Here is a 56,698-nt window from a genome sequence, read left to right on the forward strand (position 1 = left end):
TGATCAACCCGACGCGGAGTGCCTTGGCAACGGCCTGTGTGCGGTTGACGGTGTCGAGCTTCTTGGTAGCGCGGTTGAGGTAATGGTTGACCGTGTGTTCGGACAGCGCAAGGATTTCGGCTATTTCCGCGCTGGTCTTTCCGGCCGCAGTCCAATTCAGGCAATCGATCTCGCGGTCAGTTAGGGCATCGACGACGCGAACATCGAGATTGCGGATTTCCGCCAGCCGATCGAAGACGTGAATTGCGATGTAGGAAAGATCCTTGATCTCCTCGGACGAAAAGGGGTCGCGATCCCCGGCCAAAGAGACTGCGCCGCGAAGGCCCGAGGCATCATGGGTCGGCAGATAGAGGAAGCGCGTCATGCGAAAGCGCTCGAACAAGGTGACGACGAGCTGCGATTTGCCTGCCTCGCGATTGGGGCTCGCCACCACCTCATAGATGAAAGGAAGCGTGGAACTGCGCAAGCGCAGCAATGCGGGGCTGGTCGGCAGCAGTCCCTCCTGATCATAAATCGACAGCAGTTCGGCCGGCCAATTGTTGATCACCGAATTGCTCTGCAGTTCGAAAGAGGTAATCGGCGGCAGATTAAGCACCATGAAAGCGCGACAACGATAGGCCTCGGTCAGCCCTTTCATGAAACGGAACACATCAAACTGAGTCTTCAGCCTGCCGATTTCCTCGATATAGTCCTCGCCGCGAGGAGGCGTTCCCGCCTGTACCAGTGCCGCCATCATCAGTCTTCTTTAGTAAAAGAGGAAAAAAATACGAAATTCCGTATCTTGTCCCATGAGATTAATGCACCAGCGCCGCTATCAGGCACCTACCGAAATATAAGTTTTCGAAATTTGTGGCAGCTTCAACGATCGTTACTATGTCGCCTGGTCATAACCTCGCCAATTCCTCTATGATTCCAGCAATCATTTGCGGATAATGGCAGCTCTTCCGCATATCTCAACTGTAAAATTCCAGATAAACGGGCAATTTGGCTAAGGTCCAGCATTGGCAGCATTAAAATTGACAAGCTCTGGGCAGCCGCGACGAGAATTTGCGGAACTAGCGTTTGGGACCCATGCGATTGCGCATATCCATCATGATCGAATCAGCCGCGGCCACCACCAGGGGCGCCCATGCCTGCAAGCTCTGCGGCGTGACACGATAGGCCGGTCCTGTGACCGAGACGCCGGCCAGCATGTGACCGTCATCCGAACGGATCGGAGCCGCAACACAGCATATGCCGCTCTCATGCTCCTCGATATCGAACGCATAGCCGCGCTGCCTGATCTCCGAAATATCCGAGAGCAGCTCTCCGGCGTTGCGAAGCGTCTGTTGCGTGTAAGGGCGGAATTCGAGAGCGGCGATCCGGATCGCAAGCTCGGCATCGTCGAGTGCGGAAAGCGCCGCCTTGCCGACGCCGGTGCAATAGGCCGGCGAGGCGTTGCCAATCTGCGAATACATGCGAACGGACTGCCGTCCCTCCACCTTGTCGAGATAGATGACCTCCGCATCATGCAGAACGCCGAGATGCACGGTTTCGCAGGTGACGTCGTGCAGACGTTGCAAATGCGGCTCGGCAACGGCGCGGAATTCGTTGCGCGCCCAGCTGCGCGAGGCGAGCGTCAAAAGCCTCAGGCCGATGAGATAGCGACCGTCGCGATCGACCTCCAGAAGTCCTTCCTCGACGAGATGTGACAATTGGCGATGCAGTGTGCCGCGCGGCTGATCGGACAGCGAAAGAATGTCCGTAAAGCGCATGGGGCCATCCGCAAGCGCAACGCGATCGAGCAGCGCGACGAGCTTCCCAAGCGTTCCGGTTTCCCGGTCGCCGCGGCCATTCGCTTTCACGCCCTCCGGATTCAGATCCATGCCCTTTCATTTATCGCTGGCACTGCAGCGTTATCCTTGACACGATGGAAGGGTAATCCGATAATTCCACATAGTCAAATGTCGTTCCAGATAATGGAACTTCACGACCTATTCCGGAGGAGAGATCTTGGCTGAGACGCACGCGCAATTTCCCGACCTGAAAGATCGAACCGTGCTCATCACCGGCGGCGGCTCCGGCATCGGTGCAGCCCTTGTAGGGGGTTTCGCCAGGCAGGGTGCGAAGGTCGCCTTCATCGACGTCGCCGAGGAGCCGAGCAAGGCGCTGGCCGCCAGGCTTTCGGCAGGATCCGTCCATCCCGTCGTTTTCTATCACGCCGACCTGCGCGATGTCGGCGCCATCAAAAGCACGGTCGCAGCAGTGGAATCCGATCTCGGCGCAATCCGGGTGCTCGTCAACAACGCAGCCTGGGACGACCGGCACGATATCGACACGACGACCGAGGAATATTGGGACAACAACCAGGCGATCAACCTCAAACAGGTCTTCTTCGTCTCGCAGGCGGCGGTCCCCGGCATGCGGGGCGCCGGCGGCGGCGCGATCATCAATTTTTCCTCGATCGTCTTCAAGACCAACCCGCCGCTGCTGTCCTCCTATGCGGCGGCAAAGTCCGGCATCCTCGGGCTGACCAAGAGCTTTGCCGGGCGCCTCGGCCCTGAGAACGTTCGCGTCAACGCCGTCCTGCCCGGCATGATCATCACCCAGCGGCAGCTCGACCTATGGCTGACCGAAGAGGGCATGGCCAAGACCATCGATCGGCAATGCCTCAAGCGCGTGCTGAGCGCCGAGGATCTGGTCGGACCGGTGCTTTTCCTGGCGTCGGACTGCTCGGGCGCCATGACCGGACAAGCCATCACCGTCGATGGCGGCATCTTCTAACGAAAGACTTTGGAGTATTTCTCATGACCAAGCCCGCATATGTCGCGGTGGACTGGGGCACCAGCAGTTTCCGGCTGTGGCTGATCGGCGAGGACGGCGGCATTCTGGCAGAGCGCCGGAGCGGCGAAGGCATGACCGCGGCAGCCCAGACCGGCTTTGCCAAGGTCCTGCAGGCCCATCTGGATGCCGTCTCGGCACCCGGCGATATCCCCGTCATCGTCTGCGGTATGGCCGGAGCGCGCCAGGGCTGGGTGGAGGCCGGATATATCGACACGCCGGCATCGCTTGCCGCGATCCTCACCGGCGCGGTCGCCGTGCCCGGACAATCCCGTGACATCCGCATCCTGCCGGGCCTTGCGCAGCGCAACCGGCAGGTGCCTGACGTCATGCGCGGCGAGGAAACGCAGCTGTTCGGTGCGATCGTCGCCGATGCCAAGGGCGAACAGCTCGTCTGCATGCCGGGAACGCATTCGAAATGGGTGCGCGTGCTCGACGGCCAGGTGACGGGCTTTTCCACCTTCATGACCGGTGAGCTCTTCGACATCATCACCAAGCACAGCATCCTGTCGCATGCCGTTGCCGGCGCCGCAGACATGCCAGCCGATACCAAGGCATTCGAAATGGCTCTCGGGGCAGCGTTCGACAAACCTGCCCTGGCGACCAACCTGTTGTTCACCGCGCGCTCCGGCCAACTTTTGAATGGATTGACGTCCGCCGGCGCGCAGGCGGTAATCTCGGGCACGCTGATCGGTGCCGAACTTGCCGGTGCGCTTGCGTCAGCCGGGCAGAATGCGGCCATTACGCTTGTCGCTTCCGGCCGCCTCCAGGCTCTCTATGAGGATGCGTTCCGCGCCCTATCTCTTCCCTATACGACCATCGACGCCGATGCCGCCGTCCGTCGCGGGCTTTCCGCCGCGGCCGAAGCGATCTGGTTCAAGAAAGAAAGCAAACACTGATGACGACCCGCATCCCCTTCCCGCCCATGAAGCGCCCGCTCATCGCCATTCTTCGCGGCATCAAGCCGGAGGAAACGGCCGATATCGTCGGTGCGCTGATCGAGACCGGCTTCAGCGCGATTGAAATTCCGCTGAATTCGCCAGAGCCTTTCCGTTCCATCGAGATTGCCGCCAAGATGGCGCCCGCCGATTGCCTGATCGGCGCAGGCACCGTGCTGACGGTTGAAGATGTCGATAGGCTTGACGGCGCGGGCGGCAAGCTGCTTGTCACACCGAATGTCGAGCCTGCGGTCATCAGCCGCGCCCGCGACAAGGGCATGGTGACGATGCCCGGCGTATTCACCGCAACGGAGGCTCTATCAGCCGCTCGCGCCGGCGCCACTGGCCTGAAATTCTTCCCCGCCGGCGTGCTCGGCGCCTCCGGCATCACGGCTATCCGCGCTGTTCTGCCGCCGGAACTCGTCATCGCCGCGGTCGGTGGCGTTTCGGACAAGAATTTTGCCGACTACACCAAGGCGGGCATCCTGGCTTTCGGTCTCGGCACCAGCCTTTACAAGCCTGGAATGACCACGGCAGAGGTTGCCGAACGTGCCAAGGCCACCATCTATGCCTATGATGCAGCCATAGGAGCCTGACTATGACCGATATTCATGATTTTCAGGGCAATATTCTTTGCAACACGTCATCCGTCCTGGGTGAAGGCCCGACCTACGACCCCGACACGGACACCGTCTGGTGGTTCAATATCCTCGGCAAGGAACTGCACGAATTGCACCTGCCGACCGGCAAGAAACAGGTTCACGAGCTGCCGATGATGGCAAGCGTGCTTGCCCGCGTCGATGCGGAACGGCAGATGATCGCCACGGAACAGGGGCTCTTCCTTCGTGATATCGCCACCGGCGAGCTGAGCTTTTATGCGGCGATTGAGGCGGACAAGCCGGAGAACCGTTCCAATGACGGGCGCACGCATATTTCCGGATCGCTCTGGATCGGCACCATGGGCAAGCGCGCCGAGATGCAGGCAGGCGCCATCTATCATGTCGCCGGCGGCAAGGTCACCAAGATCTTCGACCAGATCAGCATTCCGAACTCCATCTGCTTCTCGCCCGACGGCATGATCGGCTATTTCACCGATACGCGCGTCAGCCAGCTCATGCGCGTGCTTGTCGACCCGGAGACGGGACTGCCGACGGGCGAGCCGATCGTCATGGTCGACAGCATGGAAGACCCGGGCGGCCTCGACGGCTCGGTCTGCGATGCCGATGGCTATATCTGGAATGCGCGCTGGGGCTCCGGTTTTGTCGACAAGTACAGCCCGGACGGCCTGCGCATCGAGCGTTTTCGCGTGCCTGCCATGCAGCCTTCCTGCCCGGCCTTCATCGGCAAGAATGCGGACCGGCTGGCCGTGACGACCGCCTGGGAAGGGCTTGATGACGAAGCCCGTTCCATGCAACCCCAGGCCGGCGCGCTCCTGGAACTCGGACTGACCGTGAAGGGCGTCTTTGACCCGCAGTACAAGCTTTGATTGAAAACCCTCCTCAGGCGCTCGGTGCCTGGAGAGGGATTTGCTTTGACGATCAATGCCGTATCAGCATCCGCCGGATTGCGAAAAACCTGAAATCCGTATCGATCCATTTTTCAGTTCAGCCACTCCACAGGTTGTTTTTTGAAACGTCAACCTATTGTTTTCATGCTGTATTTCTACAATTTTCAACTTGCAGCCATCGACTTCTGCAACTTTTGACGGAACTAAAACCCTAGTGAACCATTTGCCTTTATAACCGACACGAGGAATGTCGGTAAATGGAGGTTCCACTCGCGCTGGTAAGCATGCGCACTCGATAAGCATGCCCATCAGAATGAAAGGTAGGTTCACGATGACTGGGAAACTCTTCACTTCTGTCGCTGCAGGCGCAATCTTCGCCACGGCCTCGGTGCTTTCGCCGATGGCGTTCGCTCAGGCGCAGCAACCGTCGAACGGGGGCGCTGGCAATACCGGCAACGCGCCGGTGACGCAATCCGCCCCGGCGACGCCGGACGCTACAAAGCCGGATAGCTCGATGCCGCAGACCAAGGCTCAGGCACCCGCTTCGCCAAGTGGCACCGAACAGGCCGGCTACTTAACCACGCAGTCGGCTGATCAGATCAGTGCCAAGACCTATATGGGCCAGTCGGTCTATAATGGTCAGAACGAAAGCATCGGTAGCATCAACGACCTGATCCTGCAGAAGCAGGGCGGTGTTGTCGCCGCAGTCGTCGGCGTCGGCGGCTTCCTTGGCATCGGCCAGAAGAGCGTCGCCGTACCGTTCGACAAGATCAATGCCACGCAGAATCCGCAGGACGGCACGGTTAAGCTCACGACGACCGAAACGGCCGACTCGCTGAAGGCCGCGCCGGAATTCAAGACGCTGGCAATGCAGGCTTCCGAGAAGGCGGCAAGCTCGGCGGGTACGTCGACAATGCCGGCGACGGACAACACCACGACTTCGTCGACCACCAATAAGTAAAATAATGGTCAATTAAAATAATGGTCAGGCGAATATAGAAGCGGCGGCCCTTCCCGGCTGCCGCTTTCTTTGTTTTTGTGAGAACGAAAAGCCGCTATGCGTTTTTCCTGGACTTCCTGGAGTTCGCCTAGGCGATCTCGCGTTCGTTGCTGAGCTCCAAATAATGGCTTTGCAGATAACGAAGCGTTGCGGCGCTGTCTGCCGGCTTGCCGAAATAATAGCCCTGCCCCATGGCGCAGCCCAGTGACTTCAGTTTCGCCGCTTCGGCATGTTCCTCGATGCCTTCCGCTACTACCCGCAGTTCGAGCCCCTCGCACATGGCCAGCACCGCCTTGATGATATGTTCGGACACCCGATCCGAATTCATACGGGAGACGAAGGCGCGGTCTATCTTAACCTTGTCGAAGATGAATTCGCGCAAGCGCCCGAGACTGGATTGACCGGTGCCGAAGTCATCAAGCGAGACGCGCGCACCCGCGGCGCGGAGATCGGCTATGATGCGATGCGCCGTGTCGGCCGAACTCACGACCGCGGTTTCGGTGATTTCGAGCTCGAGGCGATGCGGATCGAGGCCGGCACGCGCAAGGATGGCAAGGATGCTGCTGCTGGTGCCGGGATCCATCAATTGCGCCGAAGACAAATTGAAGGACAGGAAAAGCTCGCGCGGCCAGGAAAGCGCCGCCTCCGCCGCCTTTCGCAAAAGGGTTTCGGACAGGGCATCGATAAAGCCGCGCTCCTCGGCGAGCGGCACGAAGACAGCCGGGGAAACGAAGCCGAGATCCTGATCGTTCCAACGGGCAAGCGCCTCGAAGCCGACAACCATATTGTTGGCGAGCGAAACGATCGGCTGGAAATGCACATCGATGGCATCCGAAATGATGGCATTGCGCAGCGCCTGCTCGAGCTGCGTTGCGCGCTTCATTTCCTGAGCGATCTCCCTGGAATAGACGGTGATCTGCCCACGGCCGCGACGCTTGGAGCGATAGAGCGCAGTTTCCGCATTTTTCAGGAGGTCGTCGAATTCCTCCCCGGCGAAGGGATGGATGGCGAAGCCGAAAGAGGCGGAAAGCCTGACATTGCGATCGCCGAGATCATAGGGCGCCGAAAGCACCTCGCGGATCATCTGCCCGAACTTCTCGGCCCCGACGCGCTCGAAGACCAAGGGAAGAACAAAGGCGAATTCGTCCCCGTCATGGCGCGTCACCATCGCTCCGTCGGGGATGCAGGCCTTGAGGCGATGCGCGACCTGGCAGAGAATCTCGTCACCGGCTTCGACGCCAAACAGGTCGTTGATCGGCTTGAAGGCATCCAGATTGACGATGCCGATGGTGAAGGGTGCCGGATCGCTGGCCCGTTCGAGCGAAATCGAACGCGTGCGCTCGCGCATGCGATGTCGATTGCCTAATCCGGTGAGCGGATCGGTATAAGCGATTGCCTGTGGCTCTTGACTGACTGGCCCTGGCAGCATTTCAGCCGATTTCATATGCGGTCCCGACGTTTTCTCCACCCTGCAAAAGCATGACGGCGAAGTCTTAACAAAGGATAGCGGGAGGACGGTGATTCAATGCCGGCGATAAGTTGCCGTCACCGGCGATCTCCTTGTAACATTTATCTATTTTGCGCCTTGTGGGGGCTGCGCATATACTTCTGAAACACCGTCTCGATGATGTCGGGACTGACCGGTTTCAGGATGACATCATCCATGCCGGCATCCCCACACTCCTTGCGATCACGCTCGAAGGCCTGCGTCAACACGCCGACGATCGGCGTATGGAAACCGCTGCCTTTTTCCGCGCCGCGGATCAGCCTGGCGGCTTCGAAGCCGTTCAGGCCCGGCAGCGAAATATCCATCAGGATCAGCTCCGGGCGATGCTCCTGCCACAACCGCACCGCCTCATCGCCGCTTGCGGCGATCACGTAGCTGTATCCCAACCCTTCCAGGATCTGCGAAAAGACGATCTGATTGATGTCATTATCTTCGGCAACGAGGATCTGCGCGCGGCGATCATCGCCGGCCGTGCGCCGCCATTCCGGCAGGAGCCCCGATTCCGCGGCATTCCCAGGTTCGCCGCGGATATTGCGGTTGAAATGGCGGGCAATCAGGAAGGCAAGTTCCGTGGCAAGCTGCGAGCCATCCAGCGACAGGGCGGCAAGGTTCTGCCGTTCGGCCAGCTCGATGCCGCGCTTGCCCAGCTGGTTGTCGACAATGACAAGATCGATCTTGACACCGTGCGCGCTCGCCACATCCAGAAACGCCGCCTCTTCATTCTCATTGTGAACGACGCAGGCCTCGAAGCCGTATTTCTCGAGCGTTTTCAGCGCGGCCGTTTCCGCGGCGAAGTCAGCCGTGACGACGAGAACCTTGCGGCCGCTGAAATTTTCCGGGACGAAGGTTTCCATGGCGGCAGGGCGGCGCGTAATGGTCTGCAATGCGGCCATGGGAACATAGGCACGCCGATAGGAGCGGTCGCTGTTTTCCCGGATGTGCGAGGCAAGCGCGAATTCATCGAAATCGCCGCCGTCCTTGGGCAGGTCCTGCATGGTGCAGACCAGGAAATAGCGGCCGGATTTGCCGATACGCTGCTTGCGCGTGACGATATCGCGCTCGATGCCGTCGCGGGCAATCTGGCGCTGCCGCGAGATCGACATCTCGCCGGTCTCGATCACATGTCGGTCGCTCTCGTGGAAGCGATTGGCAAGATCCGTGGAAAACAGATCGAGGCTCTTGCGGCCGCGCACCTCATCGGCCGCGGTCTGGTATTTGTCGCAGAACGCCCTGTTGACCGCGACATAGATGAGATTCTGGTCCTTGACGAACACCGGGAACGGCAGGTTGTCGAGAACATCCTCGGTGAGCTGCACGCGCTCCATATCGACGCGCCACTGCTCCTCGCGCTTCTTTGCCTCGGAGACGTCGGAGATGATGCAGAAGCCGATGCCGGAGGATAGCCGCCGCTTGCTGATACGCACCCAACGGTCGTCGGTGAAATGCTCCGTCGTCTCGAAACGCTCGCGCCAATGCGAGGCGATGCGCTGCGATATCCAGCTGTCGCGGTTGGCGGCCGTCTTGGCCTGATTTGCCTGAGGCCGCATGCCCGTGTCGAAGACGGCACCGAGGAAGTCGCGCAATCGCGTCGACGGCTGCAGGTATTCCGGTTGGATCGGGAAGAAATTCAGAACCTGGCGGCTGGCGAACAGCAACAGATCGTTCTTGTCATAGGCGAAGAAGGCGCTGGAAAGACCGTCACAGAAAGCGTCGAAGAACATCGCCTGCAGATTGCCGCCGAAGGGCGCATCCGCGGTCGCCATTGCCAGAGCTGCCTTGTCAATCTCGGCAGTCATTCGTCCGATTCCCACACTCTACCAGTTTCACAGCACGGCGAACCGACGGTGCGGCGTTCGCTCTAAAAGACATGTTTGAAAAGTTGCATGCTGGCCTGTGCACTTGAAGCAGATGGCACCTGGCTCATGGAAGTTGACGGCCACCAACCTGCCATCAAGAGCCGTCAGCATGCACGAAGCGCGCCACCTGCAGTCATTTCAAGCTTCTCGTCCCACAACCTGTCATCATTCCCTTAAACATTGATTAAATTTCTTAACAAAGCCCCTGGGACGATAACGCCGAAAAGTGTCAGCGGTTTTCGGAGGACATCATGCTCTCTACCTATTTGATTCCAACGGATTCTGCTTTCAGACCGATCCGACCTAAAATCGTTCGGCGCCGGAACGGAAACGGGTGGATGAAGACAAGCCGATCGCCTTTCCTCTTTTCACGCTGCCGCGAATCCACGACAATGACACCATGGCCATCAAGCAACTCTCCGAAACACTGATCAACCAGATCGCTGCCGGCGAAGTCATCGAACGCCCGGCAAGTGCTGCCAAGGAGCTGATCGAAAACGCGCTGGATGCCGGCGCGACGCGGATCGAGATCGCGACCGCCGGCGGCGGCAAGGCCTTGCTGCGGGTGACCGATAACGGCTCCGGCATGGGAGAGGCCGACCTTGAGCTCGCAGTCCGGCGCCACTGCACCTCGAAGATCTCCGAAACGTTGGAGGATATCCGCACCCTCGGCTTCCGCGGCGAAGCCCTGCCTTCCATAGGCTCGGTGGCAAAGCTTTCAATTGCCAGCCGCAGGGCGGGTGCGAACGGCGGCGCCGAGATTGCCGTTGCCGGCGGCAAGGTTCTGCATCTACGCCCGGCGGCCGCCAATACCGGCACGATCGTCGAGGTGCGCGACCTGTTCTTCGCCACCCCGGCGCGCCTCAAATTCCTGAAGACCGAGAAGGCGGAGGCGGCCGCGATCACCGAGGTCGTCAAGCGCATGGCGATCGCCTTTCCACGCGTGCGCTTCGTGCTGTCAGGCAGCGACCGCTCGACGCTAGAACTCCCAGCGACCGGTGACGATCATCTTGCCCGCATGGCGCAGATACTTGGCGCCGAATTCAAGGACAATGCCATTGCGCTCGACGCCGAGCGCGAGGATGTGAGCCTCACCGGCTTTGCTGGCGTGCCGACCTTCAATCGTGGCAACTCGGCGCATCAATATGCCTTCGTCAATGGCCGGCCGGTACAGGACAAGCTGATCCTGTCGGCGATCCGCGGTGCCTATGCCGAAACCATTCCCGCCGGGCGCTATCCCATTGCCGTGCTTTCATTGACGCTCGATCCGGCGCTGGTCGACGTCAACGTGCACCCGGCCAAATCCGATGTGCGCTTCCGCGATCCGGGGCTGGTGCGCGGCCTGATCGTCGGTGCCGTTCGCGAAGCGCTGGCGCGCGAGGGCGACCGCGCCGCGACGACCGGCGCCGACGGCATGTTGCGCGCCTTCACCACCGGGCGCTCCGGCTTTCAGCCGGGTTGGCGACCCTCGCCGCCCCCGACGCCTTGGACGGCCGAAACGTCGCCGTCCCGTCCCTATGGAAGCCCCGCAGCTACGGCGGGCTACAGATTTGCCGAAAGACCGCAGGCGACCTTCGAGGGACTTGTCATGCCCACCGCGCGTGCCGAGGTGGCGTCCCCGGTGGAACCGGTGCGGGCCGAGGAGCCGGCGCGCTTTCCGCTGGGGGCTGCCCGCGCGCAGCTGCACGAGAACTATATCGTCGCCCAGACGGAGAACGGGCTTGTCATCGTCGACCAGCATGCAGCGCACGAGCGGCTGGTGTTCGAGGCCATGCGCAAAGCCCTGCATTCGAAACGCCTGTCCTCGCAGGTCCTGCTCATTCCCGAAATCGTCGACCTGCCCGAAGAGGATTGCGACCGGCTGATGGCGTTTGCCGAGGAACTCGGGGAGCTTGGGCTTGCCATCGAGCGCTTCGGCCCCGGCGCAGTTGCCGTGCGGGAGACGCCGGCCATGCTCGGCGAGGTCGACGCGCAGGGCCTGGTGCGGCAGCTAGCCGACGAGATCGCCGAATGGGATACCGCCGCCGGCCTTGCCGCCAAGCTGGAATATGTCGCCGCAACCATGGCCTGCCACGGTTCGGTGCGATCGGGCAGGCGTTTGCGCCCGGAAGAAATGAATGCGCTTTTGCGGCAAATGGAGGCCACGCCCGGCTCCGGACAGTGCAATCATGGCCGGCCAACCTATATAGAGCTGAAGCTCTCGGACATCGAGCGGCTCTTCGGGCGCAGCTGACAGCAGCCGTTTCCAAACGGAACTTTTCCGGGAAATGGTCTGGAAAAGTTGCGCTTGCTGCATAATTTCATCCTTAAGTCGAAATTGGTTTAGGGATAAAATTATGCAGCAGATTTAAAGTGCTACAGCGACCTTTGCGCGTCATATTTGACGCGCGGCGCTGTAGTGCGGTATGGCAAACAGATGACAGAGATCAAGGACGGCGTCAGATGAATCTTTTCGAAGGACATGGAAACCGCGAGGCGAAGGTTCGCTATCTCGACGGCGATTTCCAGATCCTGATGCCTGGCTCCTACGTCATCTGCGCCATGACCGGCAAGCACATCGCTCTCGATGAGCTGCGCTACTGGAGCGTTGCCCGGCAGGAGCCCTATGCCGATGTCATCACCTCGCTCGAGGCCGAGAAGCGCGCCGGCGCGCTGCCTAATCAGAAGCGCTGATTTTCCGCGCTGGATAACTGAACCTGGCTTTAAGCTGCTTTGCTGTTGCGCTTTTCCCGCAAGCGCCGTTCGCGCGCGGCCGCGATCGCCCTGTCGATGATCAGTGCCGGCGCCCCCGGATCATCAAAGACCATGTCGATCTCGATCACCTTGCAGCGCTGCAGCAATTCGCCGGCGCGACCATGATGTCCGATCAGGCGCACGTAGTCCTTGGACGTGGTGACGATCTCCAGCCCTTCGCGCGAGGCTATGTCGAGCATGTCGGTGACGTCGTCTTCGCCGAGATGTTCATGATCGCCGAAGCTGCGCCGGACGGCGATATCGGCCCCCAGCGTCTCGACCGTGCGGAAAAACTTGGCCGGATCGGCAATACCAGCAAAGGCGAGCACCTTGCGGCTGCGCAAATCCTCCTGCCCGCGCACTCTAACGCTCGCGGCAAAGAAGGGCTTTCCGGCCCTTGCCGCAAGCCGAACGACGCGATCGGCGGCATTGCCCTCGCCGACCTTCAAAAGGGCGGATGCGAAGAGAAGCTGGGTGCGCAGCGGCGCACGCACAGGACCGCCAGGAACGAGATGGCCGTTGCCGACGCCTCTGCCGGCATCGATCACCAGAAGAGCGTAGTCGATGGCAAGATGAGCGCTCTGGAAACCGTCGTCCATGATGATGAGGTCGGCGCCCTCGCGCACGAGCCTTTCCGCGCCATCGGCCCGACGACGAGCAATCACCGTCAGCGCCTCGCGGGCAAGCAGCAGCGGCTCGTCGCCGACGGCCGTGGCGTGGTGATGCGTGGGATCGACGATCGTCGTGACATCGAGCGATCCGCCGTAGCCTCGGCTCAGGAAGCCCGGCTTCAGCCCCTTGGCCTTTGCAGCCTGGGCGAGCGCAAGTGCCGTCGGCGTCTTGCCGGCACCGCCGACGGTGAAATTGCCGACGCAGATGACCGGCACCGGCACGGAAGCGCGTTTGCTATGCACCATGCGGTGCCCGGCGATGCGGCCATACAGGAAGGAAAAGGGCGAGAGCCCCCAGGCACGCCAATCCGGTTTTCGCCACCAGAAAGGTGGGGCTTCCGATACCATGCGTCTAATCCAGCCCTATTCTTGTGCCGCCAGGGCGTTTCCGTTTTTCTTCAAATCGCGAAAACGCTCTAGCCTTTGTTTCTAAGCAATTCCGGACGGAAAACCGCTACGCCCTTTTCCCGGAATTGCTCCAGCAAGGCGGCAAGAAAAGCCGGATTGCGTGAAAAAGCAAGCCATTGCCAGGATCAGGCCGATTGGGCGACCGGCATGAGCAGGCTTTCCAGCTCGGTAATGTCGTTGAGGCAATAGTCCGATGCTGCCGTCAGCGTTTCGCGCGAGCCGGTGCCCGTCAGCACGCCGACGGTCAGACCGACGCCGGCGTTGCGCCCCATATGGAGGTCGTGATTGTTGTCGCCGACGACTGCGACCTGCGCCGGCGAAAGGCCCGTCGCCGCATAGAAGCCGAGTACCATGCCCGGCTCCGGCTTGGTGCCGAAACCGCTGTCATAGCCGGCAATGTAATCGAGATAGTCGATGAAACCGAAGCGGCGGGCCGTCTGGCGAATGGAGCGTTCGTTGTCGCTGGAGGCAACGCCGAGCTTGTAACCCCGCTCATGCAGTCGGCGAAAGAAACCGGCGAGATCGGTGACCGGCGAAGAGAAGTCGGCTGTGTGCGCGAAGAGCGCATCGAGCTTCTCCACCAGCTCGGCGACATCCATTTTCGAGCCGGCGGCCACCAGCCCCTCGGAAATCTGCCTGGTGTTGCCGGCGGCCAGCAGGCTGTCGGGCACGATATGGCCGGAGATCGGGTCCATGCCACATGCGGAGAGCAAATGATCGGCGAGAAGCGGATCGTCCCCGGCGGCGATCCTGGCGAGCTCGCGGTTGACCGGCAGCCAGCTCTGGTCATAGTCGAGCAGCGTGCCGTCCTTGTCGAAAAGAATGCCCGCAATCGCTCCCAGCTTGACCGCCGCCATGCCCTTCCCTTCTCAACCGTTCGCCATCGTCTTCGGCATCAGCCGCGCTTTCACCGAAAGCGGATTGATATAGGGCTCCAGCCCCTTCACCGTTGCCGCCAGCGCACCACGCATTTCATGCACGGCTGCGAAGCCGGCATCGATCATGCTGCGTCGTGCCGTGTCGTTGGTCAGCAAATAATGCACGCCGCGCGCCAGCATCTCGGTGTCGCGCACCATGCGGGCGCTGCCGCGACGGGCAAGCAACTGATAGGAGTCGCGGAAATTCTGGACATGGCCGCCGGTCAGGATCGCGCAGCCGAGCATGGCCGGCTCAAGCGGATTCTGGCCGCCTTCGTTGAACAGCGATTTGCCCATGAAGGCGACTTCGGTCATCCGCAGATAAAGCCCCATCTCGCCAATCGTATCGCCGAGGAAGACGTCGACTTCAGGCGAGAGAATATCGTTGCGGGTGCGGCGCGCCACCTTCAGACCCTGTTCCGCGAGCATCGCCTCGATCGCGTCGCAGCGCTCGGGATGACGCGGCACGATGATGGTGAGCTGGCCGTTGTGCTCCTTCAGCATCTTGTGGACGGACGCCGCGGCATTTTCCTCACCGTCGAAAGTGGAGACCGCGGCCCAGGTCTTTCGGTCGCCGACCTGCTTCATGTAGCCGGCAAGCGTCGGCGCATCGTGGGACGGCGCGTCCGTATCCACCTTAAGATTGCCCGATCTGATCACCTGCACGGCACCGAGATCACGGAAGCGTTCGGCGTCGAGGTCCGATTGAGCCACGACCAGGGCCAGATTTTCAAACAGCGCCTCGGCAAGCGTGGGATGGCGGCTCCAGCGGGCAAAGGAGCGATCCGACATGCGGGCATTGACGAGGATTTGCGGAATGCGCCTGCGGCCGAGCTCCGTGATGGTCGTCGGCCAGATCTCGGATTCGGCGAAAATGGCGCAATCGGGCTGCCAATATTCGAGGAAACGCTTAATGGCCGGCTTAAGATCGAGAGGAACATACTGATGGATGACCTCCTCGCCGAGGCGCTGATGCGCGACCTTGGCCGAGGTGATCGTGCCCGTCGTCAGAATGACGTGAATGTCGCGGCGGCGGATTTCGCGGATCAACGGGATGACGGCCGATGTCTCGCCGACGCTTGCCGCATGGAACCAGATCAACGGCCCTTGCGGACGATTGGCGCTCGCATAGCCGGAGCGTTCCAGTTTGCGGGAGCTCTCCTCCTTGCCCTTCGCCGCCCGAACAGCGAGATAAGGCCCGATGAACGGATAGACGGCGATCCCGCCAAAACGATAGGCGCTCAAGGCAAGACGCGCCCTGAGGCTACTCATTTCGATCGCCTCCTATCCCAGCTGATCATCATCTATGCCAAATCCCGATTGTCAGACGGCCGAGTAAGCAGCCGGATTTTCGTTCTTATTGTGTCAAGGATACTGCTTCATGGCCGGATTTAAAGCGAGAACGCCTCACCGGATGGAGATATCAAATGCAAATTCGGTGATGCGGCCTCAGGATGCCGCTTTTTCCTGCGGATCGAGCAAGCGATGCAGATGGACGATGAAATAACGCATGTGAGCGTTGTCGACAGTCTGCTGCGCCTTGGACTTCCAAGCCGTCAGCGCGCTCGCGTAGTCGGGATACATGCCGACAATATCGAGCTCGTTGAGATTCCGGAATTGAACTTCTTCGAGGTTTTCCAATTCACCGCCGAAGACGAGGTGCAGGAGCTGCTTTTTGCCGCTGGTATCAGTCATTTTCGTCTCTTTCTACTATCGTCCCCCTCCGCTCTTCATCTGAGGGATTTTGACCGAAAGGTCAACCGTCTCGTCGGTGAGAAAGCTGACGGAGAAACTCCGGTAATTGCGATGCCGATGCCCCGCAAAGTTCGTCATGCGATACCTCGGCGCGATTGTAGCGCAAGGCATTGCCCGCGAGATCCACGAGGGCACCGCCGGCCCGCTCCAGAATAAGATCGGCGGCCGCCAGATCCCAGTCATGCGAGTTGCGCTTGACGATGGTTCCTTCGAGCCGCCCATCCGCCACCATGGCGAGACGATAGGCAAGCGAGGGAACATGCTTCACCCGCTCGACCGTCTTGCGGAAGTCAGGATCGAAGCTCTTCAGCATATCCTCGCCGGTCGCCAGCCGATGGATGGCATCGCCGACCCTATGGGAAACGCTGATCGGCTTGCCGTTCTTCAGAGCCTGCCCATCGGTCGTCGCCACGAACAACTCGTCCAGCGCCGGCGCGTAGAGAACTCCCGCCACGGGCCGCCCATCGGTGACGACGGCAACGCTGACGCACCAGAGATCCAAGCCTGAGAGAAATCCTCTGGTGCCATCGATCGGATCGACGACGAAGACGGTCTCGTGCTTCAGCCGCGCGGCATCGTCATCGGTTTCCTCGGAAAGCCAGCCATAATCCGGCCGCGCCGAGCGCAGGGTGGCGGCAAGACTTTCATTGGCGGCGAAATCGGCAGCGCTGACCGGGGACTGGCCGTTATTCTTCCACCAGACCTCCGGCGACTGCCGGAAGAAACCGAGAGCGATCTTGCCCGCCTCGAGCGCGGCACCCACGATCAGGTCCACATCGCTCAACCGGCCGGCCTTCTGGCTATCGATCATTCACAAATTCCAATCTCCGCTCGTTTTTTCAGCGGCCAGCCAACGTCATGCCTTCTATCGCAAGCGTCGGAGCGGCGACACCGAAATCGCGATCGATGTCGTTCGCCGGCGTCACGCGCATGAACATGTCCTTCAGGTTGGAGGCGATCGTCACCTCCGAAACCGGGAAGGTCAATTCGCCGTTCTCGATCCAGAAGCCGGTCGCGCCCCGGCTGTATTCGCCGGTGATCATGTTGACGCCTTGGCCGATCAGCTCGGTGACGTAGAAGCCCGTTCCGACGCTGCGGATCAGCTCTTCCGGCGAAATATCGCCCGGCTCAAGCGCGAGATTGGTGGACGCGGGCGATACAGCGGTGCCACCGCGCACGCCGCGGCCATTGGTCTTCAGGCCGCCGCCGATTTCCCGCGCCGTCGCCGTGGATAGGAACCAGGACTGCAGCACGCCGTCCTCGATCATGACGAGCCGCTTGCCGGACACGCCCTCGCCATCGAAGGGCCGCGAGGACGGGCCGCGCACGATTAGCGGATCGTCCGTGATCGAAAGGCCTGATTTCAGCACCTGCTGGCCCATCTTGTCGCGCAGGAAGCTGGTCTTGCGGGCGACGGAAGCGCCGTTGATCGCGCCGGCGATGTGGCCGACGAAGCCGCGCGCGACGCGCGGATCGAAAACGACGGTGACGTTCTTGCCCGTCGGCACCTGGCGCGGATTGAGGCGCTTGACCACACGTTCGCCGGCGCGACGGCCGATTTCCTCGGCCGCATCCAGCTCGGCAAAATAGAGACGGCTGTCGAAATCATAGTCGCGCTCCATCCCGGTGCCTTCACCGGCGATGACGCTGACCGAGCGCCCGAAGCGGGAACCCATATAATGGCCGGCAAAACCATGCGACGTGACGAGCACCAGGCCGCCCATGCCGGCGGAAGCGCCGGCGCCGGAGGAGTTGGTGACGCCGGAAACGGCGAGTGCGGCCGCTTCGGTCGCAAGCGCTGCTTCCCGCAGCTGCTCCGAGGAGACCTCGGTCGGATCGAACAGTTCGAGATCAGGATAGCTCTTGGCAAGATCCGCCTCATCGGCAAGGCAGGCAAAAGGATCTTCGGGCGAAACCCTGGCCATGGCGACCGCACGCTCGGCAAGAGCGTTGAGATCGAAGCCGGGATTGGCCGAAACGCTCGCCACGCGATTGCCGACGAAGACCCGCAGCGAAAAGTCGTCGCTTTCCGACGACTCCGTGCCCTCGACCTTGCCGAGGCGGACGCTGACGGAATGGGCTCTCGATCGCACCACGACGGCATCGGCCGCATCCGCGCCGGCTTTCCGGGCGAGATCGATCAATTGGCTGGCGCGGGAAAGCAGAGCGGCGGAATCGATTTCAGAGGTCATGACTTGGCCTTTCCTTCGCGTTCCATTTATTGTGCACTACATGAAGCATCAAGGGCGGCAAAGCCGATTCTTGTTCTAATCCCTTCACGCATGGTTGTTTATCATGATCATGCGTCGCAATACCGCCTGCCCATGGAAAGAAATAGACGATGTCCGCCACCAATAGTCTCTTCACCGAAACCCTGATGCTGCTCGGAGGCGCCGTCGTTACGGCGCCGATCTTCAAGAAACTCGGATTGGGGACAGTGCTTGGCTATCTTGCGGCCGGTGTAGTGATCGGCCCGATATTGCACGGCATCGGCGACAGCGAAGCCGTTCTTGCCGTGGCGGAGCTGGGCGTCGTCTTCCTGTTGTTCATCATCGGCCTGGAATTGAAGCCCTCGCGCCTCTGGCAGATGCGGCGGGATATTTTCGGCCTCGGCTCGGCGCAGGTGATTTTAAGCGGTCTCGCCCTGATGTTTGCCGCCTATCTCGGCGGAATTGCCGGATGGAAGGGCAGCATCATCATCGGCTTCGGCCTGGCGCTCTCCTCGACCGCCTTTGCCATGCAGATTCTGGAACAGCAGGGCGACGTCAATACGAAATACGGGCAGCGTTCCTTCTCAATGCTGCTGCTGCAGGATCTTGCCATCGTGCCCCTGCTGGCGCTCATCACCGTTCTCGACGGACCGAAGGAAACCACCAATCCGCTCCCCGATCTTGCGATCGCGATCGGCGCCGTGGCGGCAATGGTTATCGCCGGCCGCTATCTGCTGACGCCGCTGTTCCAGGTGATCGCGCGCACCGGCGCGCGGGAAGCGATGATCGCAGCCGCCCTCTTCGTCGTCATGGGTTCTGCGACGCTGATGCAGCTCGCCGGACTTTCCATGGCGATGGGCGCCTTTCTCTCCGGCGTGATGCTTGCCGAATCCTCTTATCGTCACGAACTGGAAGCCGATATCGAGCCCTTCCGCGGCGTGTTGCTCGCTATCTTCTTCATTGCCGTCGGCCTGTCGCTGAAACTCGAGGTGATTCTCGACAATTGGGTGCTGATCCTGCTCGCCGTCCCGGTCATGATGATCATCAAGGCGATCGTGATCTATGCCCTCTGCCGCGCGACGGGCTCGCCGCGGAATGATGCCGTCCGCATCGCCGGCCTGCTGCCGCAAGGCGGCGAATTCGGCTTCGTGCTCTTCAGCGCCGCCAGCGCCAGCGGCGGCCTCTTCTCGGCCAACACCGCGTCGATGCTGATCGCCATCGTCACGCTGTCGATGGCGCTGACACCGCTAAGTTCCGCGCTTGCGAAGCGGCTGATGAAGGGCGACACGCAGGAGGAGCTGGACGAGGACTTCGAAGGTGCCGGCTCCGACGTACTGATGATCGGGTTTTCGCGTTTCGGCCAGATTGCCGCGCAAATCCTGCTTGCGAGCGGCCGTGACGTGACCGTCATCGATTTCTCCGCCGACCGCATCCGCCAGGCATCGAGCTTCGGCTTCCGCATCTATTTCGGCGACGGAACCCGCAAGGACGTGCTGCGCTCCGCCGGTATCGACCGCGCCAAGATCGTCGTCGTCAGCACGCATTCGCGGGAGGTGACCGACAAGATCGTCGAGCTCGTGCAGACCGATTATCCGCATGCGCGCATCTTCGTGCGCTCCTATGACCGCGTTCATTCGATCGAGCTGCGCCACAAGGGCGTCGATTACGAGCTGCGCGAGACGCTGGAATCCGGTCTGCTCTTCGGCCGCCGCACCCTGGAAGCGCTTGGCGTCAGCGAGGCCGAAGCCTATGAGATCGGCGAGGATATCCGCAAGCGCGATGAGCAAAGGCTGGTGCTGCAGGTCAGCGAAGGGCTGCAGGCGGGCACCGACATGCTCTATTCCCGCCCGGTCAAGCCGGAGCCGCTGGTCAAGCCGAAACGGGCCGCCGATACCTACAGCGACGTCGACGATCTGGTGGCGTTGCCGCAAGAGGAGCCGGAGCGGGTTTAGGCTGCCGTTTGTGCAGCCAGGGAAAGTGGCGTCACTCAATTCCCGTGAGCCGCTCTAATTCTTCGCCGTCATCACGCGGTCGAGGGCAAATTTCAGTTCGTCCTTGACGCCAGCCGACATGGCGAGGATATCGCGCGCCTTCAGGAAATCGAGGACGCCTGTGCGGCCGACGGCCGGGCGCAGGAAAATCTGCGGTGCCTGCAGGCGCAGCTTCAGCGCAATGTTTGACTGCATGGTTAGCTGGCCTGCCCCGAACAGGCTTTCAATGCGGTTCGGAATATGCCGGCCGCCGCCTTCGGGACCGCCGACAACATCGATGCCGATGATGATATCGGCAAGTCCGGCGAGATGCTCGTAAGGAACCGGGTTCATGATGCCGCCGTCGATCATCACGCGATCCCCGAGTCTGACCGGCATGAAGACGGCGGGAATGGCGGCGGAAGCCGCAAGCACCGGAAAGAGCTCGCCCTTTTCGATCACGACTTCAGCCTGATCGTAGTAATCCGTTGTCACCACCTTCAGCGGTATGTGCAATTCCGAAAAATTCTCCGGAAATGTGGTCGGCAGGAACGTGCGAAGGATGCGTTCGAGATTGAACTGGCCGAACCGGATGCTGCGCATGTTGACCGGCCGCAAGCTCCAGATCTTGTTGAGCACGGCGGGACGATTGCCGACCGTTGCAAGCGTATGGTCGCGGATTTCCGCGCCGGTCATGCCGACCGCCATGGCCGCGCCCATGATCGAGCCGATGGAAGAGCCTGCTATCGCGACCGGGCGGATGCCGAGTTCGTCCAGCGCCTCGATGATGTGAATATGGGCGAGCCCGCGCGCGCCGCCGCAGCCGAAGGCGACCGCGACGCTCGGCATGCCGGAGGCGGCAACCGGGTAATCGCTGCCGACGAAATCAGCATAATCGCCCATATCCTTCTCCTTCCCCCGTTACGCCGTCCTCGGCTGATAACGGAAGAAATGCATCTTGCTGTCACCGAAGGTCCGTTCCTCCAGAAACAGGAAATCCGGCGGCGCGGCAACGGTTACGTCGGAACGCTCCTCGATGATCGCAAGCGCTCCCGGCACGAGCCAGCCGCCGGCGGCCGCTGCAGCAAAGGCTTTCTCACCCAATCCCTTGCCATAGGGCGGATCGGCGAAGAGAAAATCGAAAGGTTCGAGATTGCCGACGCTGCCGAGATCCGTTGCGTCGCGACGGAGCATGCGTGTGCGGCCGTGAAGGCCAAGCGCATCGATATTTTCCCAGAGAAGACCCCTGCCCTCGACGCTGCTTTCGACGAAGAGCACATGACGGCAGCCGCGCGAGGCCGCTTCCAGCCCGACGGCGCCAGTGCCGGCAAAGACGTCCATCATCCGCGTGCTGTCGATGGCGTCAGGGTAGGCGTGGCTCAGGATGTTGAAGAGGCTTTCGCGCGTGCGATCCGCCGTCGGACGAATATCGTTCGACTTCGGCGTTGCAAGAGAGCGACCGCGAAATTCACCGCCGACGATCCTCACCGCGCGTCAGCCCCTGCCGCCCTTGGGGCCGCCCCTGCCGGGGCCACCGCGACCGGAGCCGCCACGTGGACCGCCGGACGGGCGACCTGCGCCACCCGGCTTGCCGCCAAAGCCGCGCGGGCCACCAGGCTTTCCGCCGGGCTTGCCGCCAAATGATTTGCCGCCGCCCGGCTTCTTGCCGAAGGGCTTGCCGGGTGGCCGATCACCGAAGGACCGTTCGCCTTGCGGGCGATCACCGAAGGGCCGATCACCACGCGGAGCTCGATCCGCAAACGGGCGCTCGCGCGGCGGATGATCACCCTGGGGGCGATCGCCGCGTGGACGTTCCGACCGCTGCTCGCCGCCGAAAGACCGGCCGCGCGGACGCTCGTCTCCCTCGGCGCGCGGACGCCGGTCGCCACGGGGCTTGTCGCCAAACGGACGGTCACCGCGCGGCTTGTCGCCATATGGGCGTTCACTGCGCGCCGGACGATCCCCGAAGGAACGCTCCGAGCGGGCTTCACCCTGGAAAGACTTCGCGCGGGGCCGATCACCACCCTCCGGTCGCGAGCCACGTTCGCCGCGCGGACGATCGCTGAATGGCCTGTCACCGCGAGGCTTGTCACCATAGGGACGATCACCACGGGGCTTGTCGCCAAAGGGCCGGTCGCCGCGCGGAGGACGATCGCCGAACGGGCGGTCGCCACGGGGACGTTCGGAGCGCTTGCGGTCGAAGTCATCATTATCGCCGCGCGCCTTACGCGGAGCTTCTTCGCTCGAACGGATCCATTCGCCATCCGCCTCGTCGACGCGGTTGACGCGAACGCGCGGGCCTTCGTCCGGACGGTCGTAACCGCTGCGCTGCGGACGTTCCGCCTCACCGCGCTTCGCGGCGGTCCTCACGTTCTTGGCGGCTTTTGCGGCTGCCTTCTCACCCAGCGGGCGGGCACCGGGCGCCATCCAGACATTGGCGCTGCGACGCGGGCCGAGCGGCTGGCGCTTTGCCCGGTCGTCGTCCTTGTGGCCGCCTTCGCGGCGATCGTCGTGCTTGGCGTCGCGCTTCGTGTCCAGACGGCTCAGGGCGCGCTCGCGCTTATCTTCGGGACGTTCACGACGCGGGCGCTCCTCCTTGGCCGCACGAACCGGGGCAGTGCGAGCCGGCTTGGCATCCGCCTCTTCGGCATCGGCAACAGCAGGAGCATTGTAGAGCGGGGCATCGAAATTCGCCTTGGCCTCATCGACCAGGCGCGGACCCAGCTGATCGCGCAGCGTGCGGCCGCGCACCTCAAGCACGTGGCCTTCCGGCAACTCACCGAGCTGGAACGGGCCGTAGGAGATGCGGATCAGGCGGTTGACCTCCAGACCGAGCGCGCCGAGCACGTTCTTGATTTCGCGGTTCTTGCCCTCACGCAGGCCCATGGTGATCCAGACGTTGGAGCCTTGCGTGCGGTCGAGCGTCGCATCGATCGAGCCGTAGAGCACACCGTCAACGGCAATGCCTTCCTTCAGCTTGTCGAGCGCTTCCTGATCGATCTCGCCATGGGCGCGGACACGGTAGCGGCGCAGCCAGCCGGTCGTCGGCAGCTCCAGAACGCGGGCCAGGCCGCCGTCATTGGTCAGCAGCAACAGGCCTTCGGTGTTGATGTCGAGGCGGCCGATCGACAGGACGCGCGGTAGCTCTTCCGGCAGGTTGTCGAAAACGGTCGGACGCCCTTCCGGATCGGCATTGGTGGTCACCAGGCCAGCCGGCTTGTGATAGAGCCACAGGCGCGTGCGCTCGATACCGCGAATCGGCACGCCGTCGACCTCGATCTTGTCGGCCAGGGTCACGTTGACCACGGGCGTATCCAGCAGCACGCCGTTCAGACTGACACGGCCATCCAGGATCATGCGCTCGATATCGCGGCGCGACGCCACGCCGGCGCGCGCCATCACCTTGGAAATGCGCTCGGCCTTTCCATCCCCTGTCACGGTTTCATCCGCCGCCTTGACGGCCGCGGCCTTTGCCGGCTTCGCGCCATCCGATTTCGTCTGCTTGTCGCGAGCAAAGGGCTTCGACCCAGGCCGCTTGGGCTTGTCATTCATTGTCATTTGTTGTTTGCCTGAATTTTTAACGCGTGTTCCTATCAGGTCACGCCCTTGCGGTTAAGTGGAAAAACTTGAATGGCGGCTACAAATCAATTCATGGAGCTTGCTTTGACCGAAGCGCGCCGCGCCGGAGAGCGTGGCGAAGTGCCGATCGGCGCCGTTGTCGTTCTCGGCAGCAAGGTCATCGCCACGGCCGGCAACCGCACCCGCGAGCTCAACGACGTCACCGCCCATGCGGAAATCGTCGCCATCCGCCTGGCCTGCGAGGAGCTTGGCCAGGAGCGTCTCACGGGCGCCGATCTCTACGTCACGCTGGAGCCCTGCACCATGTGCACCGCGGCCATTTCGTTCGCGCGCATCCGTCGTCTTTACTATGGCGCCGAGGATCCGAAAGGCGGAGGCGTCGACAATGGCGTGCGCTTCTATCATCAGCCGACCTGCCATCATGCGCCGGAGGTCTATTCCGGCCTCGGCGAGACCGCATCCGCCGATATCCTCAGAGGCTTCTTTCAAGCGAAACGCTCCGAAGACTGAAAGCGGCAGATTAGGGCTGCCGCTTCGAGAGCTTCTTACTGGAAGGGCTTCCACCAGCTGCTGTTGTTGGACTGCTGCGCAGCCTCCGCATCCTTCTTGCGCTTCTTTTCCTTCTTGGATTCGGGCGTGCCGAGATCGCTGAGGGCAGCCTGATCGGAAACCTGGCGATATTGCTGCGGCGGGTCGATCAGATAGCGGCGCTGGTCGATATAGGTGCCGGCCTGATCCTGGCGCGTGGCGCGATAGGCGGCCGTCTGCTGGGCCTCCGTCATACGGTTTCTGCTGCTGTCGGCCTGGGCCAGCGGCGACCGATAATTGACGTCGTTCTTCTTCTGGTCGGCCTCTTCGGCAAGGCGCTTGCGGGCGTCTTCCGGCGATTCGAGCCAAGCCGGATTGTCCTTGCTTGCCAGCGACTCCTGCGGCGCGGTCAGAGTATCCTTGGCACCACCGACAACCAGACCGGGGCGGTTCGGATATTTCACGCCCTTCGCTTTCGGCGTTGCGGCCGAAACAGAGGCAATATCGCCGAGGTCGTCCAGGAGCTGCACGCCGGCCGTCTTGTCGGTGCCATAGGTCGGGCTGCTCAGGCAACCGGACATTGCGCCACAGCCAACCACAAGTGCCGCCAAGCTGACGCCGATACGAACCTTATGCATCGCTCTCATGAAAACCCTTCCCAGCCATGCCGGAATAAACGTAACAGGACCCCAATAGACGGCAACTGCCGTAAAAATCGGGCCATTTTCAGGCAGCTTTTACCGGATGAACGCCGCAAAGGCAATTCATCCGGCAACTTTCTTCAGTTGACAGCCATCAGCTCTCGCAATGCCGCGGCATCGCGAGCCGAGACATCCGGATATTCCGGATCGGAACCGACATCGGCGGTGATGCGCCAGGAACGGGCGCATTTGCGGCCTTCGGCAAGCTTCGGAACCACGCTGATCCTAGCGGTGTCATCAAGGCGGAATGCCTCCGCCGGACCTTCACTGCCAAGGATGGTGATGCCCGAGGTGATGCAGATTTCGGAGAAATCCTGCCCTTCAAGTACCTTCATCAGCTCCGGATCGGCGACATAGACAACCGGGGCAGCTTCCAGCGATGAGCCGATGCGCTTGTCCTTGCGTTCGATTTCCAGTGCGCCGGTGACGACGCTGCGCACGGCGCGGATCTTCTTCCACTTCTCGGCCAGCGCCTCGTTCTTCCATTCAGCGGGAATGGCGACGAATTGCTCGAGATGAACCGAGACCGCCGAGGGATTGCGCGACAGCCATGCCTCCTCCGTGGTGAAGGGCAGCATCGGCGCCAGCCACGTCACCATGCAATCGAAGATCGTGCGGATGACGGCGAGCGAAGCGCGGCGGCGCAGGCTCGACGGCGCATCGCAGTAGAGCGCATCCTTGCGGACATCGAAATAGAAGGCCGAAAGCTCGACATTGGCAAAATCGATCAAGGCGCGGGCAATGCGCTTGAAGTCGAAGGCGTCGTAGCTTTCACGCACCAGCTCGTCGAGTTCGGCGAGGCGATGCAGCATAAGCCGCTCCAGCTCCGGCATGTCGGCATAGGCGATCACTTCACCCTTGTCGTGCGCCAGCGTGCCGAGCATCCAGCGGATAGTGTTGCGCAGCTTGCGATAGGCATCGACATTGGTCTGGATGATGGCCTTGCCGAGGCGCTGGTCTTCCCAATAGTCCGTGGTCATGACCCAGAGGCGCAGGATATCGGCGCCGGCATCCTTCATCACGTCCTGCGGAGCGACGACATTGCCGAGCGACTTCGACTGCTTGCGGCCCTGCTCGTCCATGGTGAAGCCGTGCGTGACGACCGTGTCGTAGGGCGCGCGGCCCCGGGTCGCGGCGCTTTCGAGCAGCGACGAATGGAACCAGCCGCGATGCTGATCGGAGCCTTCGAGATAGACGTCAGCCGGCCACTTCAGGTCCGGACGGTCTTCCAGCGTGAAGGTGTGGGTCGAACCGGAATCGAACCAGACATCGAGGATGTCCATGACCTGCGTCCAGGGCTCGTTGGCCTTCTCGCCGAGGAAACGCTCGCGCGCGCCTTCGGCGAACCAGGCATCGGCGCCTTCCTGTTCGAAAGCCTCGAGGATGCGGGCGTTGACGCCGTCATCCTGCAGGATGTTGCCCTGCTCGTCGACGAAGATCGCGATCGGCACGCCCCAGGCACGCTGGCGCGAGAGTACCCAATCCGGGCGCTGCTCTATCATGGCGCGCAGACGGTTCTGGCCGGCTGATGGCACGAAACGGGTATCGTCGATCGCCTTGAGCGCACGGGTACGCAGCGTCGAACCGTCCGCGAAGTCCTTGTCCATGTAGACGAACCACTGCGGCGTGTTGCGGAAGATGACCGGCTTCTTCGAGCGCCAGGAATGCGGATAGGAGTGCTTGATCCTGCCGCGCGCAAACAGCGTATTCGTCTCGATCAGCGCCTTGATGACGAGATCGTTGGCATTGCCCTTCTTGCCGTTGTCGTCCATGACACGGCCACCCTCGAAGCCGGGGGCATCGGCGGTATAGAAGCCGGCGTCATCGACCGGGAACGGAATGGTGGAGGAGATACCGCGCTTTTCGAGGTCGCGGGCGTGCGACGTCCAGGCATCAAAGTCCTCGCGGCCGTGGCTGGGAGACGTGTGCACGAAGCCGGTGCCGGCATCGTCGGTCACGTGGTCGCCATCAAGCAACGGTACCTTGAAGCCATAGCCGAGTGTAGCGAGCGGATGGGCGCAGGTGAGTGCGGCCAGATCGTCGGCGGTCACATCGCCCAGGCGCTTGTACTGCAGCTTTGCCTTGGCGAAGGATTCCTCTGCCAGCTTGTCGGCGAAGATCAACTTTTCGCCGGGGCGCGGGCCGAAGTCATTGACCGCTTCCGTGACTTCATAGAGTCCGTAGGACACGCGCGAGGAATAGGCGATCGCGCGGTTGCCGGGGATCGTCCACGGCGTGGTCGTCCAGATGACGACGAAGGCGCCGGCGAGACCAGCCGAGCCTTCAGCCACCGGGAATTTCACCCAGATCGCATCGCTCTCGACGTCGGCATATTCGACTTCGGCTTCGGCAAGGGCCGTGCGCTCGACGACGGACCACATGACCGGCTTGGAACCGCGGTAAAGCTGACCGGTGCGGGCGATCTTCAAAAGCTCGCCGGCGATGCGGGATTCCGCATGGAAATTCATGGTCAGATAGGGATTGTCGAAATCACCCGTGATGCCGAGGCGCTTGAACTCCTCGGACTGGATCTTGATCCAGCCGGCAGCAAAATCGCGGCATTCCTGGCGAAACTCGTTCACCGGAACCTCGTCCTTGTTCTTGCCCTTCTCGCGGTATTTTTCCTCGATCTTCCATTCGATCGGCAGGCCGTGGCAATCCCAGCCGGGGACATAGTTGCTGTCATAGCCGCGCATCTGGAACGAGCGGGTGATGACGTCCTTCAGGATCTTGTTCAGCGCATGGCCGATATGGATGTGGCCGTTGGCATAGGGTGGGCCGTCGTGCAGCACGAACTTCTCGCGGCCGGCAGCGGAGGCGCGGAGCTTCTTATAGAGGTTCATCTCCTCCCAGCGCTTCACCAGCTCCGGCTCCTTCTGCGGCAGCCCGGCGCGCATCGGAAAATCGGTTTCCGGCAGGTAAAGGGTCTTGGAGTAATCCATCTTTTCAGCGGTATCGGTCATAGTCGTGACAATTGCCTCGGTGTCTCGGGCGTCTTGCGCCTGAACTGGCGCAGCCATATGGGGATTTTTCGGCGGCGGAAAGCGCCTCGTGAACGAGACGCCGAAAACCCGGACCTTCCGGCAGCTTACAGCGCGCGGAAGGCCGGGCCAATAATTCGTATCGAGTGGCTCAGCCGAAATTGGGTCATGGTCGCCGGTTCATAGGCGTTTTTTCCACGGAAAGGAAGAGGAAACAACGCCGGCAACGCACGGAAAAGCCGCGGACGTTGCCGCCCGCGGCCGATGAGGAGCTCCGGCCCGTCAGGCGCGTGCTGTCGCGCGCGCCGGCATGACGGCGTTAAGGATCACGGACACAGCGATATTGGCGGCCAGCGCCAACAGCCCCGTATAGACGGTGAAGCTTGCGTCTCCGAGCGCAACCATGTGCAGTGGTTTCCAGCCGGCATCCCACACGAGGTAGGTCCCGCCGAAGAAGCCGACGAACCAGCCGGCAAGCAGGGCGGGCGCACGGAACCACTTGGTATAGAGGCCGAAGACCAGCGCCGGCAGCGTCTGCAGGATCCATATGCCGCCCAGAAGCTGGAGATCGAGCGCGAACTGCGTCGGCAGGAAAATGATGACGAGAAGCGCGCCGATCTTGACGACGAGCGAGGTCATCTTGGCGACCTTCGCCTCGCCAGCATCAGAAACCTGAGGATCGACGTAAGCCTTCCAGAAGTTGCGGGTAAAGAGGTTGGCTGCGCCGATGCTCATCACGGCCGCGGGAACGAGCGCGCCGATGGCGATGGCCGCGAAGGCGAAGCCCGCAAACCAGCTCGAGAACAGGGTCTGGAACAGCGCCGGCACCACGTCATTGGCGCTGTCCAGCTTCAGATTTGCCGCATGGCCCATATAACCGAGCAGCGCCAGGAGACCCAGCAGCAGCGTATAGGCCGGCAGCAGCACCGCATTCTTGCGGATGGTATTGCCGCTGTTGGAGGCGAAGATGCCGGTGAGCGTGTGCGGGTACATGAAGGCGGCCAGCGCCGAACCGAGCGCCAGCGTCGCATAGGCGACATACTGGTTACCGCCGAGAAGCAGGCTGCCCGCCCCCTTGGCCTGGAAATCCGCATCGGCTGCCGCAAAGACATTGGCATAGCCGCCAAGCTTGGCGGGGATCAGGGCAATGGCCGCGATCACCACGATATAGATCATGATGTCCTTGACGAAGGCGATCAGCGCCGGGGCGCGAAGGCCGGCCGAATAGGTATAGAGCGCCAGAATGATGAAGGCCACCGCGAGCGGCAGTTCGCCATGAAGTCCCAGCGCCTTGAAGACCGCCGTCATGCCGACGAGCTGCAGGGCGATATAGGGCATCGTTGCGATGACACCTGTCAGAGTGACCGCCAGTTCGAGTGCGCGCGAGCCATATTGACCATGCACCACATCGCCCGCGGTGACATAGCCGTGATCCTTCGCGCGCCTCCAGAGAAGCGGCATGACCATGAAGACGAAAGGATAAACGACGATCGTATAGGGCAGCGCGAAGAAGCCATAGGCGCCGACCGTGTAAACCAAGGCCGGAACGGCGATCACGGTATAGGCGGTATAAAAATCGCCGCCGACCAGGAACCAGGTGATCCAGGTACCGAAGCTGCGGCCGCCAAGGCCCCATTCGTCGATATGGGCAAGGGTCTTCGGCTTGCGCCAGCGGGCGGCTACAAAGCCCATGATCGTGACGAGCGCCAGGAAGAAGATGAAGACGGCGAGTGCTGTCGGATCGATATCAGTCGTCATGGCGCATGCTCCGGTAGGCGATCCATGTCAGGACGGCAGTGATCGGCACCCAGGCCAGCTGATACCAGTAGAAAAAGGGGAAACCGAACAGCACCGGATCGTGACTGTTATAGAAGGGAACCCAAAGCAAGCCTATGTAGGGAATGACGAGCAGCCAGCAGGCTGCCGTTCCGAAACGTTTGTCCATCTCGTGCGCCTCTCGGAAAAATGGGTGCCGCGACTCGCACCCAGCTATATGAGCATTGCAGCATCTTCCTACCCCGCTCAAGGCAAAAACATACTGCACCGCCGCAATCTCCGCGCGCAGCATGCCGAATAAAATCAGTCGAACGCGATGACGCGATCGAGATCGCTTAGCGGCTGAACGCCGGCGAGCAGCGCCCGCGCCTCTTCCTCGTCCTTGCGGATCTGCGCGACCAACGGGTCCAGGCCATCGAACTTCAGCTCGGGGCGGAGGTAACCAAAGAAGGAGACGGAGCAGATCTGGCCGTAGAGATCGCCACTGAAATCGAAGACGAAGGTCTCGAGCAGCGGCGCGCCATTGTCTGTTACCGTCGGGCGGCGTCCGTAGCTGGCAACGGCATTACGGATGACACCATCGGCCGTGCGGAAGCGCACGGCATAGATGCCCGATCTCAGCGATATTTCCGATGGAAGCTGCATGTTTGCCGTGGGAAAGCCGAGCGTCCGACCCAGCTTCTCGCCGCCGATGACGGGCGCCTCGACAGTGAAGCGATATCCAAGCAAGCCTGCGGCCTGGGCGACATCGCCTTCGGCCAGCAGTGTGCGGATACGGCTCGACGAGATGACCTCGGTATTTTCATCGCGGAAGGCATCGATGAGCGTCACGCCGAAGCCGTTATGGCTGCCGGCGTTCATGAGGAAGGCCGGACCGCCCTGGCGATCGTGGCCGAAATGGAAATCGAAACCGGTGACGACTTCGGAGGCATGCAGCCAGTCGATCAGGATCGAATGGACGAATTCATCCGCCGAACGCTGCGAGAAGGCACGGTCAAAGGGATATTCGATGACGGCGTTGAAGCCGAGCGCTTCCAGGAGACGCGCTCTCAATGGTGCCGGTGTCAGCCGAAAGACCGGCTGCTCGGGCTTGAATATGGTGCGCGGATGCGGCTCGAAGGTCAGCACGAGCGCTGGAATGCCGCGTTCCCTGGCGATCTCCAGTGCGCGTGTGAGCACGGACTGGTGGCCACGATGCACACCATCGAAATTGCCGATGGCGACCACACCGCCCTTCAAGGCATCGGGAAGCGGCTCGCGGGTCTCGTTGCGATGGAAAACGGTCATCGTCTGCCACTCTCCTCAGACAAGGCGCGGCATCCACCACTTCGGCGAAGCTTGCTCGCGCGCCAGGAAGGCGCCGAGAGCGGCCTCATCCGTATGGCCCTCGACGACATATTCGCGGGCGTGGATGCCATGGCTGATATAAAGGAGATCGAGGCCATAATCGAGCGCGCCACGCACGTCGGTCGGCATGCCGTCGCCGATCGCGACCACGCGGGACAGCGGGAATTCACTGCGCACTTCGCGGGCCGCGGCGAGCGCTGCATCATAGATCGGCTGGTGCGGCTTGCCGGCGATGCGCGTCTCACCCCCGAGCCGCTCGTAATAGGCAGCCATGGCGCCGGCGCAGGGGATCATCCGGTGGCCACGCTCGACCACGAGATCCGGATTGGCGCAGATCATCGGCACCTTGCGGGCGGACCAAGCCGTCAGCATGTCGGTGTAGTCGTCGGGCGTTTCGGTCTCGTCATCGAAGAAACCGGTGCAGACGATGCTTTCCGCCTCGCCGGCGTCGACACGCTCAACATCAAGGTCTTCGAGGATGCCGATATCGCGCTCCGGTCCGAGCAGGAATACCTTCTTCGGCCCCTCGGCAATCAGCCTGCGAGTGACATCGCCTGAGGTTATAATGCGATCATAAACGCTGTCGGGAACACCGATCGCGCGCAGCTGCTCGACAACTTTAAGAGCGACGCGCGGAGAATTGGTGATGAGGACGACCGTCAGTCCAGAGGCGCGCGCCGCTTCGAGCGCAACCGAAGCTTCCCTATAAGCGGCGACACCATTGTGGAGCACGCCCCAGACGTCGCAGAGCGCCACATCATAAAGTTCGCCGATGTCGCGAAAGCTTTCGATCCGTTTGCCCATGCCGTCCTCGCGCCAAATAAATCACGGGCTGACATCGCAAACCAGCCGGCAAATTACAAGAGCGGCGCACAAGGTTTTTGCGTCGCACAAGGCCCGAAGAGCGGGCATGGACAAGGTCGGCGAGCGGCAGAATGACGTAGCGAGGGTAGCGGCACGATGCTCCAGAAAAGGCGTTACCATGCCCTTCTGCACAAGATCAAAATAAGGGAATCTTTGCAACAACATGTTACGCGGCATCGCCATGGGCGTTAATCATCCCCGAAACAAGCCGATAGGCGCCGCAAAAAATTCACAGTGCTGTTCTTGACTCGTTTGGTAGCCACCCCTAAATCACCCTCGCTAGCACTCTCAGATGATGAGTGCTAACAAAGCCCATACGGATCCCCCGCTGATCCGTGAATGTCATTTGATCGAGGGATTAGACAATGGCAAGCACCAATTTCCGCCCCCTTCATGACCGTGTCGTCGTTCGTCGCGTCGAGTCGGAAGAAAAGACCAAGGGTGGCATCATCATTCCCGATACCGCTAAGGAAAAGCCGCAGGAAGGCGAAATCGTCGCCATCGGCTCCGGCGCTCGTGATGAATCCGGCAAGGTCGTAGCACTCGACGTCAAGGTTGGCGATCGCGTTCTGTTCGGCAAGTGGTCCGGCACCGAAGTCAAGCTCAACGGCGAAGACCTTCTGATCATGAAGGAAGCCGACATCATGGGCATCATCGGCTAATCCAGCCGGTTCCCTTTCCGATACAGCTGACGGGCCTTAAAGCCCGGAAAACGCGAATTCAGGAGTTCAAACAATGGCAGCTAAAGAAGTAAAATTCGGCCGCAGCGCCCGCGAAAAGATGCTTCGTGGCGTCGACATCCTCGCTGACGCAGTGAAGGTCACGCTCGGCCCGAAGGGTCGTAATGTCGTCATCGACAAGTCCTTCGGCGCTCCGCGCATCACCAAGGACGGCGTCACCGTCGCCAAGGAAATCGAACTCGAAGACAAGTTCGAAAACATGGGCGCCCAGATGGTCCGCGAAGTTGCTTCGAAGACCAACGACATCGCCGGCGACGGCACCACGACCGCAACCGTTCTCGCCCAGGCCATCGTTCGCGAAGGCGCCAAGGCCGTTGCAGCCGGCATGAACCCGATGGACCTGAAGCGCGGCATCGATCTCGCCGTTGCTGAAGTCGTCAAGGATCTCCAGGCCAAGGCCAAGAAGATCAACACGTCGGAAGAAGTCGCACAGGTCGGCACGATCTCCGCAAACGGCGAAAAGCAGATCGGTCTCGATATTGCCGAAGCCATGCAGAAGGTCGGCAACGAAGGCGTCATCACGGTTGAAGAAGCCAAGACCGCCGAAACCGAACTCGAAGTCGTCGAAGGCATGCAGTTCGACCGTGGCTACCTCAGCCCCTACTTCGTGACCAACCCGGAAAAGATGATCGCCGACCTCGAAGACGTGTTCATCCTCCTGCACGAGAAGAAGCTCTCGAACCTGCAGGCGATGCTCCCGGTTCTCGAAGCCGTCGTTCAGACCGGCAAGCCGCTCCTGATCATCGCTGAAGACGTCGAAGGCGAAGCTCTTGCGACCCTCGTCGTCAACAAGCTGCGCGGTGGCCTGAAGATCGCTGCCGTCAAGGCTCCTGGCTTCGGCGATCGCCGCAAGGCCATGCTGGAAGACATCGCCATCCTGACGGGCGGCACTGTCATCTCCGAAGACCTCGGCATCAAGCTCGAGTCCGTTACCCTCGACATGCTCGGCCGTTCCAAGAAGGTTTCGATCTCCAAGGAAAACACCACGATCGTCGACGGCGCCGGCGCCAAGTCCGACATCGAAGGCCGCGTAGCTCAGATCAAGGCTCAGATCGAAGAAACCACCTCCGACTACGACCGCGAAAAGCTGCAGGAACGCCTTGCCAAGCTCGCTGGCGGTGTTGCCGTTATCCGCGTCGGCGGCTCGACGGAAGTTGAAGTCAAGGAAAAGAAGGACCGTATCGACGACGCTCTCAACGCGACGCGCGCTGCTGTTCAGGAAGGCATCGTACCGGGCGGCGGCACGGCTCTGCTGCGCTCCTCCGTCAAGATCACCGTCAAGGGTGAAAACGACGACCAGGAAGCCGGCGTCAACATCGTTCGCCGCGCTCTGCAGGCTCCTTGCCGCCAGATCGCTGAAAACGCTGGTGACGAAGCCTCCATCGTTGTCGGCAAGATCCTCGACAAGAACGAAGACAACTGGGGCTACAACGCTCAGACGGGCGTCTACGGCGACATGATCGCCATGGGCATCGTCGACCCGGTGAAGGTCGTTCGCACGGCTCTGCAGGACGCAGCTTCGGTTGCCTCGCTGCTGATCACCACCGAAGCCATGATCGCCGAACTGCCGAAGAAGGATGCTCCTGGCGGCATGCCGGGCGGCATGGGCGGCATGGGCGGCATGGACATGATGTGATAGGCTAACAGCCTGATCACAGGAATGTCCATAAAGCTTCGCCCATGCATCTTTGATGCTTCAGGCCGCCAAGCGGCCTGAAGTGGCGGCATGGACATGATGTGATAAGGCCTCTGCCTTATTACTAGTCTTCATTCCGATATCCGGAATTGACGAAGGGCGGCCCTCGGGTCGCCCTTTTTATTGGGCGCCTATGGTTTCGGCATGGGACTAACAAGTTTCGCGGAGCGCAAATTTATGCAAATTGCCCCATTGCCGTTTTTGAAAAAGCTCCTATAAATCCCAGCGCAGCGATTTTAGAGGGTTAGCTGCAATGCACGCAAATTTTACTTATTTTCGGCACGGTTAACCAGCGCCCGCGCGTGGTCATGACCTTGAGAATTGACGGGCGTCCGGATTTTTTACTTGAAATGACTTCATGGGTGGAGTCGACGGTCCGGAAGAAGCATGGCGGAAAACGGAATGAGTGGAGCCGAATACCCTGTTTTTTCATGAAGCACGGCATGCGGGAAGACATTCCATCCGGAAGATGCATGGGAATTTGGATGAAGCGCGGGAGGACCATGCACTCAAGTGGGGATCATCTTGTTCAAGATTGCCAAGGCCAATTTTGCCGCGCCGTTTGCGCCGGGCTCGCTGGAGTTTGACGGTCACAATCCTGACCTGCTCGCGCAGTTCTGCGTTCCGAGGGCTGGACGGGTGATCTGTCGAGCGGCATCATCAAGCTCGGGCAATGGAGCACGATGCTGCATGGCCTGAGTTCTTCGGAATGCGGCCTCCTGAGCCTGATGCATTGCTATGACACGCATGATCGCGCGCGCATCCTCGATCTGTTCGAACAGGCGGCAACCACCAATTCCTCTTTCTGCTATTCCACCACGACGCTTGCCGCCGGCGGCCACCGCCAGCCGATCTTTTGCGTCGGCGAATCCGTTGCCGCGGATGGTCAACACACCGGCAGCATGATCGGCGTCTTTCTGTTTCCACGCTTCAAGCCGGAGCCGGGCAGCCAGTTGGCGAGCCGGCAGTAAAAACGACTGCAGACGATGGTCAGGCGAGTCCATTATCGCCGCACTTTTGTACCTGGCCCCTCACCCCAGCCCTCTCTCCGCAAGCGGAGAGAGGGAGTCTCCTTTTCCAAAATCGATGCCTACGCCGCTGAAAGCGAACCCGCCCCCTCACCCCGTTTACGGGGAGAGGGCTGGGGTGAGGGGCCACGTACGTAGGCGCTAGCGAAAAGGACTTACCTGACTTGTCGAGCCGGGAAGGACCAATCAATCCCGCTTCGGAATATTAAGGCCGCGCTGGCTTGCTGGACGCGCGAGAGCGCGATCAAGCCAGCTCATGACCGAGGGGAAGCTCTCGAGTTCAAGGACTTCACGGCCGCCATAAAAGACATCGACGCCGCGGACCCACGGGAAGGTGGTGATGTCGGCAATGGTATATTCATCGCCCATGATCCACTGACGTCCCTGCAGGCGACCTTCCAGCACACTCAGCAGGCGCTTGGCCTCATCGCGGTAACGCTCGACCGGATAGGAGTTGTTGGCAACCTTTTCGGCCGCGAATTTGAAGAAATGGCCGAACTGACCGAACATCGGTCCGACACCGGCCATCTGGAAGAAGACCCATTCCAGCGTCTCGTAGCGCCCGGCCGCATCGCTCGGAATGAGCTTGCCGGTCTTTTCCGCGAGATAGACCAGGATCGCGCCCGATTCGAACAGGCCGATCGGTTTGCCATCGGGACCATTGGGATCGATGATCGCGGGAATGCGGCCGTTCGGATTCAGCGAAACGAATTCCGGCGACTTCTGATCATTGGTGCCGAAGGAAACCAGATGCGGCTCATAGGGCAGGCCAAGTTCCTCGAGCGCGATCGAAACCTTGACGCCGTTCGGCGTCGGCAGCGAATAGAGCTGGATGATATCGGGATTGCTGGCTGGCCAGCGCTTCGTGATCGGAAACGAGGAGAGATCGGCCATGGGATTTCCTTCCAAAGATCATGATTTTGTGGATAAATTCGCGCCACCATAGCCGATATGGAGCCGATGGGAAGAGCGTTCGAGCGGCGTCATTGTTCAATGATTGTGAACTAATTGTGCGCAGTTGTTTATCTTTTCAATCTAGGGAAAATCAAGGATATCTGCCTCCAGAAATTGCCGCCACCCGATCCGAACTGAATTTACTGGAGATCCTCATGTCCAATACCAACAACATCATCATTCTCGTGGCGCGCATTCTGCTCGCTTTCATGTTCATCTTCGCCGGCTTCGGCAAGCTGACCGATCCGTCCGGCACCGCCGGCATGATCGCCGGTGCCGGCATGCCCGCCTCGACGCTTCTCACCTATCTCGCCGGCGCCTTTGAATTCATCACCGGCGTCTGCGTTCTCATCGGCTTCCAGGTCCGCATCGTCGGCTGGCTGCTCGCCGCATTCTGCGTCTTCACCGGCATCGTCTTCCATCTGCCGACGGTCAACGTTCCGGACTTCCCGGCTGCGGCCAACGGCTGGATCAACGGCCTGAACTTCGTCAACTTCCTGAAGAACGTCACGCTTGCCGGCGCCTACATCATGCTCGCCACCAACGGCGCAGGCGTCTACTCGGTTGATGCACGCCGCGGTGCCTACGCCGCCGCCTGATCAAAGCATACCCCAAGACAAAAGGCCCGCCGGGTTTCCGGCGGGCCTCTTTGCGTGAATGGGAAACTGAAAGGTCAGAGCGCGCTGCGCACCGCCGAAATGATGCGCTCAACCATTGGATCGCCCTCGTGGCTTTCCTTGCGGGCGCGCACCAGGCAAGCCTCCGAACGCAGGATGATCCCATCCGACAGGACTTTCAGATGGTTCGCCCGCAGGGTCGAGCCGGTGGAGGTGATGTCGACGATGATATCGGCAGAACCGGCTGCAGGTGCACCTTCCGTGGCGCCGAGGCTTTCGACGATACGATAGAGCTGGATGCCGTGCTGGCTCGAAAAGAACTGCTGCGTCAGCCGCCAGTATTTCGTCGCGACCGTCAGCCTGCGGCCATGACGGGCGCGGAAATCGGCGGCGACATCGCCGAGATCGGCCATGGTGTCGACGTCAAGCCAGATGTCCGGCACCGCGACGACGACATCGGCATTGCCGAAGCCAAGCCTTGCGCAGAATTCGACACGGCGGTCGGCCTCCGCCATACCCTCGCGCACGAGATCTTCGCCGGTAATGCCGAAATCGACGCTGCCATTGCCGATCTCTCGCGAAATTTCCGAGGCCGACAGGAAGGCAATCTCGATGCCTTCCAAGCCTTCGACACGGCCGCGATAGGAGCGGTCATTGCCGACGGCGACGATCGGCATGCCGGCACGCTCGAAAACAGCCGAACAATCGTCCTTCATCCGGCCCTTCGAGGGAAGCGCAATGGTGATGGTCATCAGCCAGCCCTCGCGGTTTCGATGCGGTCGAGCCAGAGCGCGAAGCCGACGGCCGGAATATGGTTCTTGGCGCCGAGCAGGGTCATCAGCCTATCGAAGCGGCCGCCACCGGCTAGCACCGCGCTCGATCCTTCCATCGTCACTTCAAAGACGAGGCCGGTATAGTAATCAAGCGGACGGCCGAAAGCGGCGCGATAGTCTATCTTCGAGGCATCGACGCCAGCCTTGGCCAGCGCTTTGACGCGCGCATCGAAGCTTTCCAAAGCCTTGCCGAGCTTTAAGCCTGCCGCGTCGGCAAAGCCGGCCAATGCGGCGGAGGCGTCCGCCAGCGGCACGCTCAGAGAGAGAAACTCCTCCAGCACACCATAGGCAGCGTCATCGAGCCGGGTTTCCGACAGGACCAGCTTCTCACGAAGGCGGCGGGCGATTTCCTGCGGCGAGCGGCTGGCATTGGTGGAATAGCCGGTAACTTGCATGGTGGCATCGATATGCTTGACCAGCCCCTGCTCGTCGCCGCGGCTCAGGAAATCGAGCACATGCGCATCGAGCCCGGTGACCGGCTGCGGGCTTGCGAGATGCGCCAGCATGGTTTCGAGCTGCATCATGTTGCCGAAGGCGTGGATCAGGCGCTTCTGCCAGCCAGACGGCAGCCCGAGCGCCTGTACCACGGCTTCGAACACGGCCTGATCGCCCAGCGTGACGGAAAGCGGTTTGCCGGGGACCAGCCGGTTCAGGATACCGATGGCGTCGCCGATGGCGCGGGCGTCGGCGCTTGCCGTATCGCCATCGCCGAGATCCTCGATACCGGCCTGGTAGAACTCATGGCCGCCTTCGCGGCGCTGGCGAAAGATCTCGCCGAGATAGGAATAGCGCTTCGGCGTACCGGTCGCGGTTTCGATATGGCGCAGACAGACCGGGATCGTGAACTCCGGACGCAGGCAGAGGCTGGCGCCGGTTTCGCTCTCTGTCATGAAGATGCGGCGGCGAAGATCCTCGCCGGCCATATCGAGAAAGGGCTCGGCCGGCTGGATGATGGGCATATCCACCCTCTCCGTCCGGCGCCCCGTGAACTCGTCCAGCAGATCGCCGGCAAAATCCGGAAGATTGATCAGGGGCATCAGCCCGCCCTCTTCCGGTCTTCCGCCTGCGCCGCCAAGATAGCTTTGACCTTCTCGATCAATTCCGCTTCCAGCACGGTTTCCTGCGCTACCCGGGCTTCCCGCCAGCTGGCATTGTCCTCGATCTCGCCGGAGAGGCGCTTGCCCTCGATCAGGTCCTTGATCTGGACGACGCCCTCAGCGCGCTCGTCGCCGCCCTGGATGATGGCGATCGGGCAACCACGGCGATCGGCATATTTCAGCTGGTTGCCGAATTTCTTCCAGTTGCCCTGGTACATCTCGGCGCGAATGCCGGCAGCGCGCAGCTGCTGCGTGAAACGCTGGTAGCGCCCCATGGCGTCGACATCGCCATCCATAACTGTGACCAGCACGGGCTCGATCACTTCGTCCATGCCGAGCTTGCCCAGATTCTTCAGCGCCGTCATCAGGCGCGACACGCCGATGGAAAAGCCGGTGGCCGGCACCGGCTGGCCCATGAAGCGCGAGACGAGCCCGTCATAACGGCCGCCGCCACCGACCGAACCGAAGACGACCTTCTCGCCCTTCTCGTTGGTGACGTCGAACAGCAGCTCGGCTTCGTAGACCGGGCCGGTGTAATATTCGAGACCACGCACGACGGACGGGTCGATTTTGATGCGATCTGCTTCGTAGCCGGCGCTGGTGACGAGGCTGCCGATGAAATTCAGTTCCTCGACGCCTTCGCCACCTTTGGACGTACCGGCGACAAGCTCGGCAAGCTGGGCGGCACTTTCGGCGTAGTCCTTGATGCCGACGAAGAAGAGCACCTTCTCGATCTGATCGGCGTTGAGGCCGGCACCCTTGGTGAAGTCGCCGGACTCGTCCTTGCGGCCGGGACCGAGCAGCAGCGCTACGCCTTCCGGACCGAACTTGTCGAGCTTATCGATGGCGCGGAGCACGTTCAGCCGCTGAGCGGCCTTGTCATCGCCGCCAAGGCCGATCGCCTCCAACACACCGTCGAGAACCTTGCGGTTGTTGACGCGGACCACATAGTCGCCGCGCTTGATGCCCAAAGCCTCCAGCGTATCGGCCATCATCATGCACATTTCGGCATCCGCCTGCACGCCGGGCGCGCCGACGGTATCGGCGTCGAACTGCATGAACTGGCGGAAGCGGCCCGGGCCTGGCTTCTCGTTGCGGAAGACATAGCCGGCGCGATAGGTGCGGTAGGGAAGCTGAATCTCGTTGAAATTCTCGGCGACATGACGGGCGAGCGGCGCCGTCAGGTCGTAGCGCAGCGACATCCACTGCTCGTCGTCATCCTGAAGCGAGAACACGCCTTCGTTCGGCCGGTCGCTGTCGGGCAGAAACTTGCCGAGCGCATCGGTATATTCGAACAGCGGAGTTTCGATAGGATCGAAACCATAATGCTCAAACACGGCCCGGATCTTTGCGGTCATTTCGTTAACGGCGCGGATGTCGCTGGCCGAACGATCGACAAAGCCGCGCGGCAGGCGGGCCTTGAGCTTCTGCGGTTTCTTTTGTTTGTCGCTCATCTGTAGGGTAATCCAGTACGGGAACAGTCGCGGTTAACTAGCGGATTGGGCGGAATGCGGCAAGGATTGTATGATTGTCATTTGACAAAACTGACAAACCGCGGATGACAGATGGGCAAAGAAGATCTATATTTGGGATACACGTATCCCGTCTCTCTCAGAGCCACCTCGATGAGCAAACAAACAGCCATCCGTTTGCCGGATGAAACCTACGAACGCCTGCAAGTTCTGGCCGAGCGAACGGGCCGCACCGCAACTTTCTATATTCGTCAGGCCATCGAGGCACATCTGGATGACCTGGAAGACCTTTACCTTGCAGAACGAGCCATGGAGCGGATCAAGAATGGTGAAGACGAGGTCGTAAGCTCCGAGGAATTCTGGCGAGGCCTGGACGGTTGAATATGCGCGATCCGCTCGCAAGTTCGTCGAAAAACTCGATCCAAAGACACGCAACAGAATAAGAGGCTTTCTTGAAGAGCGTCTTCCAAGCTTGCATGATCCTCGTCAAGTAGGCGATGCCCTGCAGGGCGCGCGATTGGGAAATTATTGGCGTTATCGGATCGGCGATTACCGCATTATCTGCGACCTGCAGGACAGTCGTCTGGTTGTGCTGGTTATCGAAATCGGGAACCGCCGCGATATCTATCGTTAAATGCAGGCTTCGATTTTGCGATAATGATCGCCAACAGCGGGTTGGCGATGGCCACACTTCATCCTATGTTAGCGGCATGCGCTCGCTTGCGATCCTGACGATGGTAATTGCCTGGATGTTCTACGGTGCCATGCCGGCGCTGGCGAATTGTCCCATCTGCGATTCCATCACAGCAATGCCGGCGGCATCGCCCATGAGCATGCATGGCATGGCCGATATGCCTGGCATGGCGAGCCATGGCGACATGGCGCAGCATCAGGAGAAGAAGCCGGAGAACCCTTGCGCCGGCGGCATGGCCCATGTGGCGTCTTGCGCCGCCTGTCTTGCACTGACGCCGACACTTGCGATCGAAGACGCCACGAACGCATTCTCGTATCCGGCACCTGCGCCGGGCCAGCGTCTTGCCGACTCCCGGCCGCAGCCGACGCCACCGCCGCCCCGTTTCGCCTGACGATCATCTTCTTTCATTTCACGAGCGGCTTTCCGCTCAAATCCAGATACCGTTAGGAAACGGAGAGAATATCTATGTCTACTTCAAAATCGCTGATGCTCGCCGGCGCATTCGCCTTTGCCCTCGCCCTTCCCGCCTTTGCCGACGACATGAAGGGCATGGACATGAGCAAGCCAATGGGCGACCAAGGCGCCTCCAGCAAGGCCTTCAACGATGCCATGGGCAAGATGCACAAGGACATGATGATCAACTACAGCGGCGACGCGGATGCGGATTTCGTCCGCGGCATGATCCCGCATCATCAGGGCGCGATCGACATGGCGAAGATCGAGCTGAAATACGGCAAAGATCCCGAGCTGCGCAAGCTGGCGCAAGGCGTCATCACCGCACAGGAAGCCGAGATCAAGGAAATGAAAGCCTGGCTGAAGAAGCACAGCAAGTAATTCATCCGATAAATGGGAGGCGGCATTGTGCCCGCCTCTTTCATCGCTCCGTATGCCGATTGTGGAAGACTCCATCCAGCCAATCGGAAACGGCGCGGATACGGACGAGCTGACGAAGCTCGGCATGCATGAGCAGCCACATCTCGCGCACCGGCGGATTTCTCTCGCCGCTATCGACGCGGCGGAGCCCGCTGGCATTCTCTGCGAGGATTTTCGGCAGGAGCGCGCGCCCCAATCCCGCAACCGCTGCCTGAAGCAGAGCTTCGGCATCGTTGACCGCAAGCGGGCTGGAACGGCCTGATTTCTCCGCCTGTGCCGCAATCCAACGGGCATGCGGCAAATGCACCATCGCCTCCTCATAGACGATCCAGGGCAAGTCTTCCGCGTGGCTCTCCTGCCCGGCGGCGACGTAGACGGCATAGTCCAGTGTCGCGATCCGTCTCGCGACCACCCTGCCATTCGTCATGTCGGCTGGCCTTGCGAGGCGCAAAGCCATATCCGCCTCGCGCCGGGTCAGGTTAAAATTTCTGGGATCGCCGATGAGCTCCAGTTGCAGGCTGGAATGCTGGGCCAGCAGGCTGGGCAGCGAGGGGATCAGCAGCCTGCTGATGAAGGATGGCGCTGCCGTAAGACGTACCTTGCCGAGCGCCATCGGATCGGCCGCGTCCAACGCACCTGAGAGTGCCATTACCTCGGCCTCGATCGCCTCGGCTTTCGCCACCGCGATCTCACCTGTCGGCGTCGGTGACAGGACACCGCTTGCGGCGCGCGAGAATAGCGGAGTGCCAAGGCGTTTCTCCAAAATGCGCAGACGGCGGCCGACTGTCGTCGCATCCGTGCCTAGCGCCCTGCCGGCGGCTGCGAAGGATCCGCCACGCGCAAGCGCCAGAAGATGGCGCAGATCGTTCCAATCAATATCGTGCAATTTTGCAGCTCCTAACGGCAAACTTACTGCGTGTATCCGCATTATTGCGGCCATAGAGTGGAAATATACAGCAAGGAGGTGACGATGACCCTATTCGCGGTTCTGTTTGAGGACGACCGGCAAAACGCCGCCGCGATCCGCAAGGACTATCTGCAACGCCACTTCGCCTTCCTTCAGGTGAACGCCGTTTCGATCAGAACGGCAGGCCCGCTCGGCCGGGAGGACGAAACCTTTGCCGGTGGCCTATGGCTTGTCGAAGCGGAGACCACACGTGACGTCGACCGGCTGGTGAAGGAAGACCCATTCTGGGCGGCCGGACTGCGCAAATCCGTGCAGGTGTTCCAATGGGATCAGGTCTTCGCCGACGGCGTCCTCCTTTCACCCGCGGGGAAGACTGATAGGCTCAATTCATGATGTCAGGCAGGCGCGCGGCCAGTAGATCGATGACCGCACGCATCTTCAGCGAGAGCTGCGGCACCTGCGGCCAGACCGCATAGACGTTGACCGCCCGGCTGGAAACATTCTTCAACGCCTGGGCGAGTGTGCCGGCATAAACGTAATCGCGCACCAGCCAGCAAGGCAGCCAGGTGATCCCCATTCCCGACGCGGCGGCGTCCGCCATGACTTCGAGATCATCAAGTCGCAGCCGCGTTTCGGGAAAATAATCGATCGCCGTGCCGTCATCCTGCAGGAAGGTCCACTTTTTCGTCTCGCCGGACCGCGCATAGACGATCAGGTCGTGGCCATCGAGGTCGGCAATGGTCTGCGGCGCGCCTCTCGCGGCCAGATACTCCGGCGAGGCACACAGCGTCATGCGATGCGCTGCAATCCTGCGGGCGGCCAGGCCCGCCTCGTCGCGCAGAACGCCGTTGCGAACGGCCAGATCGAACCCCTCGTCGAAGAGATCGACCACCCGATCGCTGAAGGAGAGATCCAGCTCCAGCTTGGGATGCATGCGGGCCAGTTCCAGTAGCAGCGGTGCTGCACAACGACGGCCGAAGAGCACGGGCATGGAAATGCGCAGGCGTCCCGTGACCTCGCGCTTGCCCGATTCCAGCATGGCCTCGCCCGATTGTATCTCGTCCAGTGCCCGCCGGCAGCGTTCGTAAAAGGCTTGCCCCTCGTCCGTCAGGCTCTGCATCCGGGTGGTGCGGTGAAACAGGCGCACGTTCAGGCGCCGCTCCAATTTGGCGATGGTCTTGCCGATCGCAGAGCGCGAGAGATTCATGCGCACCGCCGCCGCTGAAAAGCCACCGGCTTCGACCGCCTCCACAAATTCCGGAATGCCGTTGAGCATGTCGTTCATAACGATTGTTTCCTAAAGGGAACCAGTTAGCGGAAATAATATCGTCACTGGCGACCTGAAAGCAACGATATAGTGCGTCTATCGCTTTCAATTCCTTTCAGGAGATCATGATGACGAAAACCATGAAGCGCTGGACCCTCGAGGCGGTCGGCGTCGGCGCTCCCTTGGCCCTCACGGAAACGGTCGTTCCCGCGCCTGCGCGCGGCGAAGTGCTCGTGCGGGTCAAGGCCGTTTCGCTGAACTATCGCGACAAGCTCGTTCGGGAGACCGGCATGGGGCTGCCGCTCCAATTTCCGTTCGTACCGGCTTCCGATATGGCTGGCGTGATCGAAGCAGTGGGAGACGACGTGACCAGATTTGCTGTCGGCGATCGAGTGATTTCAACCTTCCATCCCGGCTGGATCGACGACAAGCCGCTCGGCGATGCCCGCAACCCACCCTACAAGACGCTGGGAGGCTTTTATCCCGGCGTGCTTTGCGAATATATCGCCATGCCGCAGGATTGGCTCGTATCGGCGCCGACGACCCTCGACTATGCCGAGGCAAGCACGCTGCCCTGTGCCGGCCTGACCGCATGGTTCGCGCTGGTGGAGCGCGGCAAGATCAAGCCCGGCGACAGCGTGCTGGTGCAGGGAACGGGCGGCGTGGCGCTGTTCGGTCTGCAGATTGCCGTTGCACAGGGCGCCGAGGTTTTCGTAACCTCGTCGGGGCAGGAGAAGCTCGCACGGGCCAAGGCGCTTGGAGCTCATCACGGCATCGATCGCAATAAGAACGACTGGGTGGAAGAGGTCTATCGCCTTACCAACGATCGCGGCATCGACCACATCGTGGAAATCGCCGGCGGGCCGAACTTTGGCCAATCGCTGAAGGCGGTGACGCCTCACGGCCGGATCTCCGTCATCGGTGTCCTCGAGGGCTTCGATATTTCCGGTCCGGCGGCGCCGATGTTGCTGAAATCACCCGTCGTGCAAGGCATCAGCGTCGGCCATCGCCGCTCGCTCGAAGATTTCGTACGCGCGGTCGACAGCATCGGCCTAAAGCCGGTCATCGACCACCGCTATGCGCTCGGCGAGGTTCCGGCCGCCTTCGATCATCTCGATCGCGGCCCCTTCGGCAAGATCGTCATCGAGCTTTGACCGAAGCCGGGCCGCTGCGAAAAGCGGCGGCCCGGCCTTTCATGAATCAGGCCTTCGGCTCGAACGGCTGCGGTACGCGCTGTGCGCCCTGGCGGGCCAGCATCCAGCCGGGATATTCGGCCGGAAGCGCGCTGACGTCATCTAGCTTTGCAATGTCACCGGCATCGAGCTTCAGCTTGACGGCGGCCAAGTTCTGGTCGAGCTGGTCGAGGCGCTTGGCGCCGATGATGATGCTGGTGACGAAGGGTTTCGCGAGGATCCAGGCAAGCGCCACGGTGGCAACGCTGGAGCCATGTTTCTCCGCCACTTCGCGCATGGCGGCGACGCAGGCCCAGGCGCGATCCTTGTCGACGGGCGGGAAATCGAAGCTCGCACGCCGACCCTCGCCATTGCCGGGAGCGCCCGGACCGTACTTGCCCGAGAGCAGACCGCCCGCCAGTGGCGACCAGACCATGAGCCCGAGCTTTTCTTCAGCCATCAGTGGCACGATTTCACGCTCCAGATCGCGGCCGGCGATGGAATAATAGGCCTGCACCGTCTCGAAGCGGACGAAGCCGCGACGTTCGGAAATGCCGAGTGCCTTGGCGATGCGCCAGGCCTGCCAGTTGGAAACGCCGACATAGCGTACCAGACCGCGCGAAACGAGATCGTCCAGCGCCCGCAGGGTCTCATCAATCGGGGTTACCGTGTCCGTGCCGTGGATCTGATAGAGATCGATGTGATCGGTCTGCAGGCGGTCGAGGCTTGCCTGCACCGAATCCATGATATGGCCGCGCGAGGCGCCGCGGTCGTTCGGCTTGTCGCCCATGACGCCATAGACCTTGGTGGCGATGACGACATCCTTGCGGGGAACGCCGAGGTTCTTCAGGGCCTGGCCGAGCAGCTTTTCGGAATTGCCGAAGGAATAGACGTCGGCGGTGTCGATGAAATTGATGCCGGCCGCGAGCGAATTTTCGACGATCTTGTCCGCCAGCACCTGGTCGACGTCCGCGATCGATCCCCAGGGACTATTGGGATTGGCTTCGCCAAAGGTCATCGTGCCCAGGCAAAGTTCGGAAACGAACAGCCCGGTATTGCCGAGTTGATTGTAACGCATAGGAGAAATTCCCTTGTGATCAGCCGGAAGACGCTTCCGGCCGTGAACGCTTATCTTTTGGCTATGGATTGGCCTCGGCATGGCAGTCGCTAGCGGCGGCGCCCTGGAGAGGTCACGAGAGAGTCGTCAAGGCCCGGCTCTGGCTCCGCGGCAATCGAGACAACAAGCACATAATGCACCGGAAACCGTTTTCAACGCGAGACCTCCCGTCGATCACGATGCGGTTACCGGCGCGCGCTCTTGCTTCCGGTCCGCCGCGGGATAGACTCATACTGTCATACCATGCGCAGAACGGACATACTGATGACGCAACGTCCCCTAACCACGATCGGCTTCGATGCCGACGACACGCTCTGGCAGAACGAACAGTTCTACCGGCTGACGGAGCTGCAATTTACCGAACTTCTCGCCGATCACGCCGCAGGCGACGTCATTGCCGCGCGGCTGCTGGAGGCGGAAAAACGCAACCTCAGGCACTACGGCTTCGGCATCAAAGGCTTCACCCTCTCGATGATCGAGACGGCGATCGAGATTACGGAAGGTGAAGTGCCCTCGACCGTCATCGCCCAGATCCTCGATATCGGCCGCGACCTTCTCGCCCATCCCGTCGAAACGCTGCCGCATGTGCGCCAGACACTGGAAACCCTGTCCGGAAAATACCTGCTGGTGCTGATCACCAAGGGCGATCTCTTCGATCAGGAACGCAAGCTCGCCCAGTCTGGACTCGGCGACCTCTTCGATGCGGTCGAAATCGTCTCGGACAAGAACGCCTCCACCTATCGCCGCATTTTTTCCAAGGTGGGCGACGGGCCGGAACGGGCGATGATGATCGGCAACTCGCTGAAATCGGATATCGTGCCGGCGCTCGCCGCCGGAAGCTACGGCGTCTTCGTGCCGCACGAGCTCACATGGTCCTTCGAACATGTGGAGGAGCCGACCGAAGCGCCGCGTTTCCGCAAGATCGGCCATCTCGGCGAGCTGCGCGGCGTGCTCGACGCGCTGTCGTAAGCTCTCAGTTGTTTCGCAGTTCCGAGCGGAAAGACGCGACGCGCTTTTCCTGGAACGGCTCTACTGTCCCTGCTTGGAGCGCGGCGGGAAGAGCATCGGCCCCTGATCCTTCTGCTGATCGGCCGGTGTCTGCGCGGCCGGCGGATTGGGATCGATGAGGATCTCGTAAGGCGCGCCGAGACCACGACGACGCGTGACGCGCGAATAATAGGGCTTGATCAGCCAGGTCGTATCCTCGTTGACGGTCACGTCGGCGGTATTGCCGTCCTCGTCCGTGCCGAAGAAGGATTCGTCCTCGCTCGACGACAGGTCGAAGATCGCCATATAGGCGTATTTGCTCTTCGAGCTGAAGGTGATCCGCACATGCTGACCCTTCTTGAGCGGCAGCGTATAAACCTTGCCCTTGCCGAATTTCGTCCAGCCCGTCAGCTTTTCGAGGACGGCGGGAAAGCCGAGCTTCTCGACTTTTTCGCCGCGGTCGAGCTGCGGCAGCTGCTGTTGCTGGGTGTCGCTTTGCGCCTGGGCGGCGACACCGCCGAACAGCGCGAGCATTGCCATGGGAAGGCCGAAAAACACGCCTCTCATGGCCGAACCAATGCGCAGCGCATCGCCTCCACCTCTTTCCGGCAATAGCAGCCTTCGATGTGATCGTTGACGAGGCCCATGGCCTGCATGAAGGCATAAACTGTGGTCGGGCCGACGAAGGTCCAGCCGCGCTTCTTCAGATCCTTCGAAATCCGCACGGAAGCCGGCGTCGTCGGATTGGCGCGAAGATGCGCAAGATCGAAGACCTCCGGGCGTTCGGCGGCGGTCGGCTCGTGGCTCCAGAAATAGCGGGCCAGCGATCCGAATTCGCCGCGCAGCTCAATGGCGCGGTTGGCATTGTTGATGGTGGAGACGATCTTGCCGCGATGGCGGATGATGCCGGCATCGCCGAGGCAGCGCTCGATATCGGCATCGCCAAATCTGGCGACCTTCTCGAAATCGAAACCGGCAAAAGCGGCGCGGAAATTCTCGCGCTTGCGCAGGATCGTCAGCCAGGAGAGGCCCGATTGGAAGCCTTCCAGGCAGATCTTCTCGAAGAGCCTGATGTCGTCGACAACCGGGCGACCCCATTCCGCGTCGTGATAGCGCTGGTATTCCGGCAAATTGCCGTGCCAGAAGCATCGGTCTCTGCCGTCTTCACCGGTGATGATGCCCGTATCGGCCATTTTCGCGATTCGTCCCTATTTCAGCGCGCGCTACCGGAAACCGGTATGCAAATATCGGATAAAACCAGATCAATCAAACGCTTAAAATCGTAAGCACATTTCGACGATCGCGCATTCCGATTCCAGATTTACCACTTGCAAACCATCTTTCCAAACCAGGCGGTAACCCTGATAAAGCTTTATCGGCTTCGCGGCATTTTGATGAATAGATGTTTACCATTCGCTCGCGTGCAAGTGGCACCATGGTTTCGACCGGGTGCCTTCGCGCCCATCCTCGGCCCATGTGTAGAGAGTTTGTCCGATGATGAAACATGCCGTTCTGTGTGCCGCCGGCGCCCTGAGCCTGCTTGCCTCCACCGCCTTTGCCAACGACCGTTACCAGTCGCGCCCGCCCGTCATCGTCAGTCCCGATCTGACCGCGCCCTGGGTGATGCAGCTTGGCGGCGGCAATGTTCAACCGGTCGTCTATCCCCGCCCGATGGCGCGCCGCGCGGCCGATCCCAGAATGGAGCAGCAGGTCAATCCGCAGGTACGCCGGGTCGTGCAGCCGCGCGGTTTGTTTGCGCGCCCTGCCGTGCAGCAGGTTGCCATGGCCCGTCCGCAGTATCCGGCAATCCGTGGCCAGATCGACCCGCAATTCCTGCCGCAGATCGTCGACTACCAGACGAAGGAAAGACCCGGCAGCATCGTCATCGACACCAATAACCGTTTTCTCTATCTGGTGATGGACGGCGGCAAGGCGCGCCGCTATGGCGTCGGCGTCGGCAAGCCCGGCTTCGAATGGGCCGGCGCCCACACCGTTACCCGCAAGCAGGAATGGCCGGACTGGACGCCGCCATCGGAAATGATCGCACGCGAAGCGGCCAAGGGGCACTATCTTCCCGCTCACATGGAAGGTGGCGAAGCCAATCCGCTCGGTGCGCGCGCCATGTATCTCGGCTCCACGCTCTATCGCATCCACGGCACCAATGCGCCCTGGACCATCGGCAACGCCGTTTCCTCCGGCTGCATCCGCCTGCGCAACGAAGATGTCACCGATCTCTACAACCGCGTAAAGGTCGGCACCCGCGTCATTGTGATGTGATCGAGCAACACGTGTAAGCCCGCGCAGCGATCTTGCCCTTATCGAAAGGTCGCCAGCCGCCGGCCCCTAAATGCCCTCGACTATAATTCAGACTATAGTCTGATCTGACATAGAAAAGAGAGCCGTTCTTCAAGGCCGTGCTTCGCATCGGGCATTTTGATCTTGATCCCTTCGTCGGTTCCGGTAGTTTCCTACCGAATTCAACGAGGGGAATGCCATATGAGAGCAGCATTATCGGTCGTGGCGACAGGCGTCGTTGCGGCGTGTCTTCTTGCAGCGTCGAATGCAGCGGCCTTTACCGCTTCCGCGCCCGCGCCCTATACGGCGCCGGCCACGGGCGGCGACGTGATCCGGGTCGCGATGGAACCGCAAGGCCAGGTGAAGCCACAGTTCCAGCGGCGCATGGTGCGGCTTGCGACGAACGAGGCGCCGGGCACCGTCATCGTCGATACCAACAACAAGTATCTCTATCTCGTCGAGGGCAGCAATCGCGCAAGACGCTACGGCATCGGTGTCGGACGCGACGGTTTCGGCTGGTCCGGCGTCGTCAAGGTCGGCCGCAAGGCGGAGTGGCCGGGCTGGACGCCGCCGCCGGAAATGATCGTTCGCGAAGCCAAGAAAGGCCGCAAGCTGCCGGCCTTCCAGGAGGGCGGCGAGGACAATCCGCTCGGCGCGCGCGCCATGTATCTCTATCGCAACGGTAACGACACGGCCTTCCGCATCCATGGTACCAACCAGCCGTGGAGCATTGGTCTCAATATGTCTTCCGGCTGCATCCGCATGATGAACAAGGACGTGGTCGATCTCTATGAACGGGTCCCCGTCGGCACCAAGGTCATCGTCGTCGGCCCCGGCAACAAGCAGGGCGAAGTGAGCTATCAGGATCGCGGAGTCGATGTTCTGAGAACTCTGTTCGGAGGCTAGAGCCGGATGATTTTAGGTCTGTTCGACCTAAAATCTGAATCCGCTCTAGAAGCAAAGAAGTAGACCGTGATGTCGTCCGAAAACCGCCTACACTTTTCGGCATCACGCTCTAAGCGGAGCAGTATCTCCTCACCTCTCTTTCGAATATCAGCTCACGGGCGTTCCGGACCATGGCATGGCATCGGTCATGCAGGTCGAGGACGCCCGTTTCTCGTATGATGCGCCATTCTGCACCAGGCTCTGCTGATGCCAGTGTTGCATCAGTGTTACAGCCTGAAACTTATCGCGCCGACCCGCCGCAAACCGGCTCATTCCTTTCAGTTTACCGTCAGTTTTCCCGCCTAAGCCGGGCATGCGCACCTATGACTGCAATAGAAGTGTCACGGAAGCGCGCTTAGATGGCAGCACTTTGGCATCCGGGGATTTCATATGCATCGCGCATTTCTCATCAAGCAGCCGGCCCTTGCCGCGCTTGCTATTTCAGCATTCGTCTTTGCCGCCAATTCTGCTTCGGCAGAGATGCAATTTTCCGCGTATGGCGGCGTGCAGGGCGCAACCGGCAGCAACGTGACCACGTCGGACGGCGCCGATTTCGACCCCAATTGGTCGGGAAAATCCTTCAAGATGCCGCCCTATTTTGGGTTTCGCGGCATCTGGTGGCTTGATCAGTTCGACAAGCCAAACTGGGGCGTGTCGCTGGATTACTCGCATGCGAAGGTCTATGGCGATCTCGGCAATACGCCGGGCTGGTCGCATTTCGAGTTCACCGACGGCTTGAACATGCTGACGCTGAACGCGCTCTACCGATTCCAGGATCCTGCCCGCAACTGGACACCCTATGTCGGCCTCGGTGCAGGTATCAACGTCCCGCACGTCGAAGTCACCCGGTCTTCCGGGCGCACCTTCGATTACGAATTCGGCGGCGCCTCGCTGCAGGCACAGGCGGGTGTCAGCTACCAGTTCGCCAAGCACTGGTCGACCTTCGTCGAATACAAGGGCAACTACAACTTCGTGAATAACGTCTCGATCGACAGCGGCGATACGCTGAAGACCAAGGTTTTCACCCACGCCCTCAACGTCGGCATCTCGTTCAACTTCTGAAGCCCGTTTGGTTGAAATTCGAGATCGATCCCCCAACCCGGTTCAGGGCTGGGGGATTATGTGGTATGTTCCAACACATGAGCTTTTCCTATTACAGATGCGACTGGATCCATCCGGAAAACGAGGAGCCGGTCATCGTTTATTACGAGGTCGACATCACCGGCGATGTTCCCCGGCTTATCGACGTGTTTGCCGATGGCCATCGACAATGCATGTCGGTCGCCGATTTCACCGCATTGGGGCGTGAAATGCGGAGGATCACCAGCCTGGTCGAAGGCTCGTTTTACGATGGCATCGCCGGCCTGATGGATGGCATTTTCTTCGAGGAAGGGCAGGATCGCATCAGCATGACGCGGATCGCCGCCGATCGGTTCGAAATCGAATGGCAGGCTTACCGCCCGCCGCCGCCCGATAGGCTGCATTAGAGAATTTTCGCTTTTCCACGAATTGCGAAAGCGCTCTATCTTCTCATTCCACGCATTCCTGACGGAAAACCGCTGCGCACTTTTCCTGGAATAGCTCTAGGCCGCAGCCGGCCGTAGCCCCTTCAACTTGGCAGGCATATCGCCGCCATAGGCCCAATCCAGCAATTCCACCGTGTGCAGGATCGGGATCGCCGTTGCCGTGGCGATCTGCGTGATGCAGCCGATATTGCCCGTCGCGATGATATCGGCCCTCGTCGCCTCGATGTTTCTGACCTTGCGCGCCTTCAGCTCGGCCGAAATTTCCGGCTGCATGATGTTGTAGGTGCCGGCCGAGCCGCAACAGAGGTGCCCTTCCGCCGGGTCGCGCACCGTGAAGCCCGCCGCCTTCAGCAGGAGCTTCGGCGCCATGGTGATCTTCTGCCCGTGCTGCATGGAGCAGGCGGAGTGATAGGCGACCGTGATGCCGCGCGGCATGTGCGATGGCAGGTCGAGACCGGCGAGATATTCGGTAATGTCCCGAGCGAGCGCTGACACCCTTGCCGCCTTTTCCGCATAGGCCGGATCGAGGCGCAGCATATGTCCGTAATCCTTGATCGTCGTGCCGCAGCCTGACGCGGTGATGATGATGGCATCGAGTCCACCGGCCTCGATCTCCCGCATCCACACATCGACATTGGCGCGGGCAGCGGCGAGCGCCTGTTCCTCGCGCCCCATGTGGTGGACCAGCGAACCGCAGCAGACCTCGCCTTCCGGCGCGACGACCTCGACGCCGAGGCGCGTCAGCAGGCGGATGGTCGCCTCGTTGATCGCCGGATCGAGCACCGGCTGGGCGCAGCCCGTCAGGATCGCGACGCGGCCGCGACGCTCTGCCTGCGGCTCATATCTGGCGGGCCTGGAAAAAGACGAGGGCGCCGGGACGCGGCGCGGCGCAAGATCGAGCATGGCGGCGAAAGCCTTCAACGCCGGCACACGCTTCAACAGGCCCTTGAACGGCCGGCCGAGGTTCGCAAGCCGCAGGGCCAGCCGGAAACGGCCGGGATAGGGCAGCACGGCCGCCAGCACATTGCGGGTCAGCCGGTCCATCAGCGGGCGCCTGTAGGTATTTTCGATATGGGCGCGGGCGTGATCGACCAGCTGCATGTAGTCGACACCGGAAGGACAGGTCGTCGTGCAGGCGAGGCAGGACAGACAGCGATCGATGTGCGTCACCACTTCCGCATCGGCGGCCCGGCCGTTTTCCAGCATGTCCTTGATGAGGTAGATGCGGCCGCGCGGGCTGTCGAGCTCGTTGCCGAGCGTCACATAGGTGGGACAGGTGGCGGTGCAGAAACCGCAATGCACGCATTTGCGCAGGATCGCCTCGGATTCGGCCACATGGGGATCGGCAAGCTGTTCGGGCGTGAAATTGGTTTGCATCTACGCATACCCCCGTTCGAGCAAGACCTTGCCCCTCATCCGGCCTATAGGCCACCTTCTCCCCGTATTAACGGGGAGAAGGGGATGGATGCACCCTCCGTCTTCCCTCAGCTTAGTTACATCCGAGGCTGCAAGGCAAAAAAGGTCGTCCCCTCTCCCCGCCTGCGGGGAGAGGGTTAGGGTGAGGGGCCATCGCCGACCGGAACCAGATTTCATCACGCCATCTTCCCCGGATTGAAAATCCCCGCCGGATCGAACTTTGCCTTCACGCGCGCCGAAAGCAGCGCCACGGCCTCGGGCTGCGGCTGGAAGGCCGGCGTCATCGCGCAGTGGGCTGAGGTGGCGCGCATCAGGGTCGCGTGTCCGCCGCCCAAGGCATGAATGTAGCGTCGCAGCATCTCGCCCTCCGGCTCGGCTTCCATACGCATCCAGACAAGCCCGCCCTGCCAATCGTAATAGGCATCGACCCCCTCCTCCAGGCGAAGGGCCGCAACGAGCTGATGGCCGATGCTGGGGGCGACGGATACACGCCAGATCGGGCGCATCGTGCCATCGGCATAGGGTTTCACATCGCGGACCTCTCGCCAGAGCCTGCGGCTGTCATCTTCTTCGAGGCGTTTGACCGAGCCGAGCCGGCCCATCGCGGCGGCCAGCTTTTCGCTCCTGGCCGAGACGGAGCCAGGGAGGCCCTCGAGGCGCAGCACCGTCGCCTCCCCTTGCGGCATGGTGCCGCCGATGAAGGACCACGCGACCGTCAGGGGCAAATGGGCTGCACCCGATACGTCCACCGGCAGGGCCATGGCAGCACCCATCGCATTGGCCGCGTCCGCATCGTTGAGGCCGGAGACGATGATCGTCTGCTCCGTCTTGGCCTTCGGCGGCACGCGGAAGGTCACCTCGGTCAACAGGCCGAGCGTTCCGTGCGAGCCGGCCATCAGTTTGACCAGATCGAGGCCGGTGACGTTCTTCATCACCCGCCCGCCGGCCTTGACGATCTCACCCCTGCCATTGACGAAACGGACGCCGAGCAGGCTGTCGCGCGCGGCACCGCTGACGAAGCGGCGCGGGCCGGAAACATTGGCCGCGAAAATGCCGCCGATGGTCGGCTCGCCTTGCGTCCCCATCAGCGGCCGGTGATCCATGGGCTCGAACGCCATCATCTGGCCGCCCTCGGCAAGGGCGGCTTCGATCTCGGCGACCGGCGTGCCGGCTCGCGCGGTCATCACCATTTCCCCCGGATTATAGGCGACGATGCCGGCAAGATCGCGCGACGACAGAACCGCTTCGGAGACGACCGCATTGCCGAAGCCGGATCGCGAGTTACCGCCGACGATCGCGAGAGCCGCGCCGCGCGCCGCATGACCGCTGATGATGGAGGCTGCTTCCTCCTCAGTCTTCGGGTGAAACTCGGTCATGCGGCGTTGCGTCCGTCGAGCGGGAAGACCTTGGAAGGATTGAGGATCCAGCCGGGATCGAAGGCGGCGCGAACCGACATCATCTGGGCAAGATCGACATCGGCGTATTGGTGGCGCATCAGGTCGCGCTTCTCGATGCCGACGCCATGCTCGCCGGTGAGACAGCCGCCGGCATCGACGCAGAGCCGCAGGATATCGTTGCCGGCGGCTTCCGCCTTGGCGGCATCCTCGGGATCGTTGGCATTGAAGAGGATCAGCGGATGCATGTTGCCATCGCCGGCATGGAAGACATTGGCGACCCGCAGGCCATAGCCATCAATGATCTCGGCCGTCCTCTTCAGCACGAAGGAGAGCTGGCTGAGCGGCACGGTGCCGTCCATGCAGATATAGTCGGCAATGCGGCCGGTGGCGCCGAAGGCTGATTTGCGGCCCTTCCATATCAGGGCCGCCTCTGTCGCCGACTGGCATTCGCGTACCGTCTTGACCTTGTGGGTGCGGGCGATGGCGACGATGCTGGCGAGCATGTCGTCCATTTCCGCTTCCGAACCCTCGACCTCGACGATCAGAAGCGCGCCGACATCAAGCGGATAGCCGGCATGCGCAAAGGCCTCGCAGATTTCGATTGCCGGCTTGTCCATGAATTCGATGGCAACGGGAATGATGCCGGCGGCGATCACATCGGCCACACAGGCACCCGCCTCTTCCGACGTATCGAAGCCGAAGAGCACCGGCCGGGCGCCCTCCGGCTTGGCGATGAGCCGCACCGTTGCCTCGGTGACGATGCCGAGCTGGCCTTCCGAGCCGCAGACGAGGCCGAGCAGATCGTAACCCGCCGCATCCAGCGCCTTGCCGCCGAGATCGATGACGGTGCCGTCGGTCAGCACCAGCTTGACGCCGAGGAGATTGTTGGTCGTGACGCCATATTTCAGGCAGTGCGCGCCGCCGGAATTCATGCCGACATTGCCACCGATGGTGCAGGCAAGCTGAGAGCTCGGGTCGGGCGCATAGAAGAAGCCATCGGCCGAGACGCTTTCGGAGACATGCAGGTTCGTCACCCCAGCCTGCACGGTCGCGGCGCGATTGGCGTAATCTATATCAAGGATGCGGTTCATCTTGGAGAGGCCGAGAACGACGGCATCCTCCTGCGGGATGGCGCCGCCGGAAAGCGAGGTGCCGGCGCCGCGCGGAACGACGGGAATGCCGTAGCGATGGCAATATTTCATGACGGCCGCCACTTCCGCCGTCGAGCGCGGCAAGGCTACGGCCAGCGGCAAGCGGCGATAGGAAATGAAGGCATCGGTTTCGAAGGGTACGAGTTCGCGCGGCTCGTGGATCAGACATTCCGGCGCCAAAAGATCGGCGAGATCGGCGACGATGGCGCTGCGGCGAGCCAGAACATCCGCACGCGGCTCCAGAAATGAAATGGCCTCGGCCATGCCGTCCTCCTCCTGCATCCGATGTCGGACGCAGCCCTCCTTTTAGAGCATGATGCCGAAAAGTGTGATCGGTTTTCGGACGACATCATGCTCTACTTCTTTGATCCTAGAGCGGATTCAGATTTTAGGTCGAACAGACCTTAAATCATCCAGCTCTAGGTGCATTACAGGCTTAGCGCTTT

52 protein-coding genes and 3 pseudogenes (1 of these 55 running past the window's edge) are annotated in these 56,698 nt (G+C 61.2%); 24 read left to right on the plus strand and 31 right to left on the minus strand.

What is annotated here, in order from left to right; all coding sequences use genetic code 11:
• A protein-coding gene (locus HGP16_RS15295) for a helix-turn-helix transcriptional regulator (protein WP_409526842.1) crosses the window boundary here: on the minus strand, positions 1-736 show its 5' portion. The gene continues 5 nt to the left of window position 1, outside the view; the window shows 736 of its 741 coding nt (coding positions 1-736); its start codon is at positions 734-736; the stop codon falls past the left edge of the window.
• A 319-nt stretch (positions 737-1,055) separates the two neighbouring features.
• Positions 1,056-1,865: an IclR family transcriptional regulator gene (locus HGP16_RS15300; RefSeq protein WP_168840879.1), complete on the minus strand. Its 810-nt coding sequence runs from the start codon at positions 1,863-1,865 to the stop codon at positions 1,056-1,058.
• Between the two features lie 127 nt (positions 1,866-1,992).
• On the opposite strand from HGP16_RS15300, the gene HGP16_RS15305 reads away from it, so the two are divergent.
• From HGP16_RS15305 to HGP16_RS15325, 5 genes are all read left to right on the plus strand, one after another.
• Positions 1,993-2,763: an SDR family NAD(P)-dependent oxidoreductase gene (locus tag HGP16_RS15305; protein ID WP_168840880.1), complete on the plus strand. Its 771-nt coding sequence runs from the start codon at positions 1,993-1,995 to the stop codon at positions 2,761-2,763.
• Positions 2,764-2,786: 23 nt separating this feature from the next.
• Positions 2,787-3,719, plus strand: coding sequence for a 2-dehydro-3-deoxygalactonokinase (locus HGP16_RS15310; protein WP_168840881.1), 933 nt, complete (start codon positions 2,787-2,789; stop codon positions 3,717-3,719).
• Complete coding sequence (locus HGP16_RS15315) at positions 3,719-4,354, plus strand: 2-dehydro-3-deoxy-6-phosphogalactonate aldolase (RefSeq protein ID WP_168840882.1); 636 nt, start codon at positions 3,719-3,721, stop codon at positions 4,352-4,354. The genes HGP16_RS15310 and HGP16_RS15315 overlap by 1 nt, the downstream gene beginning before the upstream one ends.
• A gap of 2 nt (positions 4,355-4,356) precedes the next feature.
• On the plus strand, positions 4,357-5,244 hold the full coding sequence (locus tag HGP16_RS15320; RefSeq protein ID WP_168840883.1) for an SMP-30/gluconolactonase/LRE family protein: 888 nt from the start codon (positions 4,357-4,359) through the stop codon (positions 5,242-5,244).
• A gap of 352 nt (positions 5,245-5,596) precedes the next feature.
• Positions 5,597-6,226 carry a PRC-barrel domain-containing protein gene (locus HGP16_RS15325; protein ID WP_168840884.1) on the plus strand — a complete coding sequence of 210 codons (630 nt, stop codon included), beginning with the start codon at positions 5,597-5,599 and terminating at the stop codon, positions 6,224-6,226.
• Between the two features lie 127 nt (positions 6,227-6,353).
• Here HGP16_RS15325 and HGP16_RS15330 read toward each other — a convergent pair whose 3' ends face one another.
• Both HGP16_RS15330 and HGP16_RS15335 read right to left on the minus strand, forming a co-directional pair.
• On the minus strand, positions 6,354-7,709 hold the full coding sequence (locus HGP16_RS15330) for a putative bifunctional diguanylate cyclase/phosphodiesterase (RefSeq protein ID WP_168840885.1): 1,356 nt from the start codon (positions 7,707-7,709) through the stop codon (positions 6,354-6,356).
• 125 nt (positions 7,710-7,834) lie between these two features.
• The gene (locus tag HGP16_RS15335) at positions 7,835-9,568 is read right to left on the minus strand and encodes a response regulator (RefSeq protein WP_168840886.1); all 1,734 of its coding nucleotides are present in this window, start codon (positions 9,566-9,568) and stop codon (positions 7,835-7,837) included.
• A gap of 460 nt (positions 9,569-10,028) precedes the next feature.
• On the opposite strand from HGP16_RS15335, the gene mutL reads away from it, so the two are divergent.
• Both mutL and HGP16_RS15345 read left to right on the plus strand, forming a co-directional pair.
• The gene (mutL, locus tag HGP16_RS15340) at positions 10,029-11,861 is read left to right on the plus strand and encodes a DNA mismatch repair endonuclease MutL (RefSeq protein WP_168841101.1); all 1,833 of its coding nucleotides are present in this window, start codon (positions 10,029-10,031) and stop codon (positions 11,859-11,861) included.
• A 209-nt stretch (positions 11,862-12,070) separates the two neighbouring features.
• On the plus strand, positions 12,071-12,301 hold the full coding sequence (locus tag HGP16_RS15345) for a DUF2093 domain-containing protein (RefSeq protein ID WP_168840887.1): 231 nt from the start codon (positions 12,071-12,073) through the stop codon (positions 12,299-12,301).
• 29 nt (positions 12,302-12,330) lie between these two features.
• Here the strand turns inward: HGP16_RS15345 and lpxK are convergent, their stop codons facing one another.
• The 6 genes from lpxK to HGP16_RS15375 all read right to left on the minus strand — a co-directional run bounded on the left by lpxK (position 12,331) and on the right by HGP16_RS15375 (position 18,304).
• Entirely contained in the window at positions 12,331-13,380 is a 1,050-nt protein-coding gene (gene lpxK, locus HGP16_RS15350; RefSeq protein ID WP_168840888.1) for a tetraacyldisaccharide 4'-kinase, read from the minus strand.
• A gap of 185 nt (positions 13,381-13,565) precedes the next feature.
• Complete coding sequence (locus HGP16_RS15355; RefSeq protein WP_168840889.1) at positions 13,566-14,297, minus strand: HAD family hydrolase; 732 nt, start codon at positions 14,295-14,297, stop codon at positions 13,566-13,568.
• Between the two features lie 12 nt (positions 14,298-14,309).
• Positions 14,310-15,629, minus strand: coding sequence for a lipid IV(A) 3-deoxy-D-manno-octulosonic acid transferase (waaA, locus tag HGP16_RS15360; protein ID WP_168840890.1), 1,320 nt, complete (start codon positions 15,627-15,629; stop codon positions 14,310-14,312).
• Positions 15,630-15,806: 177 nt separating this feature from the next.
• A complete protein-coding gene (locus tag HGP16_RS15365; RefSeq protein ID WP_034508466.1) occupies positions 15,807-16,052 on the minus strand; it encodes a DUF4170 domain-containing protein in 246 nt (81 codons plus the stop codon).
• Positions 16,053-16,113: 61 nt separating this feature from the next.
• Complete coding sequence (locus HGP16_RS15370) at positions 16,114-16,923, minus strand: 3'(2'),5'-bisphosphate nucleotidase CysQ (RefSeq protein ID WP_168840891.1); 810 nt, start codon at positions 16,921-16,923, stop codon at positions 16,114-16,116.
• A gap of 28 nt (positions 16,924-16,951) precedes the next feature.
• Complete coding sequence (locus HGP16_RS15375) at positions 16,952-18,304, minus strand: TldD/PmbA family protein (RefSeq protein ID WP_168840892.1); 1,353 nt, start codon at positions 18,302-18,304, stop codon at positions 16,952-16,954.
• Between the two features lie 149 nt (positions 18,305-18,453).
• Between HGP16_RS15375 and HGP16_RS15380 the strand changes: the two genes are divergently transcribed.
• The gene (locus tag HGP16_RS15380; protein ID WP_168840893.1) at positions 18,454-20,274 is read left to right on the plus strand and encodes a monovalent cation:proton antiporter-2 (CPA2) family protein; all 1,821 of its coding nucleotides are present in this window, start codon (positions 18,454-18,456) and stop codon (positions 20,272-20,274) included.
• A gap of 54 nt (positions 20,275-20,328) precedes the next feature.
• On the opposite strand, the gene HGP16_RS15385 is transcribed toward HGP16_RS15380, so the two are convergent.
• From HGP16_RS15385 to HGP16_RS15395, 3 genes and pseudogenes are all read right to left on the minus strand, one after another.
• Positions 20,329-21,195: a patatin-like phospholipase family protein gene (locus HGP16_RS15385; protein WP_168840894.1), complete on the minus strand. Its 867-nt coding sequence runs from the start codon at positions 21,193-21,195 to the stop codon at positions 20,329-20,331.
• An 18-nt stretch (positions 21,196-21,213) separates the two neighbouring features.
• Positions 21,214-21,780, minus strand: a complete 567-nt coding sequence (rsmD, locus tag HGP16_RS15390; protein WP_168840895.1) for a 16S rRNA (guanine(966)-N(2))-methyltransferase RsmD — start codon at positions 21,778-21,780, stop codon at positions 21,214-21,216.
• A pseudogene (locus tag HGP16_RS15395) lies at positions 21,761-23,850 on the minus strand (pseudouridine synthase). Before HGP16_RS15395 ends, rsmD begins: the two are co-directional and overlap by 20 nt.
• Positions 23,851-23,922: 72 nt before the next feature.
• Here HGP16_RS15395 and HGP16_RS15400 point away from each other — a divergent pair.
• A complete protein-coding gene (locus tag HGP16_RS15400; protein ID WP_168840897.1) occupies positions 23,923-24,381 on the plus strand; it encodes a nucleoside deaminase in 459 nt (152 codons plus the stop codon).
• A 35-nt stretch (positions 24,382-24,416) separates the two neighbouring features.
• Here the strand turns inward: HGP16_RS15400 and HGP16_RS15405 are convergent, their stop codons facing one another.
• The 6 genes from HGP16_RS15405 to HGP16_RS15430 form a co-directional block, all read right to left on the minus strand.
• Positions 24,417-25,046 carry a hypothetical protein gene (locus tag HGP16_RS15405; RefSeq protein ID WP_168840898.1) on the minus strand — a complete coding sequence of 210 codons (630 nt, stop codon included), beginning with the start codon at positions 25,044-25,046 and terminating at the stop codon, positions 24,417-24,419.
• Between the two features lie 134 nt (positions 25,047-25,180).
• Positions 25,181-28,063 carry an isoleucine--tRNA ligase gene (ileS, locus tag HGP16_RS15410; protein ID WP_168841102.1) on the minus strand — a complete coding sequence of 961 codons (2,883 nt, stop codon included), beginning with the start codon at positions 28,061-28,063 and terminating at the stop codon, positions 25,181-25,183.
• A 300-nt stretch (positions 28,064-28,363) separates the two neighbouring features.
• Positions 28,364-29,839, minus strand: coding sequence for a monocarboxylate uptake permease MctP (gene mctP / locus HGP16_RS15415; protein WP_168840899.1), 1,476 nt, complete (start codon positions 29,837-29,839; stop codon positions 28,364-28,366).
• Positions 29,829-30,026: a DUF3311 domain-containing protein gene (locus HGP16_RS15420; RefSeq protein ID WP_168840900.1), complete on the minus strand. Its 198-nt coding sequence runs from the start codon at positions 30,024-30,026 to the stop codon at positions 29,829-29,831. The genes mctP and HGP16_RS15420 overlap by 11 nt, the downstream gene beginning before the upstream one ends.
• A gap of 134 nt (positions 30,027-30,160) precedes the next feature.
• Positions 30,161-31,144, minus strand: coding sequence for a bifunctional riboflavin kinase/FAD synthetase (locus HGP16_RS15425; protein WP_168840901.1), 984 nt, complete (start codon positions 31,142-31,144; stop codon positions 30,161-30,163).
• 15 nt (positions 31,145-31,159) lie between these two features.
• On the minus strand, positions 31,160-32,008 hold the full coding sequence (locus HGP16_RS15430) for a TIGR01459 family HAD-type hydrolase (RefSeq protein ID WP_168840902.1): 849 nt from the start codon (positions 32,006-32,008) through the stop codon (positions 31,160-31,162).
• Positions 32,009-32,433: 425 nt separating this feature from the next.
• On the opposite strand from HGP16_RS15430, the gene groES reads away from it, so the two are divergent.
• The 3 genes and pseudogenes from groES (at position 32,434) to HGP16_RS15445 (ending at position 35,475) form a co-directional block, all read left to right on the plus strand.
• Entirely contained in the window at positions 32,434-32,730 is a 297-nt protein-coding gene (gene groES / locus HGP16_RS15435) for a co-chaperone GroES (protein WP_069612395.1), read from the plus strand.
• A 73-nt stretch (positions 32,731-32,803) separates the two neighbouring features.
• Positions 32,804-34,444 (plus strand): chaperonin GroEL, encoded by a 1,641-nt coding sequence (gene groL, locus HGP16_RS15440; RefSeq protein ID WP_168840903.1) that lies wholly within the window; start codon positions 32,804-32,806, stop codon positions 34,442-34,444.
• Positions 34,445-35,029: 585 nt separating this feature from the next.
• Positions 35,030-35,475 (plus strand): annotated as a pseudogene (locus tag HGP16_RS15445) (hypothetical protein).
• Positions 35,476-35,718: 243 nt separating this feature from the next.
• Here HGP16_RS15445 and HGP16_RS15450 read toward each other — a convergent pair.
• Positions 35,719-36,426 (minus strand): glutathione binding-like protein, encoded by a 708-nt coding sequence (locus HGP16_RS15450; protein ID WP_168840904.1) that lies wholly within the window; start codon positions 36,424-36,426, stop codon positions 35,719-35,721.
• Positions 36,427-36,641: 215 nt separating this feature from the next.
• Between HGP16_RS15450 and HGP16_RS15455 the strand changes: the two genes are divergently transcribed.
• Positions 36,642-37,085 carry a DoxX family protein gene (locus HGP16_RS15455; protein WP_168840905.1) on the plus strand — a complete coding sequence of 148 codons (444 nt, stop codon included), beginning with the start codon at positions 36,642-36,644 and terminating at the stop codon, positions 37,083-37,085.
• A 74-nt stretch (positions 37,086-37,159) separates the two neighbouring features.
• Here HGP16_RS15455 and hisG read toward each other — a convergent pair whose 3' ends face one another.
• Genes hisG through hisS form a run of 3 tightly spaced genes read right to left on the minus strand, consistent with a single transcriptional unit; the run spans position 37,160 to position 40,487 of the window.
• Positions 37,160-37,855: an ATP phosphoribosyltransferase gene (hisG, locus tag HGP16_RS15460; protein WP_168840906.1), complete on the minus strand. Its 696-nt coding sequence runs from the start codon at positions 37,853-37,855 to the stop codon at positions 37,160-37,162.
• The gene (locus tag HGP16_RS15465; RefSeq protein ID WP_168840907.1) at positions 37,855-38,973 is read right to left on the minus strand and encodes an ATP phosphoribosyltransferase regulatory subunit; all 1,119 of its coding nucleotides are present in this window, start codon (positions 38,971-38,973) and stop codon (positions 37,855-37,857) included. The genes hisG and HGP16_RS15465 overlap by 1 nt, the downstream gene beginning before the upstream one ends.
• The gene (hisS, locus tag HGP16_RS15470) at positions 38,973-40,487 is read right to left on the minus strand and encodes a histidine--tRNA ligase (protein WP_168840908.1); all 1,515 of its coding nucleotides are present in this window, start codon (positions 40,485-40,487) and stop codon (positions 38,973-38,975) included. The genes HGP16_RS15465 and hisS overlap by 1 nt, the downstream gene beginning before the upstream one ends.
• Before the next feature lie 171 nt (positions 40,488-40,658).
• Between hisS and HGP16_RS15475 the strand changes: the two genes are divergently transcribed.
• From HGP16_RS15475 to HGP16_RS15490, 4 genes and pseudogenes are all read left to right on the plus strand, one after another.
• Entirely contained in the window at positions 40,659-40,886 is a 228-nt protein-coding gene (locus HGP16_RS15475; protein ID WP_168841103.1) for a DUF6290 family protein, read from the plus strand.
• A pseudogene (locus HGP16_RS15480) lies at positions 40,876-41,139 on the plus strand (type II toxin-antitoxin system RelE family toxin); the annotation flags it as partial. The gene HGP16_RS15475 and the pseudogene HGP16_RS15480, both read left to right, overlap by 11 nt.
• A 76-nt stretch (positions 41,140-41,215) precedes the next feature.
• The gene (locus HGP16_RS15485) at positions 41,216-41,590 is read left to right on the plus strand and encodes a hypothetical protein (protein WP_168840909.1); all 375 of its coding nucleotides are present in this window, start codon (positions 41,216-41,218) and stop codon (positions 41,588-41,590) included.
• A 74-nt stretch (positions 41,591-41,664) separates the two neighbouring features.
• Entirely contained in the window at positions 41,665-42,033 is a 369-nt protein-coding gene (locus tag HGP16_RS15490) for a DUF305 domain-containing protein (RefSeq protein WP_168840910.1), read from the plus strand.
• Positions 42,034-42,073: 40 nt separating this feature from the next.
• Here HGP16_RS15490 and HGP16_RS15495 read toward each other — a convergent pair whose 3' ends face one another.
• Entirely contained in the window at positions 42,074-42,958 is an 885-nt protein-coding gene (locus HGP16_RS15495; RefSeq protein WP_246703491.1) for a LysR family transcriptional regulator, read from the minus strand.
• Positions 42,959-43,042: 84 nt separating this feature from the next.
• Here HGP16_RS15495 and HGP16_RS15500 point away from each other — a divergent pair, with 84 nt between their 5' ends.
• A complete protein-coding gene (locus HGP16_RS15500) occupies positions 43,043-43,372 on the plus strand; it encodes a YciI family protein (RefSeq protein ID WP_168840912.1) in 330 nt (109 codons plus the stop codon).
• On the opposite strand, the gene HGP16_RS15505 is transcribed toward HGP16_RS15500, so the two are convergent.
• Complete coding sequence (locus HGP16_RS15505) at positions 43,362-44,264, minus strand: LysR family transcriptional regulator (RefSeq protein WP_168840913.1); 903 nt, start codon at positions 44,262-44,264, stop codon at positions 43,362-43,364. The two genes, HGP16_RS15500 and HGP16_RS15505, sit on opposite strands and share 11 nt — an antisense overlap.
• Before the next feature lie 110 nt (positions 44,265-44,374).
• On the opposite strand from HGP16_RS15505, the gene HGP16_RS15510 reads away from it, so the two are divergent.
• The gene (locus tag HGP16_RS15510) at positions 44,375-45,400 is read left to right on the plus strand and encodes an NAD(P)-dependent alcohol dehydrogenase (protein ID WP_168841104.1); all 1,026 of its coding nucleotides are present in this window, start codon (positions 44,375-44,377) and stop codon (positions 45,398-45,400) included.
• 46 nt (positions 45,401-45,446) lie between these two features.
• On the opposite strand, the gene HGP16_RS15515 is transcribed toward HGP16_RS15510, so the two are convergent.
• Positions 45,447-46,496: an aldo/keto reductase gene (locus HGP16_RS15515; protein ID WP_168840914.1), complete on the minus strand. Its 1,050-nt coding sequence runs from the start codon at positions 46,494-46,496 to the stop codon at positions 45,447-45,449.
• A 303-nt stretch (positions 46,497-46,799) separates the two neighbouring features.
• Between HGP16_RS15515 and HGP16_RS15520 the strand changes: the two genes are divergently transcribed.
• Complete coding sequence (locus HGP16_RS15520; protein ID WP_168840915.1) at positions 46,800-47,504, plus strand: HAD family hydrolase; 705 nt, start codon at positions 46,800-46,802, stop codon at positions 47,502-47,504.
• A gap of 60 nt (positions 47,505-47,564) precedes the next feature.
• On the opposite strand, the gene HGP16_RS15525 is transcribed toward HGP16_RS15520, so the two are convergent.
• Positions 47,565-48,056 (minus strand): hypothetical protein, encoded by a 492-nt coding sequence (locus HGP16_RS15525; RefSeq protein WP_246703497.1) that lies wholly within the window; start codon positions 48,054-48,056, stop codon positions 47,565-47,567.
• Positions 48,057-48,085: 29 nt separating this feature from the next.
• Positions 48,086-48,715, minus strand: coding sequence for a DNA-3-methyladenine glycosylase I (locus tag HGP16_RS15530; RefSeq protein WP_168840917.1), 630 nt, complete (start codon positions 48,713-48,715; stop codon positions 48,086-48,088).
• 301 nt (positions 48,716-49,016) lie between these two features.
• Here HGP16_RS15530 and HGP16_RS15535 point away from each other — a divergent pair, with 301 nt between their 5' ends.
• From HGP16_RS15535 to HGP16_RS15550, 4 genes are all read left to right on the plus strand, one after another.
• On the plus strand, positions 49,017-49,799 hold the full coding sequence (locus HGP16_RS15535) for a L,D-transpeptidase (RefSeq protein ID WP_168840918.1): 783 nt from the start codon (positions 49,017-49,019) through the stop codon (positions 49,797-49,799).
• Between the two features lie 219 nt (positions 49,800-50,018).
• Positions 50,019-50,723: a L,D-transpeptidase gene (locus HGP16_RS15540; protein WP_168840919.1), complete on the plus strand. Its 705-nt coding sequence runs from the start codon at positions 50,019-50,021 to the stop codon at positions 50,721-50,723.
• 429 nt (positions 50,724-51,152) lie between these two features.
• On the plus strand, positions 51,153-51,824 hold the full coding sequence (locus HGP16_RS15545) for an outer membrane protein (protein WP_168840920.1): 672 nt from the start codon (positions 51,153-51,155) through the stop codon (positions 51,822-51,824).
• A 65-nt stretch (positions 51,825-51,889) separates the two neighbouring features.
• Positions 51,890-52,249, plus strand: a complete 360-nt coding sequence (locus HGP16_RS15550; RefSeq protein WP_246703490.1) for a DUF6881 domain-containing protein — start codon at positions 51,890-51,892, stop codon at positions 52,247-52,249.
• Between the two features lie 96 nt (positions 52,250-52,345).
• Here the strand turns inward: HGP16_RS15550 and glcF are convergent, their stop codons facing one another.
• The 3 genes from glcF to HGP16_RS15565 all read right to left on the minus strand — a co-directional run bounded on the left by glcF (position 52,346) and on the right by HGP16_RS15565 (position 56,516).
• Positions 52,346-53,665, minus strand: coding sequence for a glycolate oxidase subunit GlcF (glcF, locus tag HGP16_RS15555; RefSeq protein WP_168840921.1), 1,320 nt, complete (start codon positions 53,663-53,665; stop codon positions 52,346-52,348).
• A 215-nt stretch (positions 53,666-53,880) separates the two neighbouring features.
• Positions 53,881-55,080 carry an FAD-binding protein gene (locus tag HGP16_RS15560; RefSeq protein ID WP_168840922.1) on the minus strand — a complete coding sequence of 400 codons (1,200 nt, stop codon included), beginning with the start codon at positions 55,078-55,080 and terminating at the stop codon, positions 53,881-53,883.
• Entirely contained in the window at positions 55,077-56,516 is a 1,440-nt protein-coding gene (locus HGP16_RS15565) for an FAD-binding oxidoreductase (RefSeq protein WP_168840923.1), read from the minus strand. Before HGP16_RS15565 ends, HGP16_RS15560 begins: the two co-directional genes overlap by 4 nt.
• Positions 56,517-56,698 lie beyond the last annotated feature (182 nt).

The organism is Rhizobium sp. P40RR-XXII, from assembly GCF_012641405.1.
Lineage (GTDB): Bacteria > Pseudomonadota > Alphaproteobacteria > Rhizobiales > Rhizobiaceae > Rhizobium.

Coding starts and splice junctions, on each gene's coding strand:
- HGP16_RS15355 (WP_168840889.1), bottom strand. CDS start 14,297: ATGGCGGCGGTCAAGCTGGGAGCGATTGCGGGCATTCTTTTCGACAAG.
- HGP16_RS15315 (WP_168840882.1), top strand. CDS start 3,719: ATGACGACCCGCATCCCCTTCCCGCCCATGAAGCGCCCGCTCATCGCC.
- lpxK (WP_168840888.1), bottom strand. CDS start 13,380: ATGGTATCGGAAGCCCCACCTTTCTGGTGGCGAAAACCGGATTGGCGT.
- HGP16_RS15330 (WP_168840885.1), bottom strand. CDS start 7,709: ATGAAATCGGCTGAAATGCTGCCAGGGCCAGTCAGTCAAGAGCCACAG.
- HGP16_RS15475 (WP_168841103.1), top strand. CDS start 40,659: ATGAGCAAACAAACAGCCATCCGTTTGCCGGATGAAACCTACGAACGC.
- HGP16_RS15375 (WP_168840892.1), bottom strand. CDS start 18,304: ATGACCTCTGAAATCGATTCCGCCGCTCTGCTTTCCCGCGCCAGCCAA.
- HGP16_RS15400 (WP_168840897.1), top strand. CDS start 23,923: ATGGCGGCTACAAATCAATTCATGGAGCTTGCTTTGACCGAAGCGCGC.
- HGP16_RS15490 (WP_168840910.1), top strand. CDS start 41,665: ATGTCTACTTCAAAATCGCTGATGCTCGCCGGCGCATTCGCCTTTGCC.
- groES (WP_069612395.1), top strand. CDS start 32,434: ATGGCAAGCACCAATTTCCGCCCCCTTCATGACCGTGTCGTCGTTCGT.
- HGP16_RS15325 (WP_168840884.1), top strand. CDS start 5,597: ATGACTGGGAAACTCTTCACTTCTGTCGCTGCAGGCGCAATCTTCGCC.
- HGP16_RS15540 (WP_168840919.1), top strand. CDS start 50,019: ATGAGAGCAGCATTATCGGTCGTGGCGACAGGCGTCGTTGCGGCGTGT.
- HGP16_RS15405 (WP_168840898.1), bottom strand. CDS start 25,046: ATGAGAGCGATGCATAAGGTTCGTATCGGCGTCAGCTTGGCGGCACTT.
- HGP16_RS15365 (WP_034508466.1), bottom strand. CDS start 16,052: ATGACTGATACCAGCGGCAAAAAGCAGCTCCTGCACCTCGTCTTCGGC.
- HGP16_RS15550 (WP_246703490.1), top strand. CDS start 51,890: ATGTTCCAACACATGAGCTTTTCCTATTACAGATGCGACTGGATCCAT.
- HGP16_RS15345 (WP_168840887.1), top strand. CDS start 12,071: ATGAATCTTTTCGAAGGACATGGAAACCGCGAGGCGAAGGTTCGCTAT.
- HGP16_RS15530 (WP_168840917.1), bottom strand. CDS start 48,715: ATGGCCGATACGGGCATCATCACCGGTGAAGACGGCAGAGACCGATGC.
- HGP16_RS15380 (WP_168840893.1), top strand. CDS start 18,454: ATGTCCGCCACCAATAGTCTCTTCACCGAAACCCTGATGCTGCTCGGA.
- HGP16_RS15430 (WP_168840902.1), bottom strand. CDS start 32,008: ATGGGCAAACGGATCGAAAGCTTTCGCGACATCGGCGAACTTTATGAT.
- HGP16_RS15505 (WP_168840913.1), bottom strand. CDS start 44,264: ATGAACGACATGCTCAACGGCATTCCGGAATTTGTGGAGGCGGTCGAA.
- hisS (WP_168840908.1), bottom strand. CDS start 40,487: ATGAGCGACAAACAAAAGAAACCGCAGAAGCTCAAGGCCCGCCTGCCG.
- mctP (WP_168840899.1), bottom strand. CDS start 29,839: ATGACGACTGATATCGATCCGACAGCACTCGCCGTCTTCATCTTCTTC.
- hisG (WP_168840906.1), bottom strand. CDS start 37,855: ATGACCATCACCATTGCGCTTCCCTCGAAGGGCCGGATGAAGGACGAT.
- HGP16_RS15465 (WP_168840907.1), bottom strand. CDS start 38,973: ATGCCCCTGATCAATCTTCCGGATTTTGCCGGCGATCTGCTGGACGAG.
- HGP16_RS15320 (WP_168840883.1), top strand. CDS start 4,357: ATGACCGATATTCATGATTTTCAGGGCAATATTCTTTGCAACACGTCA.
- HGP16_RS15500 (WP_168840912.1), top strand. CDS start 43,043: ATGACCCTATTCGCGGTTCTGTTTGAGGACGACCGGCAAAACGCCGCC.
- HGP16_RS15420 (WP_168840900.1), bottom strand. CDS start 30,026: ATGGACAAACGTTTCGGAACGGCAGCCTGCTGGCTGCTCGTCATTCCC.
- HGP16_RS15455 (WP_168840905.1), top strand. CDS start 36,642: ATGTCCAATACCAACAACATCATCATTCTCGTGGCGCGCATTCTGCTC.
- HGP16_RS15310 (WP_168840881.1), top strand. CDS start 2,787: ATGACCAAGCCCGCATATGTCGCGGTGGACTGGGGCACCAGCAGTTTC.
- HGP16_RS15545 (WP_168840920.1), top strand. CDS start 51,153: ATGCATCGCGCATTTCTCATCAAGCAGCCGGCCCTTGCCGCGCTTGCT.
- waaA (WP_168840890.1), bottom strand. CDS start 15,629: ATGAGTAGCCTCAGGGCGCGTCTTGCCTTGAGCGCCTATCGTTTTGGC.
- HGP16_RS15520 (WP_168840915.1), top strand. CDS start 46,800: ATGACGCAACGTCCCCTAACCACGATCGGCTTCGATGCCGACGACACG.
- groL (WP_168840903.1), top strand. CDS start 32,804: ATGGCAGCTAAAGAAGTAAAATTCGGCCGCAGCGCCCGCGAAAAGATG.
- ileS (WP_168841102.1), bottom strand. CDS start 28,063: ATGACCGATACCGCTGAAAAGATGGATTACTCCAAGACCCTTTACCTG.
- HGP16_RS15485 (WP_168840909.1), top strand. CDS start 41,216: ATGCGCTCGCTTGCGATCCTGACGATGGTAATTGCCTGGATGTTCTAC.
- HGP16_RS15525 (WP_246703497.1), bottom strand. CDS start 48,056: ATGCTCGCGCTGTTCGGCGGTGTCGCCGCCCAGGCGCAAAGCGACACC.
- glcF (WP_168840921.1), bottom strand. CDS start 53,665: ATGCAAACCAATTTCACGCCCGAACAGCTTGCCGATCCCCATGTGGCC.
- HGP16_RS15335 (WP_168840886.1), bottom strand. CDS start 9,568: ATGACTGCCGAGATTGACAAGGCAGCTCTGGCAATGGCGACCGCGGAT.
- mutL (WP_168841101.1), top strand. CDS start 10,029: ATGGCCATCAAGCAACTCTCCGAAACACTGATCAACCAGATCGCTGCC.
- HGP16_RS15300 (WP_168840879.1), bottom strand. CDS start 1,865: ATGGATCTGAATCCGGAGGGCGTGAAAGCGAATGGCCGCGGCGACCGG.
- HGP16_RS15510 (WP_168841104.1), top strand. CDS start 44,375: ATGACGAAAACCATGAAGCGCTGGACCCTCGAGGCGGTCGGCGTCGGC.
- HGP16_RS15560 (WP_168840922.1), bottom strand. CDS start 55,080: ATGACCGAGTTTCACCCGAAGACTGAGGAGGAAGCAGCCTCCATCATC.
- HGP16_RS15370 (WP_168840891.1), bottom strand. CDS start 16,923: ATGATCGATAGCCAGAAGGCCGGCCGGTTGAGCGATGTGGACCTGATC.
- HGP16_RS15450 (WP_168840904.1), bottom strand. CDS start 36,426: ATGGCCGATCTCTCCTCGTTTCCGATCACGAAGCGCTGGCCAGCCAGC.
- HGP16_RS15515 (WP_168840914.1), bottom strand. CDS start 46,496: ATGCGTTACAATCAACTCGGCAATACCGGGCTGTTCGTTTCCGAACTT.
- HGP16_RS15565 (WP_168840923.1), bottom strand. CDS start 56,516: ATGGCCGAGGCCATTTCATTTCTGGAGCCGCGTGCGGATGTTCTGGCT.
- HGP16_RS15535 (WP_168840918.1), top strand. CDS start 49,017: ATGATGAAACATGCCGTTCTGTGTGCCGCCGGCGCCCTGAGCCTGCTT.
- HGP16_RS15425 (WP_168840901.1), bottom strand. CDS start 31,144: ATGACCGTTTTCCATCGCAACGAGACCCGCGAGCCGCTTCCCGATGCC.
- HGP16_RS15385 (WP_168840894.1), bottom strand. CDS start 21,195: ATGGGCGATTATGCTGATTTCGTCGGCAGCGATTACCCGGTTGCCGCC.